This is a genomic window from Streptomyces sp. NBC_01551, assembly GCF_026339935.1.
Lineage (GTDB): Bacteria > Actinomycetota > Actinomycetes > Streptomycetales > Streptomycetaceae > Streptomyces.
Map to the genome: position 1 here is coordinate 115,344 of NZ_JAPEPX010000001.1, position 54,866 is coordinate 170,209.

A 54,866-nucleotide genomic window follows, 5' to 3' on the forward strand; every position below is an offset into this window, starting at 1 on the left:
GGCCGGGTTGCCGCCGACCACTCCGTAGTCGGGGACGTCGTCGACGACCACGGCCCCGGAGGCGATGATCGCGCCGTGGCCGATGCGCACTCCGGGCATGACCGTGGCACCGTGGCCGAACCAGACGTCGTTGCCGACGACGGTGTCCCCGCGGCCGGGGAGGCCGGTGATGAGATCGAAGTGCTCGGCCCAGGCGCCGCCCATGATGGGGAACGGGAAGGTCGAGGGCCCGTCCATGCGGTGGTTGGCGCCGTTCATGATGAACCGGACGCCGGTACCCAGTGCGCAGAACCTCCCGATGACGAGCCTCTCCGGCCCGTAGTGGTAAAGCACGTTGCGGGTCTCGAAGGCGGTGGGCTCGTCCGGATCGTCGTAGTAGGAATACTCGCCGACCTCGATCAGAGGAGACGTCACCAGCGGCTTCAGGAGCACGACGCGCGGCTGTCCGGGCATCGGGTGGAGCACGGTGGGGTCGGGCGGATCAGCATGCACGGGTGAACCACTCCAGACGGTCTGTACGCGCGTGGGCAGTACGTCCATGATCCCGGACCGCACGCCCAGCCCGCCTTCAACGCCTGTGTCTGACGCCAACGTCTGGATCTGACGCGCGGGCTCAGCCTCCGGACTTCCCGCGGCGCATCTCGCGTACCGGCTCGGGCGACGGGCCCGGCCGGTCCAGACGGCTCGCCTCGTCGGTGTCGGCCGCCCGGACGGGTGCCGGCTCGTCCTGGCCGGTGGGTTCGGTCCGCCGCTCGACGTGCGGGGCGCGCCGCCGTTCCTTGTCGTCGTGACCGTGCAGGGGAACGCCTCCGGCGCCGCCTTGGTCTTCCATGGCTCCGTCCCTCCATCCGTCTCGTACCTCTCCCCTCGCGCCTGCCCGGAGCCCGGTGCGGAAAACCCGAAACCCCGCGGCCGCCCGAGTGAGGCGGCTGATTGAGACGCTGCGGTCCGGGCAGGCGTCCCCGGTACGAGAAACCCGCGCGGGAGCCGGACGGGCGCGCAGCGCGTACGGCCCGGCCCGCGGAACGACGACGCCGAGGTGAGGGCACCCATGCAACGGACCACCGAGCCGGAACCCGAGGGCCCCGGCCCCACACCGGCAGGGCCGAACGCGATCCCCCGGGAGCAGGTGCGTCCGGACCCCGGTGGGCGGCCGCCCGCGCCCGATCCCGTACCGGACCAGCCGTCTCCCGCGGAAGAGCCCGTGGTTCCGGAACCGCCCGACTGAACCTCGCCCGCCCCCGGCCCGACCGGAGCCGGCCCGACCGGACGCCGGCCTGAACCCCGGACGAACCCCGACTGACGGAGGTGCCCCTGATGCGTATCGCCTTCCTCACGGCGCCCGAAGGCGTCGAGGAGACCGAACTGACCGAACCCTGGCGAGCCGTGCTGGACGCGGGCTGGAACCCACAGCTGGTGTCCACCGAGCCCGGCCGCGTCCGAGCGTTCCGCCACCTCGACAAGGCGGGCACGTACACCGTCGACCACGTCCTCGCGGGCGACACGGCGGACGCCTTCGACGCCCTGGTGCTGCCCGGCGGCGTCGCCAACCCCGACGCGCTGCGGATGAACGAGCGCGCCGTCGGGTTCACCCGCAGCTTCTTCGAGGCGGGCAAGCCCGTCGCCGCGATCTGCCACGCGCCGTGGACGCTCGTGGAGGCGGACGTCGTACGGGGCCGGACCCTCACGTCCTGGCCGAGCATCGCGACGGACATCCGCAACGCGGGCGGCACCTGGGTGGACGAGGAGGTCCACGTCTGTCACGCCCGGCCCGCCACGCTGGTCACCAGCCGCAAGCCGGCGGACCTGTCGGCCTTCTGCGGCACGCTCGTGAGGGAGTTCGCCGCGGCCCGCTCACTGAGCGGCGCGACCTGATCGCCGAGCGGCCGCCGGAGATGCCGGAGGAGGCCGTGGCGATCATCCGCGCGCTCTTCGCCGGCGAGTCCCTGAACCACCGCGGGCAGTACTTCGACGTCAGAACGCCAAACTGTGGGATCTGCCCGACCGGCCCCCGCCGATCGGCATCGCGGTCTGCGGGGACCGGTCCTGCGAGGTGGCGGCCCGGTACGTCCGCCCGGAGGACGTACCGGAGTCGATCCCCTGCGGGGACGACGTCGGCGCGGTCGTGGACGCCGTCCGGCCGTTCGTGGACGCGGGGTTCACCGAGGTCGCGCTCGTCCAGGTGGGCGGCGAGCACCAGCAGCCCTTCCTGGACTGGTCCGGATCGACGCTCCTCCCGGCCCTGCGCGAACTCCGTCCGCCACGCGGGCCTGAGCGGGCGTCCGACAGGCTGACCGGACGGGGCGGGGCCGTCGAAAATTGCGTGCCGTGCGGGGCGTAGGACGTGCAGAATCGCGCCATGGCGAACATGGGGGCGTTCCGGGACGCGGTCGGTCAGTGGGCGGCGGGGGGTCCCGGTGGACCGGCGAGCGATCTGGCCGTGCGACTGGGGCTGCGGACGGCGGTGCTGCTGGAGGGACTGAGCGACCTCGCGGCCGTCGACGCGCTGGCCGCACGGCGCGGCCGGGACCTCGCCGCCGAAGGCGTGTGCGTCGTGCGGATGGGCGGGGCGATGAACATCGGCCGCTACGCCGCTCTGCTCGGGCCGCCCGGACTCGGTCTGCGCCTGACCGGGCTGTGCGACGCGGGCGAACGGGGCCACTACGACCGTGGCCTGGAGCGGGCCGGGGCGCCGCGCCTGGGCTTCTTCGTGTGCGCGGCGGACCTGGAGGACGAGCTCATCCGCGCGCTGGGCACGGCGGGCGTCGAGGAGATCATCCGGGGCGAGGGCGACCTGCGCGCCTGGCAGACCTTCCTGCACCAGCCGGCGCACCGGGGCCGCTCCCGCCAACAGCAATTGCGTCGCTTCCTCGGCACGAAGAAGGGCCGCAAGATCCGCTACGGCCGTCTGCTGGCGGAGGCCCTCGGCCCCGGCCGGGTACCGGCCCCGCTCGACGACCTCTTCACGGCCCTCTGACCGCGAGGAAGGCGATCGCCTCGGCGATCAGAGGCGGCAGCTGATCTCCATGCCGCCCTCCACCGGGAACGTGACGCAGCTCGTGGGGCCGATCTACCACCGCGTCCTGGTGACGGCGGAACCCGTCGGCCGGGCCTTCACCGACCGCCTCGTCGACGACTTCCTGCACCGCCACGCACCGGCGCCGCCCGCCTGACCCCACCGCCGCGCGGCGCCCGCGGGCGCGGCGCCGGCCGGCCCTACTTGCTGTGCAGGATCTGGATCAGGTTGCCGCAGGTGTCGTCCAGAACGGCCGTGGTGACCGCGCCCATCTCCAGGGGCTGCTGGGTGAAGACCACGCCGAGGGCGCGCAGCCGGTCGAACTCCGCCGGCACGTCGTCCACGACGAAGGCGGCGAGCGGGATGCCGTCCTTGGCCAGCCCCTCCCGGTACGCCTTCACGACGGGATGACCGGCGGGCTCCAGCAACAGCTCGGTCCCGTCGGGAGCCTCCGGCGAGACCACGGTCAGCCAGCGGTCGTCGCCCAGCGGGACGTCGTGCTTCTTCACGAAGCCCAGCACGTCCGTGTAGAAGCGCAGGGCCTTTTCCTGGTCGTCGACGAAGACGCTGGTCCGGTGGATCTTCATGGGGTGTTCTCCGGGGTGGTGTCGGGCCTGAGCCACCGGGTCGCGATGCGCTCAAGTGGTTCGGTGTTCAGATCGTGGAACTTGTAGCGGCCCTCGCGCCGCGAAAGGACCAGCCCCGCGGATTCCAGAACGGCCAGGTGCTGGCTGATCGCCTGGCGGGACAGCCCCAGGCCGTGCTTGGTCACCAGCCGCGCGCATATTTCGAACAGGGTCTGGCCGTCGCGTTCCACCAGCTCATCGAGGATGCGCCGACGGGTGGGGTCGGCCAGCGCCTTGAAGACATCCTCCGCCATGACCCTCACCATAGGCAAGCAACGGCTTGCCTATCAACCCGGGTGCGGCGGCACGGCCCGGCCGAGGAGATCCGCCCGGCCGTCCGGTTTGAGGGCCGCAGGGGCGGTCAGACGCCAAGGGCCACCCTTTTGCCCAGGTGAGCGGCGCGCTTCGGGGCCCGCACACGGCCGGTACACCGGGTCGGCAGCCGAGACGTCCCAACGATCGGAGCACGCCATGGAAGCCCATCCCCAGGAGCCGAAAGCCCGTCGCTCCCCCGTTCCCCGCCCACAGCGCCTCCTCACGATCTACCTGAACGACCACCTCGCGGGCGCCTCCGGCGGCGTCTCCCTCATCCACCGCATGGCACGGACGCACCGCGGCACCCCGGCGGGGGCGCCCCTGGCCGAGCTGGCCCGAGAGATCGCCGAGGACCGGGAGAGCCTGCGCGAGATCATGACGGCTCTCGACGTCCCCGAGCGGTGGCCCAGGGTCGTCATGGGCCGTCTGGCCGAGAAGGCGGCCAGGGTCAAGCTCAACGGCCGCCTGGTGAGGCGCTCACCCCTCAGCGACGTCCTCGAACTGGAAGCCATGCGGCTCGGAGTGGAGGGAAAGGCGTCCCTGTGGCGGTCGCTGGAGACCCTCGCCGCAACCACCGCGCCCCTCGCCCCGGCCACCGTCGACCGGCTCCTGAGCCGCGCGCAGCGGCAGGCGGCCGTCCTGGAGGAACTGCGCGTGGAGGCCGCCGGCCGGACCTTCACCGCCGACGCCGCCGACGGTACGGTCACCGACGCGCTCGGTGTCGCCCGCCGCCGCCCGGCCTGAGCATCGCGGGCGCCGGGCGGCGGCGCGAGTGAGCCGGCCGCGCTCAGGCGGGGTGGCCGGGGGCGATCTGCGTAGCGTCGCTCAGTCGCAGCAGCGCATGCGCGCTCGGGACGGGTGGGGAGACCTCGGTGGGTTCCAGGACGAAGCCCACGTGGTCGCCGCCGTCGACGCGCGTCTCGATCCGGCCGACGAACCATGCGCGGGCGCCGGCCAGCAGCGGGCTGCCGTCGGCGCTCGGCCGCCAGTCGACCCGTGCGAACTTGTCCACCTGGTCGCCCGTCTCTCCGCCGAACAGCTCCGCCAGCGCCAGCTGGCCGTGGTCCAGCAGGTGCACCGCCAAGTGCGTGGCGCCGGCGGCCACGCCGAACGTGTGGTTGAGCCGGGAGAGCCACACCGTGAAGCGCGGCGGCCGGATCGAGCACTGCGAGGCGAAGCCCACGAGGCAGCCCGACCGCTCGCCCCCGGCCGCCACCGTGACCACGTACAGGGGGCCGTCCAGGACCTCGGCGAACGCGTCGAGCTCCGTATCCGCCACGACCGCTCCCTCCGTCCGCTCTTGCACCGCCGGCTGGCGCCTACCCCCGTCATCGGCGTCGAATCCCGGCGGCACGAGGCCCCCGGCGGGGTCATTCGGCGGAGCGCGCGCGGGCGGGATCTTCGGGCACGGGATCTCCGGAGACGGGGTCTTCGGACACGGGGTCTTCGGACACGGGGTCTTCGGGGACTGCCGCGAGGACGAACCCGTGGCCGGCCGGATCGGCGTAGCGGCGCAGGGTGGTCCGGCTGCCCGGCAGGCTGCCGTCGTCCTCCGCGGCCACCGGGCGCGCCCCGAGGTTCACGGCCTCGCGCTCGGCCTCGTCGAGGCGTCGCTCCTCCACGAGGATGCACACGTGGGCCTGCTGGGAACCCTCCGGGAGCGGCCAGCTCGGCGGAGCGTGGTACGGGTCGCGGCGGACTCCGAGCACCACACCGGTTCCGCCGGAGACCAGGAGGAGGTCCCCGTCGCCCGGGGCGGGGCCCGCCGTGGCGCCGAGCAGTTCGGCGTAGAACTGCGCCAGCACCTCGGGCTCGGCACTGTCCAGGACGAGAACGGCTGTCTTGGGTACGGTCATGCACCCCGTTTGCCCTGTGTCGGCGCCCGTACACGGCGCGTGGCCGTAGCCGTAGCCGGGGCCGGACGCCGCGAACCAGCCGGCCGCACTCGACCGCTCAGGAGCGGACGCGGAGTCCGATCTCCTTTTCCTGGTCGCCCGACACGGTTCCCGTGCCCTCGACCGTGAAGTGCCCGGCGAGCGCGGCCCGCACCCGCTCCACCGCGCGGGGGCCTCCCTGGAGGGTGACGCTGACCGCGTCCTTCAGCCGGACGGGGCTCGGCTGCCGCTCCGGCGGTTCCGCCGGCCTCGCCGCGTCGAAGGTCGCGCTCCACACGGTCGCGGCCTGCCCGCCTTGCGCCGCGCCGCTCACCCCGGACTCCGGGGAGAAGGAGCGTTCGAGCAGGTCGAGGACGGCGTGCGCGTCCTCCGGAGAGCAGTCGCCGACCGCCACCACCACTTCGTCCGCCGGGTTGTCCCTGTCCTGGCCGTCCATCGGGGCCGCCTCTCTCGTGCCGCGGGGTCTCCGCCACGCTCACACAGCGAGTGGGGCCCCGCATCATTTGCCTCGCGGAGGGAACAGGACGCGGCCCCGCGACGCCGAGGCGCCGGGGGCCGCGTCCTTGTCGCGTCACCCGCGGGCCCCGGCGGGATTCACCGGGACTCGATGGGGCGGCGCGTCAGATCCTTCAGATCCTGCCTTGCTTGTCCCGCAGGGAATCCTGGGCGCCGCGGGCACGCTTCTCGGTTTCGCTCAGGGCTTCCTTCGCCTTGCCCTTGGCCTGGTCCATCTTGCCTTCGGCCTTCATCCGGTCGTTCCCTGTGACCTTGCCGGCGGCCTCCTTGGCCTTGCCCTTGGCCTGGTCCATCTTTCCCTTGTCAGCCATGGTGAACTCCTTGGTGTGAATGAGACTCCTTGACGGAGAACAAACTAGGTGAAACCGGACTGTTGTGCGCGGCGAGGCCGGCACATGCCGTACCGCCCGCGCCAGACGCCGCACGGGCGCCGAAATTTCCCGCTCTCGCTGTGTTTGAGCCTTCGGTTCTGGGCCATACGCGTGAACATCGGCGGGTTGCCGTTCGAGCGGTACGTCGACCCGCCGAGATCGGCGGCCGCGCGCCGGTGTCCCGTCCCCCCGGACACCGGCGCGCGGCTGCCGTCCTGTTGCCCGGTGGGTCGTTCGAACCTGCGCCGTCGATCGCGGGCTACCAGCGGTACCAGCGTCCGCCACTGTCCGCGGGGCGGGCCACGAAGCCGGCGAGCCACAGCGCCAGGACGACCAGAAGAACCAGCAGCAGGGGAACCACGGTTGTCCACCTGCTACACACCGTCTGCCCTGTCGCCTCCCCGGTATGCGCGGGAATTTCCCTCGGTTCCCCTCCGCATGCACGGGTAGGCGCCGTCCATGAACCTCGCAACCGTGCTCTCCGCCGAAGCAACCCCGTCCCTGCTGCTGATCCTCGTCGGCGTGGTGATCGCCGCGCTGCTGGTCGCCGCCTTCTGGTGGGGCAGCCGTCGCGCAGCCCGCCGCCGGTCCCCGGTCGGCGCCACCCCCCAGCCGCGCAGCGGCTCCTGGCAGACCCCGGAAGAGGCCCCGGACCAGGGACGTCCCGGCTCCTGAGCCGGACCGCGCCCATCGCGGCAGGGCGGAGGGGAGGGCGGGGCGCGGCCGCGCGGGCTACGGCTGGCTCTCCTCGGGCTCCTCGATGACGTGCATGGCGGCTTCCTCGGCGGAGGCTGCCCCCGCGTCGATCCCCACGTCCCGCGCGAGGACGGAGTTCCCGTGGGGCGAGGCGGTGACCGGCGCCAGCCGGCCTGCGCGCGAATCGCCCGCCTGCGCGTCCACGGGCTCGCCCTCTCCGTTGACCAGGTCACCGATGCCGTCTCCCGCCGGGGGCTCCTGCTCGGGCTCCTCCCGGGCGAGGCGTTGATCGAGGCTCTCTCCCCGCCGTTGCGCCTCACCGGTGCTGGCGTCCCCGTGCCTGGTGTAGAGCCGCTCGGGCGGCGAGTACCCCTGGTCGAGCAGGGCGTCCGTGCCGAGTTCGCCGAGGCTGCCGTCCATGTCGGGCTGCAGTTCGGAGGGCTCGTCCTCCGGCTGGGGCTGGTAGACGTCGTCGCCGCGGGCATTGGTCTCGCTCATGGTCCTGTCCTCCTTCTCGTTCTCGTCGCGGCAGCCGTCGCTTCACCCGCCTGGCGTTCTCCGGTCCGCGGCTACTTCCAGCCTCGCCGGTGCCCACGCCCAGCGCGAACCGGCGCCGATCCGCGTCTGCGGGTTCGGAACGACGGCGGCGAAACAGGCGGCCGGATCGGCGCCGGGTTGGTCACCACCACGGGGCCATCGGCCGCTTCCGGGTCGCCCGAGGCGAGGGAAAGCCCGTGACCGGCAGCTTGGAGGTGTACTGGGGCACGGACCGGGAGCAGACCGTCGACAACCGCGCACCGGCCGCGGCCCGCCGAGCACCCGCCCGGCGAACCGGCGCGGGCCCTGCCGAGTCCGCCGACTGCCGCCCCGCGCGGGAACGACGCGGCCGCCGCGATGGCGTGTACGGCTGCATCGACCACGCCGACGCCATCGCGCTGTTCGGCCACTTCACGGCCGGGACCCGGCACCACCCTCGCGCTGAGCGTCCGCCCGGCGCGGGAGCGTCCGTGCCGTGGCGCGCCGCGCCGGCATCCGCGAGGGCGCCCCGGCCCCGAAGCAGCCGCCTTCACGACGGGCCTGCCCGCATCGCCCTGGCACCCACCGGGCCGCCGGCCTCCCCGCTCGCTCCGGTCAGTGGCCGAGGGCCCGCTTGAGTTCGGCCTTGTCCATCTTCGAACGGCCTTCGACGCCCCGCTGCTTCGCCTCGTTGTAGAGCTGCTCCTTCGTGGGGCCCTGGGCGCCGCTGTGCGAGCGCTGTCCGCCCCTCTTCGACGACGACATGTCGTGCGTGGAGGACCGGCTCGCCGTCTTCGACTCCCCTGAGCGGGCGCGTTCCTTGTTGACGGTGCGCGCGGCGATCTCCTTCGCGCGCTTCGTGCTCTCGCCGCGCTGCTCGGCGCTCTCCTTGATGTGCTCGTACTGTCGTTCACGCTTGGGACTGGAACCGCGAGGCATGGCGACTCCTCCACTCGGCTCGGATGCGGAATCAGTTCACGGATCCGCCGGATCCGTACGACGCCTGCCCGCCCGGGGCCACGTCATTCGGGCGGTCCGGCCCCGGCTCCCCGGGGGCAGCCCGGCGGGCGAGGGGCGGTCCGGCCCCGGCTCCCCGGCGCGGCGGCCACCCGGCACGGCGGTGCCCGGGGCGGCCCCCGGGCCGGTCAGCGGGGCCGCACGCCGTCGAAGACCACCTCGAAGATCCGCTCCACGGCCGCCGGGTCCGCGCTGAGCTGCTCCACCATCGCGCCGGTACCGACCAGCAGGGCCAGCAGCTCCGGCAGGCGCAGCTCCGCGCGGACCACCCCGGCCCGCTGCGCCTCGGACAGCAGGCCGGCCAGCCGGGTCTGGATCTCCTCGGTCGGCTCGCGCAGCGACGCGTGTACGTCCACCCCGGCCGCGGCCAGCGCCTGGGCGAACTCGTTCTTGCCCGCCGACCGTTCCACCACCAGACGGAAACAGGCGAAGAAGGCCTCGGCCGGATCGGCCCGCGCCTCCAGCTGCGCGGTCACGGCCGCCATCTCCTCCAGCCTGCGCACCATCACGGCCTCCAGCAGCGCCTCCTTGGTCGGGAAGTGCCTGAAGAGCGTGCCGACACCGACCCCGGCGGCCCGGGCGATCTCCTCGGTCGGCACGCCGACGCCGCGGGTGGTGAACACCTCCGTGGCGACATCGAGCACCCTGGCCCGGTTACGGGCCGCGTCCGCCCGCAGCGGACGCTCCTGAGCGCCACTCATCCCTCTTCCGCCTTCCTCTGCCGCGGCGGGAGAACCACTGGACAACCGGAGTCGCCAGTCCGTATCGTCGAAAACGGAGCCGCTAGTCCGATTCTAGTGGCCGATCCCGCCGGAGGTTGATCATGCCCAAAACGCTGTCACCGCGAGAGGTCTCCCAGAAGCTGCTGGAGAACATCGGCGCGGGGCGGTACGCGGAGCTGGCCGGACTCTACGCGGAAGACGCCGTCGTGGAGACCGTCTTCGAGCCGGTCGGGCCGCGCCGGTTCGAGGGCCGGGCCATGCTCGAAGAGCGGCTCGCGGCGGTCGCCGCGAGCTCGCCCGTGGAGCTGACCCCGATGAACGTGGTGATCCGGGAGACCGACGACCGGGAGGTGGTCGTCGCCGAGTGGGACTACCGGGTTCACCACCGGGCGACCGGGCGGACCTTCGAAACCGCCAACATCCAGGTGCTGCGGGTCCGCGACGGCCTGATCGTCACCAGCCGGGACTTCCACGACCACCTGGCCCTCGTCGTGGCCGGCGGCCATCTGCCCCAGCTGGTGGAGGCGCTGGAGGGCGGGCAGGGCGAGTAGGACCACCGCCGGGCCGGGCCGCACCCCCGCCTGCCGCGCCGCCCGCCACGGCGGGGTCCGGCCCGCCCGCCCCGGCGCTACGCCTGCGCGAGGGCCCGGGGGTCGACCGGGCGGGGCACGAAGACCGGGGAGTCCGACTGGTAGAAGAGGTCGATGTCGGCCTCCTCGCCGCCCACGATCAGGGTGTCCCAGGCGCCGCTCTCCCGCAGCGTGCGGAGGGTTGCGGGGGCGATCGAGGCGAGGTGGGAGCGGAGTTCCCCGTCCGTGGGCAGGCCGGGGAGCCTGGACCCCAGCCGGTCGCGGATCCCGGCCATCCGCTCCAACAGCGCGTCCAGGTCGCTCCCGCCGGCCGGGGCGGACGCCGCGCCGGACGCCGCACCACCCGCCGGACCGAACCCCGCACCGCCGCCGGCCTCCGCGCTGCGCGCGATGATGTCCTTGATGGCGCGGGTGACGCCCTGCTCGTCAGTGGTCACCATGGCGTTCCAGGCCCGGCTCTTGTGCCGGTACTGGAGCATGGACATCGCCGCCTCGTGCCGGATGAAGTCGGCGTCCCGCAGCGGCTTGCCCTGCCAGGCGCGGCTGAGCGAGCGGGCCAGCGAAGCGGCGGAGGCGAGACCGCTGTTGAGGCCGCGGCCCGGCCAGAAGTGGATGGCGTTGGCCGCGTCGCCCAGCAGGAAGCCGTAGGTGCCGGGACTGGTCGCGGTCGGCCGGTTCAGCTGGGCGGTGAACCGCGGGCGCTGGACCATGTCCAGCCGGAACGAGGTGATCGCGGACAGGTCGTCCTCGGCCACCCCGAACAGGCTGAGGCCCTGCCGGATCTCCTTCCACAGGGGGGAGCCGCGCAGCAGGGCGGGCAGGAAGAGCGTGCCGTGGGTGGGGCAGCGGAACTCGTTGTCCTCCTCCTGCCGGCTCATCAGGCAGGGGCGGGCGGCGATGCACTCCTCGAAGACGTGGCGGACCGGGTCGATGCCGATGACGTTCCTGGCCTCCTCCCGGGTGAGGCGCATGTTCAGGAAGCCCTCGCCGCGCAGCGAGTTGAGCAGGAACCGGTTCTGCGACACCGTCAGCAGCACGCTCATCGGATCCGGCAGCTTCGACTTGACGCGCAGCCCCAGCACGATGTCCTGGAGGTGCTCGCCGTCGAGGGAGTAGATCGAGGCGTCGGCCGCGCCGAAGCGGTCGGCGTAGTGCTCACGGGTGCGGGAGCGGCCGCCCTCGCAGACCACCAGGACGTGTTCCTGGGCGAGCCGGTTCTGCTGCTCGGTCACGTCGAAGCGTTTGGGGACGAGCCGGATCGCCGGCCTCCGGTTCGCCAGGTCCAGCAGTCTGTCCTCGATGTGGGCGATCCGGATGTTGCGGGGCGGGCGGCCGTCGACCGAGTCCGGGCCGACGGGCCACATCTCGGAGTAGGCGGCGTCGTCGTCGAACAGCGCGCCGAGGACTTCCCCGGACAGGGCGAGGTACTGCCGGCTCTGGACGGTCACCACCTGCTGGCGGCGGAAATTGCCCTGGGTCTCGTCCTTCCAGACGATCGCGGAGCCCTTCCTGGTCCAGCGCCCGTCGTAGAGGGTGATGACGGTGCGGCCGGGCAGCATCTCGTCGAGCGCCAACGCGAAGGCGAGGCCGACCGGGCCACCGCCGGTGACGGTGACCCGCAGCATGCCGGGGTCCGCGGTGCTTGCCCGGGGGACGTCCAGGAGGGAGAGGTCCATGACCGTCTCCATCGCGTCCTGCGCCTCGTAAAGGAACGTTTCATCACCGATCCGGATGCAGTCGTTCGGACGCAGCACATGCCGGCTGACGCGCTGGTCGTTGACGAACGTGCCGTTGCGGCTGTCCCGGTCGTAGAGGACGAACCCGGCGTCCTCCGTGAGGATCTCGGCGTGCAGCCGGGAGGCGCTGGGGCTCACGATCACGACGCTGTTGTCGCTCTTGCGCCCGAAGCTGAGGGGCTCGCCGCCCACAACCACGCTCTGCCCGGTGAACGGACCCGTGCGCCCAACGATGACCGATGGCACTCCACACCCCTTGAATCGACGCCGCTGATTCCTCGTACGACTTCCTCGCACACCGGCAACACGTCATCGAGAACGTGTTCGGTTCAACCATTTCCACGAATCTTTCGCGCACCCCTGAACCGGGGGCCCGGTCCGTACGTGATGTTCGCGTCGGCCGGCGATCAGAGGGAGAACCGCCCCATGTACAACGACGAACCCGAGACCCTGACGGAGACCGCGCTCGCGGCCACCACCGCCGGCACCGCCACCGGTGCGGGTACCGCCACCACCGCGCCAACGCCCCTTGTGCCAGAGGGGGAACGGCTGATCGCGGGCCGCTACCGGCTGCTGTCCCGGCTCGGCGAAGGCGGGATGGGCACCGTGTGGCGGGCCCGCGACGAGACCCTGCACCGGGAGGTCGCCGTCAAGGAGGTACGGGCCCCGGCCGGTCTGCGGGCCGACGACATCGCGCGGATGTACAGCCGGCTGGAGCGTGAGGCGTGGGCCGCGGCGCGGATACCCGACCGCAACGTGGTGACGGTCCACGACGTGGTCATGGAGGACGACCGGCCCTGGATCGTGATGGAACTGGTCCGCGGCCAGTCGCTGGCCGATCTGTTGCGCGCCGGGGGGCCGCTCACCCCGCGGCACGCCGCGCACATCGGCGCGCAGGTGCTGAGCGCGCTGCGCGCCGCGCACGCCGTCGGGGTGGAGCACCGGGACGTGAAGCCCGCCAACGTGCTGCTCGCCGAGGACGGACGGGTGGTGCTCAGCGACTTCGGCATCGCGATGGTCGAGGGCAGCACCGCCCTGACCATCACCGGCGAGGTCGTCGGCTCCCCCGAGTACCTGCCGCCGGAGCGGGCGCTGGGCCGCCCCTCGGGCCCCGAGTCGGACCTGTGGTCCCTCGGCGTGCTGCTGTACGCGGCCGTGGAGGGGGTCTCGCCGTTCCGGCAGGACACCGCGCTGAGCACCCTGCGGGCCGTCGTGGACGAGGAACCGCCGGTGCCGGCCCGCGCAGGTCCGATCGCGCCGGTCATCGCCGGGCTGCTCCGCAAGGAGCCCGCCGAGCGGACCCCCGCCGCCGAAGTCGCCGCAGCCCTGCGGGACATCGCCCACGAACCGGACGCCACCACGGCCGCCGGCCTTGTCCTGCCGACTCCCGGGGACGCCGCCACGGCAGCGGCGGCGGCCACCACCGCCGGGGCGCCCACCAGGACGGAGCCCGCCGTCGCGGGGTCCACCCCGCTCGCGTCCGCCCCGCTCGCAGCCGACGCGCCCGCACCCGTGCCCCCCGCCCCGCCCCGCAAGCGCCGTACCGCGGCCTTCGTCGCGGCCGGCGCGGCCGTCTGCGTACTGATCGCCGCCGCCGGGCTGGTCCACGCCCTCACGGGCGGCGACGAGGACACCGCTGCGGATTCGGGCGTACGGATGTCGGTGGCGGGCGCGAACACGACCTACACCGGCCGCTGCCCCACCCCCGCCAACCAGGCCCCGGCGTTCACCGCGACGTTCACCGCGTCCCAGCCGACCCTGATCTCCTACCGCTGGGTGTCCGGCGACGGCTCGGTGGTGGATCCGCACTGGCGCACCATGTCGATCGGGGACAAGGCCAACCCCACGGGACACGACACCGTGCGCCTGACGACCTACGCGAAGTCCGGCACCCTGACGACCGGCATGGCCGTGGAACTCCAGAGCCCCACCCGCACCACCTCCAACCCGGTCCCCTTCTCGATCACCTGCACCGGCTGATCCCTGCCGGCCACGGGACCGGTGGTCCGCGGTGGCGGCCATGGGTGCGGGCGAGGCAGGCTGTACTCATGAGAGCGCCCTTGCGCTCGCCCCTTGGACCGCGAGCCGACGGCCACCACCAGGTCCTCTTCGTCTTCGCGGAGTGCGTGCCTTTCGCGATCGCCCTGCTGGTGCTCCTCGTCGAGTTCACGCCCCTGCACGTCCTGTACACCGGCCCCCTGCTGGTGGCGACTCCCGCTCTGGCGGCCGTGACGATGGGGCCCAAGGGCACGCTCGCGGCGGCGGGGACGGCCGTCGGTGTCAGCGTGGCCACCGCCACCTACAACCAGGCCTGGGGCAGCCAGCAGGTCTACACGAACTTCCTGGCCCTGTTCCTGGTCGCGGTGGCGAGCTTCATGACGAGCCGCGCCGCGCGCACGCGCACGGAGAACGAGCTCAACCAGGTCCGCCGCATCGCCACGGCCGCCCAGGACGTCCTGCTGCGGCCGGTGCCGGACCGGCTGGGCCCCGTACGGGCGGCCAGCATGTACCTGGCGGCCGAGACCGGCGCGCAGATCGGCGGCGACCTGTACGACGTGATCCAGACGCGGTACGGGGTCCGGATGATCGTCGGGGACGTCCGGGGCAAGGGACTGCCCGCCGTACGGGCCGCCGCGATCGTGCTGGGCGCGTTCCGGGAGGCCGTGCACTACGAGGACGACCTGGTGGAGGTCGTGAACCACTGCGGAGCGGCCCTGCGGCGGGACGCCGTCGTCGCGGGCGCGACGGGTGGGGAGGACGCCCTCCTGGAGGGGTTCGTCACCGCGCTCGTGGCCCAGATCCCGGACAGCCCTCACGTCGAGGTGATCAACCGGGGCCATCCGCCACCGCTGCTGCTGTGCGACGGCGCGGTCACGCCTTTGATGCCCGCCGCCCCTTTGCCGCCGCTCGGCCTGGAGGAGTTCGTCACCGGTCCTCCCGGGCGGCCGGACAGCCATCCGTTCGCACCGGGAGACCGGCTGCTGCTGTACACCGACGGCGTCATCGAGGCCCGCGACCGGGACAGCGCCTTCTTCGACCTGGCCGGGGCCATGGTGACCATGCGCGACCGCACCCGGGAGGCGTTCTTGCAGGGCCTGCACCAGGCCTTGCTGCGCCACACCGGGAGCCGCCTGGCGGACGACGTGGCGGTCGTCGTGGTCGACCGCTGCGAGGACGAGGAGCACCCGCCGGCCGGCGGTCCGGCGTAGCGCCGACTCGCCCGGACGGTGCCGGGCGCGACAGCATGGAGTCAGGGCGGTCGGCGGGTTGCCCCCGGCAGGAGGTGATACGGGCAGTGACCGGTCATGGCTTTGCGTTCTGCGGGGCTGAGCTTGCCGCTGTCTACGTGGTCGCCGACCAGGGCAGGGAACTCCATCTGGCCGAGCTGACCGGAAACCGCGGCGTCCTGTACGGGCTGCCCGCGATCCTCGCCGTGGCCGGCCATTCGCCCGCCGCCAACGCCTACCGCTCCGGCCGCCCGCTGTGGCTGACTCCCCAGGAACTCGCCACCTTCATCGAGGACGATCCCCACCACTTCCCCACCCGGGTCCGGGACGGCGATCCCGACCCGCCGGCCAGGATCTCGCTGGGCGCGCTGCCGCTGGGGCACCGCGACCAGGAGCTGGGGTGCCTGATCGTCGCCGGGCAGGCCGGGGACGGCTTCAGCGCCGACGACCGCAGCCTCCTGGAGCTCTACGCCGACCAGGTGGCCGCCGGACTCGAATCGGTCGCCGCTCGCTGGGCCGGACACAAGGCCCCGGCGCCGCAGGCACATCTGGGTCAGTCCCTGGTGCCTGATCACGGCGGCGCGTTCATCGTGGAACTGAGCACCGGCCGCATGGAGGCCCACGCGCACGTGCTGGAGCTGCTCGGCCTGCCCCCCGAGCAGTTCGACGGGCAGGTGGAGACCCTGCTCGCGTGCGCCGTCCCCGACGACATGCCCGCGCTGATGGCGATCGTGGAGCCGGACCGGCTGGCCGCCGCCGGGCAGCAGCTGGCGTTCCGTATCCGCCGCCCCAACGGCGAGCTGCGCTGGCTGGGGCTGCGCTGCCGCGTGGAGGTGGACTCCGACGGCAGGCCGCGGCGCGTCCTGGGCGTGGTGGCCGATGCCACCTATCTGCGCCCCAGCGCCGACGAAGTCTCCCTCGTGCAGCGGCTGTCGGCCACGCTGGCGGGAGCCGCGACCATCCGGGAGGTCAGCAGGCTGGCGGTCGCCGCCCTGCGGGAGCCGCTCGGCGCCTCCCGGGTCGCGGTCGGCGAACTGGAGCCCGAGCGGCTCATCGTCACCGCCCTCGACCCTCCGGAACCCGATGCCTGGCCCGAGGTGTGGCGCTCGGAATGGCGGTCCGAGTGGCCCGACGCCCCGCTGGCCGACCTCCCCACCCTGCAGAGCGCCCTGCGCGGGGGGCACATGAGCCTGTGGCCGCCGGGCGCGGACCTCGAACCCGGTCTGCTGGGCGTGGGGCCCGGCGGTCTCGCCGTGCTGCCGCTGCCCGCCGACGGCCGGATGGTCGGGGTGTGCCTGGTGGGGTGGGACACGGAGCACCGGTTCGGACCCGAGGAGCGGTCGCTCCTGACCGCGACCGCGGGGCTGGTGGGGCAGGCGCTGGTGCGCGCCCACGCCCTGGACGCGGGCCACGAACTCGCCACCATGCTCCAGCGCAGTCTGCTGCCCCGCAAGCTCCCGGAGCTGCCGGGCGGGGTCGCCGTGGCCCGCTACCTTCCGGCGACGGCCGGGCTGGAGGTGGGCGGCGACTGGTACGACGTCATCCCTCTCCGTGACGGTCATGTGGCGTTCGTCATCGGGGACGTCCAGGGGCACAGCGCGGGGGCCGCCACCATCATGGGCCAGATGCGCACGGCGGTCAGGGCCTATGCGGTGGAGGGCCACCCGCCCGATGTGGTGGTCGCGCGGGCCAACCGTCTGCTCGTCGGCATGGAGACCGACCTGTTCGCCACCTGCGGGTACGTGGACCTGGACATGGAGGAGGGCATCGCCCGGGTCGTCCGGGCCGGCCATCTGCCGCCGGTCCTGCGCCACCCCGACGGCGTCGCCGAGGAGATGGTGGTCGAGGGCGGGCCCCCGCTGGGCGTGCTCGCGGAAGCCGAGTTCCCGATGACCGAGGTGGGGCTGGTCCCCGGCACCGTGCTCGTCCTGCTGACGGACGGCCTGGTCGAGTCCGCGAGGCTGCCGATGGAGGAGGGCATGCGGCGGGTGTGCGGCGTGCTCGCGGCGGCCAACCCGGTCGATGCCGGAGGCGTCGCCGACGAGTTGGTCGTCAGCGGGGGCCGTCGCGACGACGACGTGGCCTTGCTGCTGCTGCGCTACGACGGTACGGGGGGCCGGCCGATGCGGAGCCACTGGACGGTGTGGCGGCTGCCCAACGCGGTCCTGCACGCGCGCCGCTTCACCGCCCGCACCCTGCGGTCCTGGGGGGTGGAGGAGGAACTCGACGCGGCGCTGCTGGTGGTGTCCGAGCTGGTCACCAACGCCATCGCGCACACGCAGGGCGAAGTGGGCATGGACTTGACCCTGTCGGCGGACCGGCTGCGGATCGCGGTGAACGACGCGTCACCGCGCAGCCCCGTCAAACCGGTATGGGTGAGCTGGGAGTCGACCGGCGGCCGCGGGCTGCTCATCGTCGATGCGACGACGACGGCCTGGGGCTCGGTACCGCTCAGCGGCGGCAAACAGGTGTGGGCGGAGATCCCCCTGGCACCGTCGGGCGACCGGCCCCCGCAGTGAGCCGTGTCCGCCACCACCGATGAGTTTCGCGGCGTCCGGCGGTCTGTCTCCTCGTAAGCCCGAAGAACCGAGCAGCCGCCCCGGAAGGGTGAGGAAAATGAAGTACATGATCCAGCTGAACGTCCCGGCAGCCGAGTGGGACGACGTCATGTCGTCGTACTCGAAGGACGACATGGCAGCCATGTTCGCCCACATGGGCGCCCTCAACAACGACCTGACTTCCGCCGGGGAATGGGTGGAGGGGCGGGGCCTCGGTGGGCCCTCGCTGGTCAAGACGGTGCGGGCCGGAAACGACGGGCGGCCTCAGGTCACCGACGGGCCGGCCCAGGCGGGACCCATCCTGGCCGGGTACTGGGTGGTCGACGTCACGAGCGAGGAGCGGGCCCTGGAGATCGCCGCACGGGCGTCGGCCTGCCCCGGACCCGGCGGGAAGCCCGGCAGCGAACCGGTCGAAGTGCACCTGATCCCCGAGGACCCGACAGAGGCCTGAGCCGGCCGCCGGTCACGCCCTGCTCAGGTAGCCGCCCGGCCGTCGACCGGGATGCCCAGTCGGTCGGCCAGGGCGGTGAGGGTCGGCCCCAGGGGGAGCGCGACCCGGGTGAGGGCGTGCTGGTCGCCGCGGGTCGGGTCGTGGTTGACGATCAGCACGGGCTTGCCGGCCCGGGCCGCCTCGCGGACGAACCGCAGCCCGGACATCACCGTCAGTGAAGAGCCCAGGACCAGGAGCGAGGCCGCCTCACCGACCAGGTCGCGGCAGTGCTCGACCCGCTGCGCCGGAACGGATTCGCCGAAGAACACCACGTCCGGCTTGAGGACGCCGCCGCACCGCGCGCACGGCACCACGCGGAAGTCCCCGACCTGCCCGTCGGTGAGGTCGGCGTCACCGTCCGGGTTCAGTCCGGCGGCGACCGGCTCGAACCCGGCGTTGGCCTCCTCCAGCCGCCGAGCGAGGTCGCGGCGCGGGCAGAAGGCGCCGCAGGAAAGGCAGACGACCCGCGCCAGGCTGCCGTGGAGTTCCACCACGCCCTCGCTGCCGGCGGCCTGGTGCAGGCCGTCGACGTTCTGGGTGATCACCCCCGAGAGCAGGCCGTGCCGCCCGAACGCCGCCACGGCCCGGTGCCCGGCGTTCGGCCGGGCCCGGCCGAACGTGCGCCAGCCCAGGTGGCTGCGCGCCCAGTACCGGCGCCGCGCCTGGGCGTCGGCGGTGAATTCCTGGTAGGTCATCGGGGTGTGTCGGCGCAGGCTCCCGCCCTTGCCCCGGTAGTCGGGGATGCCCGACTCCGTGGACATGCCGGCCCCGCTGAGCACCAGCACACCGCCGCCGCGCAGCGCGTCGGCGACCGGCTCCGGATCGGCGGTGCCGGGCCGTAGGTCCCCGGTGGGCGTCCAGCTCAGAGTGGGGCGCATGCGCATGCCGCCAGGGTACGCAACACGCGACGGCGCCACCGGCGGGTTCGCCGCTCAACCGCGCAGCCGCGCGTTGAGCCGGGCGGCCTGCCGCGTGAGGTGGTCGCGTTCGGGGATGTTGGGCGCCGATCGGGCGGCCAGGGCGTAGAGCCGTGCCGCGGTCACCGGATCACCGTCACGCTCGTGCAGGTACGCCTCGACGGCGGCGTGCCGTGGCAGGGAGGGGTCGAGCCCCGCCAGGGCGGCCAGGCCGGCCCGCGGGCCGTCGGCCTCGCCCACCGCGACGGCCCGGTTGAGGCGGGCCACCGGGCTGTCGGTGAGGCGCACCAGTTCGTCGTACCACTCGACGATCTGCACCCAGTCGGTCTCCTCGACGCTCCGGGCGTCGCCGTGGAGCGCGGCGATGGCCGCCTGGGCCTGGAATTCGCCCAGGCGGTCGCGGGCGAGGGCGGCCTGGAGCACCGCGACGCCCTCGGTGATCAGGTGGGTGTTCCACAGGCTGCGGTCCTGCTCGGCGAGCGGCACGAGCCTGCCGTCGGGGCCGGTCCGTGCCGGGCGCCGTGCGTGGTGGAGCAGCATGAGCGCCAGCAGGCCCGCGACCTCCTCGTGGTCGGTCTTGGCCGCCAGCCGGCGCGTGAGCCGGATCGCCTCGGCGGCGAGGTCGACGTCGCCGGAGTAGCCCTCGTTGAAGACCAGGTAGAGCACGCGCAGCACCGTGGCCACGTCACCGGGCTGGTCGAACCGGACGCCGGAGACGGTCCGCTTGGCCCTGCTGATGCGCTGGGCCATGGTCGCCTCCGGCACCAGGTAGGCCCGCGCGATCTGCCGCGTGGTCAGACCGCCGACCGCGCGCAGCGTGAGTGCGACGGCTGATGCCGGTGTCAGGGAGGGGTGCGCGCACAGAAAGTAGAGCTGGAGCGTGTCGTCCACGGCCCCGCCCGGGCCGGGCACGGGCTCGGCCCGCGCCAGCTCCTCTCGCCGCCGCCGGGAAGTGTCGGCGCGGGCGGCGTCGAGGAACTTCCGCCAGGCCACCGTGACCAGCCAGCCCTTGGGGTCCCGAATGGGTCCCCCGCTCGAAGAGCTCGGGGAGGACTCCTCCGGCCACCCGCGCACGGCCTCGACCAGGGCGTCCTGCACGGCGTCCTCGGCCGCCGCGAAGTCGGCTCCGCGACGGACGAGGACACCGATCACCGCGGGCACCAGTTCCCTGAGCAGCGACTCGTTCACTCGGTGGCCGTCGGCTGCACGCCGTAGAACGGACGCACCTCGAGCCACTCGTGGATCGGCTTCCCACCCGCACCCGGAGCCGCGGACAGCTCGCCGGCCAGTTCGAGCGCGCGCTCGTAGGTCTCGACGTCGATCACCATCCAGCCGGCGATCAGGTCCTTGGTCTCCGCGAACGGGCCGTCGGTGACCGGCGGCCGCCCCTCGCCGTCGTAGCGGACGAAGGTTCCCTCCGGGGAGAGCGCCTGACTGTCGACGAACTCGCCGGTGCCCTCGAGCCGAGCGGCGAAGTCGTTCATGTACCGCACGTGGGCCGACACCTCCTCCGGCTCCCACTGGTCCATCGGCACGTCGTTGACCGATGCCGGCGCGCCCCGGTAGTGCTTGAGCAGCAGGTACTTGGCCATCTTGTTCTCCTTGACGAGGTACGGCCCCCAGTGTGGCCGTGTTCGCTCCCGGGACGGAGCCGCGCGCGGGTTCTCGACATTCCGGCGCGAAGTTTTCCGCGGAATTCCCCGACCCGGCCCGGGATCACTCGCCCGGCTCAACGAGTAGCGCTGTGTGACCGCCGTGGCCCACGATTCCCCGCAGTGGCGCGGGCAGTCGGCCCCGTTCGTCGGAGTGCTGTGCCCTTATTGCCCGGATACCCTTGGAAATGTGATCGAGTCTGGACGGCCGCGGCTGCGTCGGCGCTACGGCCGGGGGTGGCTCGTGCGGCTGTCGCCGGTCATTCTGACCATCGTGATCGCCAGCCTGGCCTACGCCACGCCGCCGGAAATGGCCTTCAGCCGCCTCCTGCCCGCCGCGCCGGCCCTGGCCGCCGCCATGTGGCCGGTGCTCCCCACCGTCCTGCTCGGGACGGTCTGCCTCTGCCTGATGATCGGCCTGGGCCTCGTCTTCCCCGACCTGGGAACGTGGTGGACGGCCGCGGGGATCGTCGCGGTCACCGTGGCCGCCGCATACGGAAGCCACCTCCGGCTCCAGCGGGAGCGCACCCTCTTCCAGGTACGGCTCGTCGCCGACGCGGCGCAGCAGGTGGTGCTGAGCCCCATGCCGCGCCGCTTCGGGAACATCGAGATCGAGTCGCTGTACCTCGCGGCCGCGGCCGAGGCCCGCATCGGCGGGGACTTCTACGAGGTGGTCGACACCCCGTACGGAGTCAGGCTGCTCATCGGTGACGTGCGGGGCAAGGGCCTGCCGGCCGTGGGGGCGGCCGCGGCGATCGTCAACGCCTTCCGGGAAGCGGCCTACGACGAGACCGACATGGTCAACGTCGCACGCAGGATGGACGCCAGCAGCACCCGCTACAACGCCGCCTTCCCCCCGGAGGGGCCGATGGAGCGCTTCGCCACCGCCCTTCTCGTCGAGATCCCGCACGTGGGCAGACACATCGGCATCCTCAACTGCGGACACCCCCCGCCGCTGCTCCTGAGCCGCGGGAACCTCCGTGTCCTCGACCCCGACACCCCCTCGCCACTGCTCAGCCTCGCGGAGCTGATCGGCGATCACTACAACATCGACACCTTCGACTTCACCCCCGGCGACCTGCTGCTCCTCTACACCGACGGGATCGCCGAGGCCCGCGCCCGCGACGGCGAGTTCTTCCCGCTGACGGCCTGGATGCGCCGGCAGCCCCCGACGCCGCCCGGCGAACTGCTCACGGCCCTCCACCGCGACCTCGTCCACTACAGCAGGGGACGCCTCGACGACGACGTCGCCGCCCTCGCCGTACGCCTGCGCGAGCCCTGAGGCACGGAGTCCCGGCGAGCGGCCCGCGCCACTCGACCTCGATGGCGCACGAATTTCAGCCAAACCCGACCAGAATGATCGTTTCCTTTGCGCAATCCTGCTCTGATCGTGGCCGAAGACAACCGTACGAGGTTGTGGATCGGTCACGGTGGGAAGGGTTGGTGCGCCAAATGGCGGGAACTCATCGATGTCCGCCCCCGTCGTGGATCGTCACACTCCGGCACCGAGCCGGTCGGCCCGACCATCGTCGAATGTGCAGCGCGTTCACGTCCTTGCATGACGCAGCGAGTCTCCGACAGCCCGTTCACGCCCTTGAACTGGAGTTTCCTTCGAACGGCAGCCCGCTCGCGTGTGTGGTCCGCACACCGATGTGCGCCGAAAGGGAGGTAGGGATCCCATGAGAGTGCAGGACATCGAACTTCCCATACTGCGGATGCCATGCCCGGTGCGGCTGAATCCGTACCTGTCGGTCCTGCGCGAGGAGAGCGAGACGTGGGCGCGCGAGACGGGCATGCTGGCCGGCGACGAAACCCGGTCGGCCCGGCCGATCTGGACCCGGTCCCAGTTCCACGCGATGGCTGTCGACCAGCTGACCGCATGGACCCTTCCCGACGCCTCGCTCGTCGGCCTCCGGCTCAATCACCGGTTCAACCTCTGGGCCCTGGCCTGGGACGACTACTTCGCCTCCGCCTTCAAGCAGACGGGCGACCTGGCGGGCGCGCGGGCCTTCACCGCCCGTCTCCACGCCTTCCTGCCTCCGGAGCCGGGCACGCGGCTGCCGGAGCCGGCCAACGCGGTCGAGCAGGGAATGGCCGACCTCCAGCAACGCCTGTTCCCGCCGAGGCTCGCGCACTGGCGGCGGGGGCTCAACCGGGCGCTGGGACGTTACATCGACGCCGGAGTCCAGGAACTGGTCAACAGCCGCGCCGGCCGCGTCCCCGACCTCATCGAGTACGCCCAGTTCCGCCGGGAGAGCTTCGCCGCGTACACCGCCCCCTACTCCGTCGAACTCGCCACCGGCGCACGGATCCCCGAGCGGATCCGGCACAGCCGGACCGTCTGCGCCCTCCTCGACGCCTTCATGGACTACATGGGGCTGGCGAACGACATCGCCTCCTACCAGCGGGAGGTTCACGACGAGTACGACGTCAACAACCTCGTCGTCGTCCTGGAGACGTCCCTGGGCATCACCGTCCAGGAGGCGATGCGCGCCGCCGCTGATCTGGTCACCGCCCGGCTGCGCCACTTCGAGCACCTCATACAGAGCGAGCTGCCCCCGCTCGTCCAGCGGGCCGGACTGGACCAGGGCGAACGGATCGAGCTGGAGGCCTGGCTCCGAGGTGCCTGGAGTTTCCTGTCCGGGCTCCACGCCTGGTACACGGGGGCACCCCGCTACGCCCCCGAGAGCGGCGCCGTCCCGGAGCAACGGCGGGCGGGCGCCACGGCGCCCGCCCGCGAGCGGTATCACTCGGCGTCGTAGGACGCCGGGCCTACCGCATCCGCAGGAACCGCTTCAGCCGCGCCCGCCACGAGACACGGGGTACGGAATCCGGCATGCGCGGTGCCATGGGCAACCCGGTGGTCGGCGGGGGCGGCGCCGGCAGCGGCGTCGTCAGCAGCTCACGGGCTTCCCGAGGACGGGCGGCGAACTTCACGGGCAGCGCCGTCAGATGCCGGGCCCAGGTCGAGGAACGCCAGCTGAGCTGGGACTCGGGGACGGCCAGGCTGATGTCGGGCAGCCGGGTGAGCAGGATGTCGATGCCGGTGTCGGCGATGACCCGGCCGATGTCCTGACCAGGGCACTCGTGGGCGCCCGCGCTGAAGGACAGGTGCGCGCGGTTGTGGTGCACGCGGGTCGAGGGATCCCGGCGGACCGCCTGATCGACATTGCCGGCGGCCAGGCCGAGCAGCAGCATGTCCCCCGCCTTGATCTCCTGCCCTCCGAGCGTGGTGTCGCCGGTGGCCCAGCGGCCCGGGCACACCATCAACGGCGGCTCGTCCCACAGCACCTGCTCAACCGCTTCGGGCAGGGTCATCTGGCCACCGGCCAACGACCCGCGGAACCGCGGGTCGGTGACCGACATCCGCAGCACGTTGGCCATGAGGTTGGCGGTGGTCTCGTAGCCCGCGAGCAGGATGAGGCGCAGGTGGTGCTGCACCTCCTCGTCGCTGAGGCCGGCCGGGTGGGCCATCAGCACGGATGCGATGTCCTGCCCGGGCAGGATCCGCTTGGCGGCGACGAGTTCCTTGAGGGTCTCCAGGACGTAGGCGTTGCTGGCGAGCGACGTCTCGGTGGCCTTGAAGAGGTCCCGGGCGGCATGGACGAGCTTGGGACCGTCCTCGTCCGACATGCCGAGCAGGTGGGTGAGGACGAGCATCGGCAGGGGCTCGGCGAACTCACCGACCAGCTCCGTCCCGCCTCTCTCACTGAACCCGTCGATCAACTGGTGTGCGAAGCGGGTGATGTGACGGCGGATCCCGCGCTGGTCGAACTGGTTGAGTCCGGCGGTGACGGCGCCACGCAGGCGCTGGTGCTCCTCGCCGTCCGCGCACACGCAGTCGGGACGCCAGCCGATCATCGGCACCAGCGGCGAGGTCTCGGGGTCGATCTCGCCACTCCTCCAGCCGTGCCAGGTGCGGGGGTCGCGGGAGAACTGGGTGGAACGGGTGGCCACATCACGGTTCTCGAGGTACCCGAGGACGAGCCAGGCACGCACGTCCCCTTCGAGCAGGACGGGCGCCACGGGACCGTGTTCGGCTCTCAGCTTCTCGTACAGGCCCATGGGGTCGGTCTCGGCGGCGGCGCCATGGAGCCGGGTCACTCCCCCGGCGCCCGTGGCGGCGTGGGCCGGGCATCCCGGGGGCGGGACGAGCCCCGGTTCGGTCGTGGTGCGGTCGGCGGGCGGGACGGTCATGCGGACTCCTGGGCGGCGGCGAGGGTGCACAGGTAGCCCATCAGCGAGAGCAGGGCGTCACGGCAGGACGACCGGTCGCGCGCGTCACAGGTGACGATGGGCACGGATTCGTTGAGGTCCAGCGCAGTCCGCAGAGCTGCCATCGGGTGCTGCGGGGCCTCGGGGAAGGAGTTGACGGCCACGACGAAGGGGACGCGGCGGTCTTCCAGGCGGGTGATGATCTCGAAGCAGACTTCGATCCTGCGGGTGTCGACGAGGACCACGGCGCCGAGCGCGCCTTCGAAGATGCCGTTCCACAGGAACCAGAAGCGCTCCTGGCCCGGCGTCCCGAAGAGATAGAGGATCAGTTCCTCGTTGATGCTGATGCGGCCGAAGTCCATGGCGACGGTGGTGGTGTTCTTGCCCTCGGCACCGGGATTGTGGTCGATCCCGACGCCGGCCTGCGTCATGGTCTCTTCGGTCGTCAGGGGCGAGATCTCGCTCACCGCCCCGACCATCGTCGTCTTGCCGACCCCGAAGCCGCCGACAATCACCACCTTGACGCCCCTGGCGCCGTACGGCAGCAGCACGTCGGTGCCGCGGGGGCCTGCGGCAGGTACGTCAGAGATTGCGTAGTCCATGGATCACCGCCTCCAGAAGGCCGAGTTCGGGGACCGCAGCGACGGGAACCGGGGCGATCGCCTCGACCCGCTCCTCCTCGACGAGCTGGGAGAGCAGCGCCGTGAGGACGCTGAACGGCAGACTGAGATACGCGGATATCTCGGCCACCGACAGCGGGTACTGGCACATGGCGAGGATCGCCGCCTGCTCGGGCTGCATCGCGGGTTCGGGTGCGGACCTCGATGTGATGAGGGTGACCAGGTTGAAGGCCTTGGCCGAGGAACCGGAGCCACCGGAGATGACATAAAGCGGTACGGGACTGCCTTCGTCCCACGCGCCGTGGTGCTCTGACGTCACATCGCCTGCCCGACGTCATCACGAGGGGGGCTCGTCATGTGCTGGCCGATCCTGAGCACGAGCGTCCGCATGCGGTCGCCCAGCAGCCCCGCGTCCACCTCCTCGTCGGCCAGTACCGCGAGGTAGGCCCCGGGTCCGGCCGCCATCAGGGAGAAGTAGCCGCCGTCGACCTCGATCCCGACCATGCGCGTCGAGCCGTCCCCGTGCGGGAACTTCTGCGCGATGGCCCTCGCCAGGCTCTGCATCCCCGAGCAGGCGGCGGCGATCGCGTCGGCGGTGTCGGTCTCCGTGTTCGCTTGACCGATGCACAGACCGTCCGACGAGAGCGCGACCACGTGTCGCACGTAAGGGACGCTGGACGCGAGCTCCTTGAGCATCCAGTCCATGTTGGGCAGTGGCGTCACGGTTACTCATCCTCATCTGACAGCTCGGGCTGGAGGGAAGGGTCGGTACCCGATCTCTTCTCACCGCTGAACGCCTCCCACATCAGGCCCGGCTGCCGGGCCGGGCCGGCCCCCGCGGAGGAGACGGTCGGGGCAACGGGGGGCTGGGGGGTCGTGCGGACGACCGGTGTCGGGACGGGCGACTCCCGTCGGCGCTGCGGCAGCCCGTTCGCGGTCTGCCTGACCTCGACGGATTCGCGCGGCACCGTCGGCCTCGGCGGGATCGGCGGGATCGGAGCACTCGTGCGCATCGGGGCGCTCGTGCGATGCGGCGCACTCGTCCGCTTCGGCGCGAACGGCTGCACCCTCTGGGGCTGTTGCTCGACGGTGGTGATCAGGCGCCGCGGCACGAGCACCACGGCCCGTACTCCTCCGTAGGCGGAGGGGCGCAGGTCGACCTCGAGGCCGTTCTCGCGGGCCAGCCTGCTGACGACGGGCAGGCCAAGCTGCGTCGCCTCACCCAGGTCCGCCAGGTCCAGGCTGGAGCCGCTCTGTGCCATCACCCGGTCGATGCGCTGGCGGACCTCTTCGGTGAGCCCGACCCCGCGGTCCTCGATCTCGATCGCGATGCCGGACGGCACCTCGCTGGCGCTCACCTCTACCGGGGTGTGCGGCGGCGAGAAGGTCGTGGCGTTGTCGAGCAGTTCGGCGAGCAGGTGGATCAAGGGCTCGGCTCCCGGACCGATGACGGCGACCTCCGTCACCGACTGCAGCTTCACGCGGGGATAGTCCACGATGCGTGACATGGCGCCGCGTACGACGTCATAGAGCGGGATCGCCTTCGACCACTGACGGCCGGGCCGGGCGTCGCCCAGCACCGCGACGCTGGCCGCGAGGCGCCCGATCAGGGCGTTGCGGTGGTCGATGGCCTGCAGGCCGTGGGAGACGACGAGATCCGTGCCGTGCAGGATCTGCATGTCCCGCAGGTCCTTGGCAAGCTGGTGCACGATCGCCTGGACCCGGCGCGCGATCGCCACCAAGGCCCGCTGGGAGGAGTCCCGCGTCTGTTCCTCGGCCTCCACCGCTTCCAGGAGCGTCCGCAGAGCCGCCCGGAGGGCTTCGGCGAAGTCGCTGTCGAGATGTTCCCCGAACCTGACGGCCTGCAGGATCTCCGAGGCAGGGTCACCCTTCTGCATACGGGCGACGGCCGCGGGAAGCAGCTCTTCGGCGAGCCACACCGTGGTGGCCCGCTGATCGGACAGGCGACCGAACAGCGCTGCCTCGCGTTGCGCGTAGTACTGCTGCACGTCGGCGGTCACCCGCGCGTGCCGCACCCGCTCCGCCGCGCGCGCCCGGCGCGCCGTCTCGGCCGAGGTGACGGCCGTCAAGACGACCGCGACGAGACCGCACCAGGCAACCGGCGGGCGTATCTGCGCGGGGACGAAGATCAGCGCTATGCCGCAGGCCCCGGCCAGCAGGCCGGGAGGGATGAGCCATGCCGGAGCCATTGCACGTGGCAAGCCTCCGGGGGTTGAACCGGTACGAACCATCGAGGGGTCCCTAAACAGTCTGGAATGAGTGGACTGGGGGTGCTGCGGTGCCGCGGCGGGAGCGGTCGGGACGTCGCCCGGCCGGGCGCTGGTGAGGTCATGGGTGCCCCCGACGGATCGGTTCGAGATCGCATCGGTGGTCACCTCTCCCTGCGGCCAGGCCTCCATCCGCGTGCGACACGGCGTTCGGTTACTCGCTGTGAGTGCAGCGCAACACGCAGGGGAGAATAGTCAGTTCGGGTACACCATGTGACCTTGCTGGAACGGGAACCTCCGCGTTGACCGACCTGGGCCCGCAATTGATCGATCCCTGTCATGACGCGCACCTCGAACGCATGGAATCGACCGCATCTGGCAGCCCGGCGGCCGCGTCTCCCCGCCCCCGACGCCCGCCGCCTCCTCCGTGCGGTCCTGTGGGGTCCTGGGGGGCACCACGCCCGGGGTCCATCGACGCGGGGGCCGGTCCGGACATGTGCTCTCGTCATCGGCCGGATCGCGAGCGACCGGACGCGCCGGCCGGGCGGCGCGGCAGGGCGGGCGCTCGGCGCGACACCGGCCGGGAGCCGTGCGGCAGCGGTCAACGAGCCGCCCGCACGGCTCCCCCGTTCAAGCGACGACCGTTAAACCGCGTTGACGGCTGTCCCCGTCGCTGCCCGCTCGGCGGCCGGTGACGGCGTCGCCTTCGGCGGGGCGCGCCCGCCGCCCTGCCGGAGTTCAGCCGGGCGCTGTCATCGGCCGGCTGTTGGGCCCAGGACCTGGTGGACTACATCCCCCGTCTGGAACGGGCCTTCGCCGCCGGCTGAGGCTCGCGGGTGTCGGCTGAGCCCCCGTGGGGCAGCCGCACCGCCGGTCGGGCGAAGTGCTGTTGGAGGCGGGTGTGGCGGAACTGGTAGACCGCGCCGACCTTGCGCAGCACGCCCCGCCGGTGTGCGTCTTCGAGGAATCCCATCGCCGTGCGGGGCAGCCGCCCGGTCAACGGCAGCCAGAGGCGCGCGAATACCGCCCACTGGCCCCAGGCGGTCAGGCTCAGTACGGTGCCGAGCCCGGCTCCGAAGGCGGTGAGGAGCCCGAACCGGAGCCCGTCCGGGATGGTCCAGCCGAGCCGGATGCCCCACAGGTAGCCGTCAAGCAGCTCGACGGCAGGCCAGCCCGCGACCGCGACCGCGGCCCCGAACAGCGGGGCGAACAGCAGCCCTTGCAGGAGGACGGCCTTGCGGTTGCGGGCCAGCAGCTCACCGGGGCCCGGGGCCTCTTCGATGGGTTCGAGCGCCTCGCACCAGGCCATCGCGGCGGCGACGGGCCCGCCCACGACGGCGAACATGCAGCCGTAGATGACGGCGTCCACCAGCCCGACCCTGAGGGCGTACGGGTCGCCCGACAGAAGCTTGCGGACGATCCCCTGCAGCAGGCCGATCCCGAGCCCGCCCGCCAGCCCTCCGGTGATCCCCAGCCCGGCCCGGGCGAGGATCTCCGTGCCGGACCTGGCCCCCTGCCGTCGCGCGCCGCGTCCGAGGCGGATGCGAACGCGGGAGGGTTCGAGGGCCCCGCCCTTGAACGCGAAGCCGATCCCGTGGGCGAGGGCGAAGGCCATGGCCGCGGGGACGGCGTTGATCAGGGTGTCGACCGCGGCGACGAGGATCCCGTGCACGAGTCGGGGCCACAGGCCGGGTTCGGGCCCCGGATAGGCGAGGGCTGCCTGGACCCCGTCCACGGGGCCGACGAAGAGGCCGACGCACACCGCGCAGACGAGCCCGGTCACGGCCATGCGCGGCCAGAGGCTCACGGCGGTGCCCAGTTCCCACCAGGCGAGATCGGGCGTGCCGCGCCGTTCCAGGTGCCGTGCGAGGAAGCCCAGCCAGTGCGAGACCCGCTGCTGGTCTGCCCGCCGGCCCTCCCAGGGCGCCTCCCGTGACGTCCTGCGGCCGGGCTGGGGAGGCGGCAGCGGATGTGCGGGGTAGACGGACGGGACCAGCGAATCCAGCAGGTGGCGCTCGACGTCTGCGGTGGTGGGGAAGTGGAGCCGGTCGGCGAGCTCCTCGGGGGGCTCGTCCGGGTGGGGATGCTCGTAGGCGGTGCGGCACAGCCACAGCATGAGCGGGACCTTCAGTACCTCGGCCGCGGGGCAGGACGGGTCCTTGCGCAGCGCGTCCGCGAGCGGGCGCCAGCGCTCCTGCTGCTGCGGCGTGGCAGATCTGAGGAGGTACTGCGCGGCCTGCTCGGTGGTCAGCGGGTCGGCCTTCACCACGGTGGCCTCCCGCAGCACGGACGCGGAGTGGACCGCCGTCCGGTAGTCCTCGGTCCGGCACGTCAGGATCAGCGCGATGCCCGCCGCCAGAGCGGTGTTGAGCGCCCGCAGGGCGTTCGGCCGCTCGGCGGCCGGCAGCTCGTCCAATCCGTCGAGCACGGGCAGGACGCGGTTGCGGGCGAGGAGCTCACGAACCGTCCCGCGCTCCAGATAGGGGTACTCCCGCAGGAGCTGGCGCTCCAGCCACCCGGTCAGGTGCTCCTCGGCCGGCCGCCAGGAGGCGAGTGGCAGCAGCACCGGGACCGGGTCGCCCACGTCCATCCGCTGCAACAGTTTGATCACCAGCAGGACGGCGAAGCTGCTCTTGCCGCTGCCCGGCCCGCCCAGAACCACCAGCCTGCGCCGTTGCGAGTGCGAGAACGCGTCGGCGAAGGACGCCAGGTCCGCGGTACTCGCCTCGCCGGGACGCCAGGTCCGCTCGGCGTGGTCGGCAAGCTCCGCGGCGCTCGCGGCGCGCCAGCCTACCGGGATCGGGTCCGGCTCCAGCAGACCGCGCAGGGCGGCCTCCTGGCGCCACTGTGCCAGCACCGCGTGGCCCAGGCTCTGCGCGCCCAGCTCCACCGGGTCGGGGAGGGCGAGGGTGAAGTAGACGTTCTGGACGTTGTGGTTGCCGCTCTGCAGGGCGACCTGGCCTTTGAAGAAGGTATCCGGGCCGTGGTCGCGGTGGGGGGTGTGGTCGGGCCCCGGCTCCCTGTCGCTCATGGGGAGCCGATGCGGTTGTGCTGCCGGGTGTGGTCGCCGATCACGAGTGCGGTGGGTTTGTTGAAGGTGTTCCCGGCGTCCTGGTCGTCCGCTTCCGCCGGGCCGGAATCGTTCTCCTCCCCGAGGTGTTCGGGCGCCGGTTGGAGACCCGGTCGGGAGGGCGCCACACCGACCCCTGCCGGCAGGGCATCACCACCGGCTCCCGGGCCGAGGCCGGTCACGCCCCGGAGCCGAAGTGGACGTCCTGCCGGTTCCAGTCGCCGATCTGTACGGCGGTCGGGCCCTGGAAGGTGTTGCCGGACACCGTGGTGCCGCCCGCCGGACCGGGTCCGGGCCGCCCGGCAGCCAGGCGTCGCAGCTCGGCCGCGACCTCCTCACGTTCCCCGGCGTCCAGGCTCTCCAGCAGGACCTCGAAGCGGCCCTGCCAGCTGATCTCCTGACCCTCCCGAACGTGCTCTGCCTCCGTCAGCCCGGCCGCCGCCAGCAGTTCGGCGGTCCGGTCGAGCCGTTCGAGCTCCGCCCGTTCCCGGCGACCGTCCGCGCGCCCGAGCAGCCGGGCCACCCGCTGCCGCAGCCCGCCCCACGCGTCGGTACCCGCTGCCTGCACCACCGCCGTGGCACCCGCCGCCGCCACCGCAGACAGCGCCTCTTCCAGCATGCCCGCCCCCTCGCCCGTACCTGTGGTCCTCCGGTCGTCCGACGACCGTACCAAGGCATGCACCGTCAGACGGGGTCTCCGGGAAACCAGCCGAGCACCGCGCGACTCGGCCCTGGACGCACCGATGAGGCACCCGTCGCGACAGCGCGCCGTTGCCGCGTCCGGGGCCGCGGGAGGCAGCTCCGTCGGTGGTGTGGGCGTGGGACACATAGAAGACCGCCTCATTGTGATGGCCCACCACATATACCCCTGACCTGCCGACTTCTACGTTGTGGCGACACGGAAACTCCTCGTCGACCGCCTGGAAGTGGTGTTCATGGCCTCCCCCGAGACCGCTCCCCCGACCGCCGGATCCATCAAGAGAATCGTCGCCGCCAGTCTCATCGGGACCACCATCGAGTGGTACGACTTCTTCCTCTACGGCACCGCCGCCGCGCTGGTGTTCAACAAGCTGTTCTTCCCCACCAGCGACCCGCTGACCGGGACCCTGATCGCCTTCGTCACGTACGCCATCGGGTTCCTCGCCCGGCCCCTCGGCGGGGTCGTGTTCGGGCACTTCGGGGACAGGGTCGGGCGCAAGAAGCTGCTCGTGCTCAGCCTGCTCATGATGGGCGGGGCGACGTTCGCCATGGGGCTGCTGCCCACGCACGCGAGCATCGGGGTCGGGGCTCCGGTGCTGCTCACGCTGCTGCGGCTGGTGCAGGGGTTCGCGCTCGGCGGCGAGTGGGGCGGGGCCGTGCTGATCGTCTCCGAGCACGGCGGCGACGAGCACCGCGGCTTCTGGGCCTCCTGGCCCCAGTCCGGCGCGCCCGGCGGGAACCTGCTGGCCACCGGGGTGCTCGCGCTGCTCGCCGCCGTACAGTCGGACGCCGCGTTCCTGGCGTGGGGGTGGCGCGTGCCGTTCCTGCTCTCCGGCGTGCTGGTCGCCGTCGGGCTGTGGATACGGCTGTCCGTGTCCGAGTCGCCCGTCTTCCTCGCCGCGCGGGCCGCCCGGCAGGGCCGACGGGACGAGGCGCCCGTCGTGCAGGTGTTCCGCCGGAGCTGGCGGCAGGTGCTGACGGCCGTCGGGGCCCGGTTCGGCGAGAACATCTCGTACTACGTCCTGACCTCCTTCCTCCTCGTGTACGTCACCGTCCACCTCGGTCTCCCCAAGAGCACGGCCCTGAACGCCGTGTTGATCGGCTCGGCCGTCCACTTCGTCACCATCCCCGCCTGGGGTGCGCTGTCGGACCGGATCGGACGCCGCCCGGTGACGCTGATCGGCTCGGCCGGCATGGCCGCCTGGGCCTTCGCGTTCTTCGCGCTCGTCGACTCGAAGTCGTTCCTCGTCATCACCGCGGCCGTGACCGCCGGGCTGCTGCTGCACGGCGCGATGTACGGGCCCCAGGCCGCCTTCGTCTCCGAGCTGTTCGACACCGAGGTGCGCTACTCCGGTGCCTCCATGGGCTCCCAGCTCGCCTCGATCGTCGCGGGCGCGCTCGCGCCCGTCATCGCCGTCGAACTCCTCAAGGACTACGGCTCGTCCGTCCCGGTCTCGCTGTACCTGTGCGCGGCCGCCGTGGTCACCACCCTCACCGTGGCCTTCGCCCGCGAGACCCGGGGCCGCGACCTGGCGCGCCCGAGCACGGCGCCGGCCTCCGCACCGGGGTACGACCGGCAGGGTGCGGCGGGCACACTGTCCGCATGACCTCCGCGATGGACCCCGTACGGGAGTTGCTGGACCTGCTGCGGCGCGGCGCGCCGGCCGAGGAGTTCGCCCGTCCCGCCGCTGCCGCCCGCGGCGGCGGGGCGGACGCCGCCGAGCAGGAGGCCGTCGAGGAGGCCACCTCGGTGGCGCTGGAGATCCGCCGGACCCTGGACCAGCACCGCCGGCGCGAGGCGGAGCTCACGGCCCTGTTCGACACCGCCGGCGACCTGGCCGCCCTGCGCGACCTCGACGCCGTGCTGCGGGCCATCGTCCACCGGGCCAGGATGCTGCTGGGCACGGACGTGGCGTACCTGACCCTCAACGACCCGGTCGCCGGGGACACGTTCATGCGCGTCACCGACGGCTCCGTCTCCGCCGCCTTCCAGCAGCTGCGCCTCGGCATGGGCGAGGGCCTGGGCGGGCTGGTCGCCCAGACGGCCCGGCCGTACGCCAGTGCCGACTACCGCGGCGACGACCGCTTCCGGCATACGCGGACCATCGACAGCGGGGTTCGGGAGGAAGGGCTGCGCGGCATCCTCGGCGTCCCGCTGCGCGTCGGCACCCGCGTGATCGGCGTGCTGTACGCGGCGGACCGCCAAGTGCGCGAGTTCGCGCCCGACGCGGTGGCGCTGCTGTCCTCCCTCGCCGACCACGCGGCCGTCGCCATCGACGGCGCCCGGCTGCTGGAGGAGACGCGGGCGACCCTGATCGAGCTGAACGCCGCCACCGAGCGGGCCCGCGCCCACAGCGAGGCGATGCGGCTCGCGGCCGAGACCCACGACCGCCTCACGCACCTCGTGCTGCGCGGCGGCGACGTGGCCGACGTGGCCCGGGAGGTCGCCGCGCTGCTGGGCGGCGGGCTGGTGGTGCACGACGCCGACGGTGTCGAGCTCGCGCGGGTCGCCGCCGATCCGCGCGAGCCGTCGGCCCAGGCGCCGTCGCCCCACGCGCTGGCGGCCTCGCGGTCCGGCGGGCGCGCGGTGGCCGTGGACGGGGTCTGGGTCTGCGCGGTCCTGGCCGGGCCGGAACTGCTCGGCGGGCTCACCCTCGTCGGGCGCGCCGACCTGGCGGACAGTGACCGGCGGCTGTTCGAGCGGGCCGGTCTGGTGACGGCGCTCCTGCTGCTGTTGCGCCGGTCCGTCGCGCACGCCGAGGACCGGGTGCGGGGCGAGCTGCTGGGCGACCTGCTCACCCCGGGGCAGCCCGGGCGCCCGCGCGACACCGGCAGCCACAGCCTGCGGGCCCGCAAGCTCGGGGTCGTCCTGACCCGCCCGCACGCGGTCGTCGTCCTGCACTGCGAGGCCGCGCTGCGCTCCCGGCTGACGACGGAGGCGGCCCGGCACGCGCAGGCACGCGACGGACTGGCCGGGCTGTACCAGGGGCGGGTCGTGCTGCTGGCCCCGGCCGAGGAGCCGGGCGTGCTCGCGCGGTCGCTGGCGGACGATCTGGGCAAGGCGCTGGGCGCCCCCGTCACAGCGGGCGCGGGGGGTCCCGCCGCCGGTCCGCAGGGGCTGCCGGACGCGTACGCCGAGGCGCTGCGCTGCCTGGAGGCGCTGCACGCGCTCGGTCACACCGGTTACGGCGCGGGCCTGCCCGACCTGGGTTTCCTCGGCGTGCTCCTCGGCGACCGCACGGACGTGAGCGGGTACGTCCGCCAGGTGCTCGGCCCGGTCATCGACTACGACGCGCGGCGCGGGACGGAGCTGGTCCTCACCCTGGAGGCGTACTTCGCCCACGGCAGCAGCCTGACCCGGACCAAGGACGCCCTCCACGTGCACGTGAACACCGTCGTACAGCGCCTGGAGCGGATCGGGAACATCCTCGGCGAGGACTGGAACGCCCCGGCGCGAGCCCTGGAGATCCAGCTGGCGTTGCGCGTCCTGCGGGTCTCGGACCGGGGGCGGGTGGAGTCGCATGAGCGGGGAGGCACTGGAGCGTGACCGGGCGGCCACGTACCCGCTGCTGGCGCAGGAGGGCGGGCTGTTCCTCGACCGGTTCACCGGTGTCGCGGTGCGGCCTGGCATGCGACAGCGGCGGGATTTCGCCGAGTTGACCGCCGCCAACGAGCTGGATCTCGTCGCGGTCAGCGCGCAGGTGCGGGAGCGGCACGGCGCCGGGCTGCTCGGCCTGTTCACGCGGTGGCGGCCGCTGTTGTCCGAGGCGGCGTGGGAGCACTGCCGGCGCCTGCTGCCGGGCTGATCAGCGGGGCCGAGCGGGCCGCCGAGCGGGCCGGTGGCGGCGCTGGTACGAGAGGGTGACGGCGGCGAGCAGGGGGCCCCACAGGACCAGGGGGAGGTAGAGGAATCCGACGACGGTGCTGCCGAGCGGGGTCATGCCCGGGTGCGGAATCGCCCACCACGCGAGGAACGGGGTCCACACGGCGAGCAGCCCGGCGGTGACGACCCAGGCCGTGGCGGTGACCGCCCGGGGCGGGATCCGGCGTCCGCCGAGGCGGGGTATCCGGCGCGGGACCGTCTCGCCCCACGGGCGGACCAGCGCGAGCGTGAGCAGCGCGAGCACCTCGGTGGCCAGGCTGAGCGCGACCACGTAGCCGGCGCCCCAGCCGGTGACGCCCAGGGCGTCGTAGCCGGCCTCGGTGTACCCGCCGAGGAAGCCGGCGGCCAGCAGGAGGCGCCAGATCCCGTTGGGCAGCGGGCAGAGCGCGGCCACGTGGGCTGCGCGGATCACCCAACGGGGAGCGGGCCGGGTGGAGTTGGGCTGCGCACTGATCGTCATGCGCACCATCGTGCCGCTCGGCCACGGCCGTGCCGTCACCCCCGCGCACGGCCCTCGAAGCCTCCGCTCCCCCATCCGGGGGAGCCCCCCTCGGCCTCCGTGCGCAAACCCTGCCGGGCGCCGCGACCCGGTGAACCTTTCCGGTCACAGCACTAGGTCGGCAGGGCCGTGAGCCGGCCGTCCAAGACGGCCGCGCCCGACCGCACGGCGCGTTCCGCGAGACCGCCCAGCTCGCTCGGGGTGAGGCCGGCCAGGGCGCGGACGTCGCGGGCCAGGTGGGCCTGGTCGTAGTAGCCGCAGGCGGCGGCGAGTTCGGCCAGGGAGCGGAAGGACCCCGGCGGCACCGTCAGCGCGCGCTGGAAGCGCAGCACGCGGGTGACGGACTGCGGCGGGAGTCCGATCTGCTCGCGGAACAGCACTTGCAGGCGGCGCCGGCTCCGCCCGGTCGAGGTCACCAGCTCGCGCAGGGTCGTGCCACCGTGGCTGGCGCGCAGCCGGTGCCAGGCTTCGGCGGCCACCGGGGACACCGGCGGCCCCTCGCCGAGCCGCCGGCCGAGCGCGTCGTCCAGGATCGCCCAGCAGCCCTCCCAGTCCCGGGCTGCCGCGCACCGCTCCGTGATCCGCGCCGTCCAGCGCGCGCCGAGCACGTCCTCGGCCGCGACCCGGGTGTCCGCGAGCCCGGCCATCGGGACGCCGAGGCAGGCGTACGCGCCCAGCGGCGTGAACTCCACCTCGATCGCCTGGCCGACGCCCGGGTACCCGCCGAGGACGGGCGAGGTCCGCAGGCCGAACAGGACCGACCGCCAGGCCTCACCGGGCCCCCGGTCGCCCGGTTCTCGCACGCGCAGCGGCTCGCCCCAGCCCAGCACCAGGGTGACCGTGGCGGCCGGCAGGTTGAGACGGGGGGCGGGCCCGCCCCCCTGCGTCCGGTACCCCCGGTACTTCACCACCCGGCCCCGCAGCCACGGGGGCGCGGGCCGTTCGATGCTCCCCACCCGCTGCGCCGTCCGCACCCGACTCACCCGCCTTCGTGGACCGCCGGCCGGGTCCCGCGCAGCAGTGTGGGGCGCGGGCGCGTGGCGGGTGAAGGCGAGGACCGGCCAAGAGCCGGGCCGGCCCCGCCACCCGGCGCGGCCCCGCCCCCGGCCGCACCCGCCCGGCCGCGCTCGCCGGGCCGGGGCCGCGCCGGGTTCCTATGCTCGGAGCAGGCGGGGCCACGACACCATGCGATGGAGGCGACGGCATGACCGAGACGGCGGACGCACGCGAGGCCGACCGCGCGCTCAAGGCGAAGCACCGGACGATGTGGGCGCTCGGCGATTACCCGGCCGTCGCGACGCAGGTCGTCGCGGCGCTCGGACCGGCACTGGTCGAGGCGTGCGGGGTGAAACCCGGCGACCGGGTGCTCGACGTCGCCGCCGGATCGGGGAACGCCGCCATTCCGGCGGCGCTGGCAGGCGGGGACGTGATCGCCTCCGACCTGACGCCCGAGCTGCTGGACGTAGGACGGCGGGAGGCCGCCGAGCGCGGCGTCGAGCTGCGCTGGCAGGAAGCGGACGCCGAGGCGCTGCCCTTCGAGGACGGCACGTTCGACACGGTCATGTCCAGCGTCGGGGTCATGTTCGCCCCGCACCACCAGGCCACCGCCGACGAACTGCTGCGCGTCTGCCGCCCGGGCGGCACGATCGGGCTGGCCAACTGGACCCCGGAGGGGTTCATCGGGCAGATGTTCGCCACCATGAAGCCGTACGCGCCGCCTCCGCCTCCGGGAGCGCAGCCGCCGCCGCTGTGGGGCCGCGAGGAGCACGTGCGGACGCTGCTCGGCGACCGGGTCACCGGAGTCGAGGCGCGCCGGCGCACCGTCCGCGTGAACACCTTCGCCACGCCCGAGGAGTTCCGCGCGTTCTTCAAGGCCGCCTACGGGCCGACGATCGCGGTCTACCGGAACATCGCGGACGACCCCGAGAAGACGGCCGCCCTGGACCGGGCCCTCGACGACCTCACGGCCGGCGCGCTGCGGGACGGGGCGATGGAGTGGGAGTACCTCTTGTTCACCGCGCGCCGCGCCGACACCGCACCCGCGTAGGGGCGGGCCGACCCGGGTCAGGCTCCCGCGCGCCGGACCCGGGCGAGGACGAGGACGGTGTCGTCGGTCGCCGTGTCGGGCAGGAGACTGCCGAGCACGCGGTCGGCGGCCTCCTCCAGCGAGTCCACGTCGCCGCGCAGCTGACCGCTCAGCGCCTCGATGCCCGTGTCGATGTCCTGGCCGCGCGCCTCGATGAGGCCGTCGGTGTACAGGGCCAGGGTGGCCCCCTCGGGCAGCTCGATCTCCGTGGACCGAAACGGCACGCCGCCCACTCCGAGCGGCACTCCCAGCATGTCGCCGACGCTCTCGACGGTCCCGTCGGTGTGGCGCACGAGGAGCGGGGGGTGCCCGGCGTTGGCGATGCGGGCGCGGCCGGTGTGCGGGTCGTAGAGGACGTACAGGCAGGTGGCCCAGTCGATGCCGGCTTCCTGGGCGCAGGCGTCGAGCTCTTCGAGCAGCGCGCTGGGCTCGGCGTTGTGCCGGGCGAGCGTTTTCGCGGTGATCCGCAGGCGTCCCATGGCCGCGGCGGCCGGGACCCCGTGGCCCATCACGTCGCCGACTACGAGGGCGACGCGGTCGCCGGGGAGGCGGATGGCGTCGTACCAGTCGCCGCCGACCTCGGTGACATGGCTGCCGGGCAGGTAGCGGTGGGCGATGTCCACGTACGGGCCGGCCGCCGGGGCGCTGGGCAGCAGGGCGCGCTGGAGGGTGAGGGCGATGTCCTGGACGCGGCCGTAGAGCCGGGCGTTGTCCAGGCACAGGGCGGCGCGGGAGGCCAGCTCGCCCGCGAGGCTGAGGTCCTCCTCGGCGAAGGCGGGTCGGGCGGCCGAGCGGCCGAACATGGTGATGCCCTGGACCGTGCCGCGCGCGACGAGCGGGGCGATGACGATGCAGGCGAACCCGCTGTCCATCAGCAGCCGGGCGCGCTGGTCGTGCACGACGGTCCGGGTCACGAAGTCCTCGTCTACCTGGACGCAGAGGGGGCGGCCGGTACACAGCATCTCGTGGATGGCGGAGCCCGGCGGGTACGTCACGGTGTCGAGGCCGGCGACCAGCTCGGTGGCGACGGGGCCGAGGGTGGTGCCGGCGGCGATCCGGTGGGTGACCAGCGGCAGTCCCGGGTCGAACACCTCGGGTTCGGCCATCCACTGCACGAGTTCCACGACGGCTCCGTCGCAGAAGTCCGGCATCGCCGCCTCGACCAGCTCGCGGGCGGTGATGTCGAGGTCCAGCGTGGTGCCGATGCGGGCCGTGGCCCGGTCGAGCAGGGCGAGGCGCTGCCGGGCGGCCGTCGCTTCCAAGATGGCCTGCTCGCGGTCGGTGACGTCGACCAGCAGGCCGCCCACCCCGCGCCGGGTGTCGCCCGCGCCGCTGAGCGGGAAGAAGCTGACCGAGCGCACCTGGTCGCGGTCCGGGAGGCCCGGTGTGCGCAGTCCCACGAGCGCGCCGACGACCGTGCGGCCCTCCTTGACCACGGCGCGCAGCATGCGCTGGTACTCGCCGCCGTCGGAGGTGAGCATGATGTCCTGCATCCGGCGGCCGAGGTGGTCGGCGAGGGGGACGCCGTCCATGTCGGCCAGAGCCTGGTTGAGATGGACGTACCGCAACTCCTCGTCGAGCATGACCAGACCGATGGGACAGGTCTCGAAGAGCGCGTCGAGGAAGGACAGGTTCGTCTTCACCCGGTCGAGCTCGTCGCCCCGGCTGGCCAGGCCCATGACGACGGTGCGGCCGTCGGGGCCGGTGAGGGGGAACACGCGGAATCCGCAGTCGAAGACGGCGCCGTCGCGGTGCAGGGCGGGCAGGCGTACGCGCCAGTAGCCGAGGGTCCGGGCGCGCTCCGTGAGGTGCTCGGCGGCGGAGGGCTCGCCGGGAGCCGGGGCGGGGAACAGGGCCGAAGCGGACCGGGACAGCACGGACCGGGCCTCGTGGCCGAAGAGGTTCTGCGCGCCGGGTCCCCAGTAGTGGACGCGGTTCTCCTCGTCGAAGCCGAAGACGGCCACCGAGACGTGTTCGAGCAGGGACCCCGGCTCGGAACGGAGCGGCCCGGGGTCTCCGTCGTCCGACGGCCGGTCCGGTGGCATCTGGGCCCCCTTCCGTCGGGCGCGGGCAGGCCCTTCAATTCTGCCCGTGGTCCGGGAGGGGGACATCACGGCGGGGCGGCGGTGTCCCGGGGTGCGGGGGCACCGGCCAGTGGCCAGACTGGTGGCATGGCGAACAAGGCTGCACTCGTGGGCGGGCCGGGCGACCTGCCGGAGCGGATCGTGACGGCTCCCGCCCCCGGCGAGGACGTGAAGGTCGCGCACCGCGGCGGGTACGAGCACTTCAGGGCCACGTCGCGGCAGCAGGACGGCCCGCAGGGACCGCTCCCCGTCTACGAATGGTGGGAGCGCACGGAATTGCCCGGCTGACCGCTCCCCCACCTGCGGAGTTCTACGCTTTGTCACCCTGCTGCCACTTTCGGTGAAGATCCGCCGAATGACCGATGTGCGTCATGGGCAGAGCTGAGATGTGATCTCGCAACTGCTCGAACGGTTCCGGCGTCCCGGCGCACTCGCCTTCACGGCCGACTTCGGATCGGCGTCCCAGTGGGTCGCCGGGCGGTCCTGGGCCTATCCGGACGGCGGCCCGGTCAACCCGGGCGACGACAAACTGGACCACCTCGTCGACGACCCCTCCTACAGCCGCAGCGGCCTCTTCCGCGCCACCCGCCGCCCGGACGGCAACTGGAACACGGGGCTGCTGACCACCGAAGGCAGCTCCGACGACTTCATGCTCCGCGCGAACGACGTGCTGGAGGCCCGGGTCAGGCTGCCGGAGGCGGCCGGCGCCTGGCCCGCGATCTGGACCTGGCGGGACGGCGGCCAGGAAGTGGACGTCTTCGAGTACCACCCCGACAACCCGGACCTGCTGGAGCTCTCCAACCACGTGCGCAACGGCGGCTCGCGCTACTTCCGCGACCCGGGGGTGGCGCCCGGCGCGTGGGTCGACCTCAAGGTCAAGTTCGGGGCGGACTCGGTGGTCTGGTGGGTCAACGGCACCCGCGTGTTCGCGGACCGGCGCGGGGTGGGGCGCCGCTGGCGGGCGTACCTCATCGTCAACCTGTCCATCAGCGCCGGGCGTTACCACCCGACGCCGGACCCGGCCGTCTCGGAGATCTCGTACGAGGTCTCCGAGCTGCGCGTCTACCGCTCCTAGGCCGTGACCGCCTCCGGTTCCCCGGCGGCCAGCGCCTGCCGCAGCCGCCGGGCCTGCGTGACCAGTTGGGAGGAGCCGGTGCGCGACGCCAGCGCCGCGAGGCCCCCGGGGCCGGGCCCGCCCGCCCCGGAGCGCTCCACGCACTCCGCCGCCACGGCCAGCAGCTCCCCGGCGCCGCGCGGGATCGCGGCGCCGTCCGCCAGGAGCGCCGGGAGCGCCTCGGACAGCGCCGCCCACGTGGTGGCGTAGGCGCCGGTCGCGGCGAGCGTACGAGCCGCGTCGGCGAGCCGGTTGGGTTTGACGGTGCCCAGCCGTACGAGTTCGGCGATGTCCCGCCCGAGCAGCCCCGTGTCCAGCTCACCCCGGGCGGCGAGGACCAGCAGCGCGTCCACGGCCGCCAGCCGGTCCTCGGGGTGCCGGGCGCCCAGAGCGGTGGCCACCACCAGATGGACGGCCGGCCCCGCCGGACCGCCGAGTTCGGCCAGTCGCGACAGCCACGCGCCCGCTCCGCGCCCGTCGAGCGCCGCGCAGACGGTCATCTCGGGGAGCAGCCATGCCGCCTGCGTCTCCCGGTCCTCGGGCAGCACCGCGGCGTACGCGGCGCCGTCCGGGTTCCAGTGGTAGCAGCGCCCGCCGCCGCCCGTGTACGGACGGCCGAGCTTGTGGAACGCGGCCGGGAACTCGCCCTGTACCACCGGCCGTTCCCGGGTTTCGAGCACGACGCGCCGGATGGTCTCCCACCCCTGGTCCCACCCCCGGGGCCGACGGCTCACGTCCGGTTCCCTGACCCGGCGCAGCTGCTCCGGCGGCTCGCCGGCGGTGGTGAGCCAGGCCGCGAGGCGCTCGCCCTCCCGGGTGCCGAGGGCCCGCGCGGCCTCGGCGGCCGCGGGGTCGCGCCGGACCCTCAGCAGTGCCTGGGCGAAGTCGGCGGGGGCCGGCCCGGCGCCCAGCCGGCCGTACGCGGCGAGCCGCTCGACGAGCTCCTCCGGTTCCAGCGAGCCCGTGTCCCAGGTGGGCGTGGCGAGCAGGAACGGCAGCGGTCCGGTCACCGTGTGGTACGCCGCCTCGGTCAGCCGGGCGGCGACCACCGTGCTCAGCACGGCGTGGACGCAGTCCTGGTGGAAGCCGTGGCTCCGGGGAACGCGCTCGGGCCTCAGGTCGTACGCGCGTACGCAGCCCAGTACCGCCGCCGCGACGAGCTCGATGCCCTGGACACGGCCGGCGTCGGCCTGCTCGTCGCCCTTCGCCCACCAGCGGTCGGCCAGGGCCGGGCGCAGCGCGGCGGCCAGGGCGGCCCGGTCGTGGTGGGCGTGGCGGACCAGGCCGTCGAGGGTGGACTCGAACTCGGCGACCGTCGGGTTGCGGGAGTTGGCCAGGGCCGCCACCATTTCGACGGTCTCGGCGAGCGTCTGCGCCTCGGCGGGCAGGCGGCGGCGCACCGGGGCCGGCGGCAGGATCTCCTCGTACGGCGGCTCGTCACCGAAGGCCGCGCCGGATTCCGTGTCGGCGCCCAGGAGCGCGGCGGCCTCCTTGCGGTGGACCGGTCCCAACAGGTCTGCCTGGAAGACGAGTTCCATGCGCAGCTCGTCGTCGCCGGGCCGCAGGTGCTTGGCCACCAGCTTGAGGGCGCGCTCCTGTATCGCGGTGTCCGCGTGCCCGAAGGCCCCGGCGACGGCCGGCAGCAGGACGTGCCGCGTCTCGGGGTCGCGGCCCAGGGCCTTGCCCAGCAGCACCAGTTGGGCGCGTACGAGCTTCTTCTCCGGGCGGAACAGCGCCCCGGCCGACATCTGCGCGAGCGGCTCGGCCGCGAGCTCGCCCGCCTCGGACAGCCCGGCGAGGACTTGCTGGGCGTGCCCGGCCGGTGCCGACGGCGCGTCGGCGGTCATGGCGATCCAGTCGGCGGTGTGTTCTCGCAGCTCGGCCGGGGTGAGGTCGAGGCGCTGGAGCAGCACCTGGTAGAACTTCAGCGCTCCCGGGCGCCCGCCGCGCAGCAGCCGGGACACACAGCCGTCCACCAGGACCCGGCGCTCGACGATCCCCTCCGCCGCGAGGGCGGTCAGCTCGGAAGGCCAGTGGTCGGGGGCCTGCGGGTCGGCGTACCAGCTCAGGGTGGCAGCGGGTTCGGCCGTCTGGAACAGCAGCGGCACCAGCTCTCGTACGCGGGGGTCTTCGCGCAGCGCCACCGAGAGCGGGCGGCGCGCGGAGCGCGGGAAGCCGCCCGACACCATGGAGTCGGCCCAGGCGTGCACGAATCCGTCGGTGGTGGGGGCCGGGCAGTCCGCGAGCGTGATCAGTTCTCGGATCAGCGGGTAGTTGGCCTCTACGGTGGCGGCGCGGCCGGCGAGGCGGTGGGCGACGTCGCCCAGCCAGGCGGGCTCGCGGTCGCCGAGCACGGCGAGGAGGTGGGGCAGTACGGTGCCGCCCCTCACCAGGAGCCCGTCGTTGAGGTCGCGCGCGCCGATCCAGGCGGCTGCGGCGGCGGCACCGGTGTGGCAGCCGGCGCCCGCGACCAACAGGGCGGATCCGGTCGAGCCGTGTGCGCGGCGCTGGGTCCAGTCCCAGTCGCGGATCTCCCGGCGCAGGGTGGTGAGTTCGGCGAGCATGGCCCGACGCTCGGGCACGGTGAGCCGCTTGACCAGGAGGGGAAGCAGACTGGTGCGGCCCGCGCGGACGGCGTCGAGGATCTGGCTCATCGGGTGGCTCCGGAAACGTGTGCGGCGGCCGCGGGTGCGGCGGCGGTCGAGGTGGGCGTGAGGGTGGCGCGCTGCGCCATGCGGACGGCGAGGGCGTGCTTGCAGGGGCCGCGCCGGCCCCGGTAGTCGGCCCACCACTGGCAGGTGCAGCTCAGGACGCCGCCCGGCGCCTCGCGGACCTGGTAGTGGCGCTCCCCGGACACCACGGTGGCGGTGTCCCCGGTCCCCGGGAGGACCGCGCCCGCCGCCAGCAGGGCGCGGGCGGCGACCAGTCGCGGGTTGTGCCGCTCGGCGCGGGCGCCGTCGTACGGCAGCTCGCGGTGGAAGTACGCGGCGTCGGCGATGTCGTAGCCGACCCGGCCCGCGGTGCCGAGGCGGGCCAGCGCGGCGCGCACCCGGGCCACGCTCAGGCCGGACTGCTCGGCGAGGTCGGCGGTGTCGATGCGCGGTTCCCAGGCGAGGAGCACGGAGACCAGCTCGGCGTCGCCGGCGGCCTCGTCGGTGGCGAGGGCCTCCAGCACGCCGCCTTCGCCGGAGAAGCCGCGGGCGGGTTCCGGGGAGAGGGTGAGGGTGAGGCGCATGCCGGGCATGGTCACCTCCCAGGCGGAGGCGGTGGGCGCGCCGTCGTGCGCGGCGGGGCCGTACACGCGCAGGCCGGTGGCGTGCCGCAGTACGCGCTGGAGCGCGGCGAGCCGCTCGGGGCCGGGCAGGCAGACGGCGCCGGGGACCGGCCGGGTGGTGGGCCGCAGGGTGCGGCCGGCGGGGACGACCCACATCGGGCCGCGGGCGGGGGCGGAGCCCGTGGTGGTGCGCGGGAGGGCGCGCAGGAACCGTACCGCCTCGGCGGCGGTGAGTTCGGCGCGCAGGTCGAACCCCACGGAGATCACCTGGGACTCGGCGAAGCCGCGCAGCCAGCGGTCGGGCAGCGGCACCTTCTTCTCCACGACGGGGCCGTCGAGGGTGGTGACGGCCAACTCGTCGGGGCCGACGCGCAGATGCAGCGGATCGTCCCCGGCGAGGCGGGACAGCGCCTCCCGCAGCGGGTTGTTGACGTCCACGTTGGTGGTGCCGTGGCCGGTGTCGGCGCCGTCGAGGCCCTCTTGGAGCACGTCGAGGCGGGCGTACACGCCGCAGCATCCGGAGAACGACTCGAACCGCAGCCGGTCGCCGTTGCCCGTGACCACCGGGTCCAGCGAGGCCCGCAGGGTCCGCTGGTAGTAGCGCGTGGCGGCGACGTCGGCGACGGCCAGCAGCCCCCGGGCGGCGGCCTGGGGCGAGGTCAGGAACCCGGCGAAGAACCGGGGATGGGCCTCGGCACCGACCGGGGTGAGCCCTCCCGCGGTCTCCAGCCCGAGGAGCCGGGCTCCCGCGTCGGAGGTGAGGGCGGACGAGCGTGCGTAGGCCAGTGCCTGAACGGATCGGGTCATGAACGGCACGCTAGATCCAGGCACTGACAACGGCCGGGCGCCGCCGCGGCGTCAGTCGGGCACGGGGTCGCTGAATCCCCGCCGGCGGGCAGCCCCGGGCCGGCAGCGCAGCAGCCGTCCCAGCACCAACCGGCCGCCGCGCAGCGCGCCGTGCCGCTGCAGGGCCTTGACGGCGTACGTGGAACAGCTCGGCGTGTACGGACAGCAGGCGGGCCGGGTGGGGCTGACGGCGACCCGGTAGTGGCGGACGGCGTCGTACATCGCCCCCGCGGCCCGTCCGGCGGGTCGCGGCGCGGCGGGATCCGCGCCGGCGCCGGGCCGTCGGGCGGTCCGAGCGGCGGCCGGTCGCACCAGGGCGAGGAAGATCGAGGCCAGCCACATCTCGGGGCAGCAGGTCCGGCACCCGGAGCAGCTGTCGGCCACGGCTTCGACGCAGTTCTCGACGGGCCCTTCGTCCTTGCGCTGCCGCCGCTCCTCCCTCCGCCGCCGCTGCTCCTGCTTCCTGCGCTGCTGCTCGGACATGGCGCCCCCTCCTGAATCCCGCCACGATCCTATGTACCCGCGCCGAAACCGCCGTCGGCGCCCCCGGCTCACTGCGCGGCGAGGCGGCCGCTGAGCCACGTCAGCGACGGGGGGATCTCACGGTTCCAGGTGTTGAAGCTGTGGCCGCCGTGGTCGAGGGTGATCGACGAGACGCGTGCGGGGGCCTTCACCTTCTTGATGAACTCCCGCGTGGGTCCGAGGTTGCCCTCCCCCTGGAGGGAGGTGGTGACCAGGAAGGAGGTGTTGCCCTGCGGCAGGTGGTCCAGGCTCCACAGCAGGTCCGCCCGCTTCTCCTCCTTGGCGTTGCCGTGGAAGAGGTCGCCGGACTTCGAGTCGATGTCCGGCTTGTAGTCCGCCGACAGGCCCACGCCGGCCGAGTAGCTCTCCGGGTGCTCCAGGGCGACCTTCAGCGCGCAGTAACCACCCGTGGAGTCACCCATGATGGCCCAGTTGCGGGGCGAGGTGCCGACGCGGTAGGTGCCGGAGATCGCCTGCGGGAGGTCGGTGCCGAAGAAGGTCTCCGTCTGCGGGCCGCCGTCCGGTATGTCCACGCACTGGGTGTTGCGCGGCGGCGCGACGGTGGGCCGCATCATCACCAGGATCATCGGCTGCGACTTCTTCTCCTTGGCCAGCGTCCACATCGTCTTCGGGTACCGCAGTCCCTCCAGCAGGTTCTCCGCCGTGCCGGGGAAGCCGGTGAGCACGATGACGGCGGGGAACTTCCGCTTCTCGTTGCCCTTCTGGAAGTACTCGGGAGGCAGGTACACGTAGGCCGGAGTCGCGATCTTGGACTTCTGTCCCTGGATCATGATCTTTTCGATCTCACCGCCCAGCCGCCGCGTCTCGCCGCCCGGGAAGTTGGGCTTCTGCCGGCCGATGACCTCCACGGCCGAGCCGCCGGCCACGTCCGCCCCGTCGGCCACCGTCGCCTTCTCCCGCCCCGCCAGTTCCGTCCAGGAACCGTAGATCAGGAAGCTCCGGTTCGCCGCGAGCCCGATCGAGGACAGCACCAGGACCTGCACGACGGCCACCAGCCCGACCCTCCCCAGCACCTGCCGCCACCCCGGGCGGGCGAGCCGCGGCCACAGCCAGACCGCCGCCGCGAAGAGGAGCGCGGTGCCCAGGAGGAAGAGGACCAGGAGCGTACTGCTTGTCAGACTCACGAATCAGGAGGGCTCTCTGCGATGCGACGGCCCGGGCCCCGCGGCCCGGTGGCACCCGCTGCGGGTGCGCGTCAGGCTAGACAGCCGCGCCGGGCAATCCGTTCCACGATCGCCCGCTCTGTCCGGGTCAATCCCTTTGCCCGACCGGAATTCACCCTGACAGACTCGGCGGATGGACAGCGCAACCCGTGAAACCCAGGTCACCGTCCGCGAGATGACCGCGTCGGACATCGACGCCGTCTCCGCCCTGCGGATACGCGGCTGGCAGTACGCCTACGCCGGGCTGATGCCGCAGTCGTACCTCGACGGGCTAGACGTCGCCGCCGACGCCGCCCGGCGGCGCGAGCGGTTCGCCGCCGACTCCGCCATGACCCAGCTCGTGGCCGAGACCGCCGAGGGGGCGGTGGCCGGCTGGGCGTGCTTCGGGCCGGCCCAGGACCGGGACCTCCCGGCGGGCGAGGGCGAGTTGTACGCCCTGTACGCCCGACCCGACCTCATCGGCAGCGGCGTCGGCCGGGCGCTCATGGCCGAGGTGCTCGGCCGGGCCCCGTACCCGGGGCTGCGGCTGTGGGTCGTGGAGGGCAACGCCCGCGCGCGCCGCTTCTACGAGCGCGCCGGCTTCGCCCCGGACGGCGGCACCTGCGCCGACGAGGTGGGTGGCGTACCCGTTCCCGAGGTCCGGTACCACCGTCCGCGACCCTGAGCCGTACCGGCCGGGCCGGCCCCGTCGGCGTCGCGGCGGCTACTGCGCGGCGGCCGGGGCGGCGTCGAGCTCCCAGGCGTGGCGCTTGAACTCGCGGGCGAAGTCGCCGTGGTCCTCCCACTGCCGGGCGATGCCGCGCAGCACGTCCCAGTGGTGCTCGACCGACTGGTCGATGACGCGGCGCACCGCCGGCTCGGCCGTCTCCCGCTTCTCGATGAGGCCCTTCACCGCCGACGCCTCCAGCACCGCGTTGCGCAGCGCGCGCAGGGCGCGGGAGGTGTCGTCCATGGCGAAGCCACTGTCGCTGCCCGTCTCCTCGGCGAACAGCGGGGTGAGCCGCGCCTCGATGAACGAGGTGATCCGCTCGAAGTGCTGCACGTCCATCGGGGGCTCCATCTCCTGCCGCGCGATCATCCGGCCCGGCATCTCAGGTCTCTTCCCGCCCGTTTCCAGGGCGTGCCGGCCTCGCGCCGGCAGGGGTACGGCGCAATTATCCGGTAACGGCGCGCGGTGATCCGTTCACCGGGCACTGACTGAGATGTCAGTCAGTACTGGTGGCTTCGGCCAAGCTGGCCGATGCTGGAGTCATGGGCGCTGATCCTGACGGCAGCGGCAGCGGCAACGGCGACGGAGGCCACGGCGACGACCGCAGTGGCCTCCCCGTCCTGCGCGCCCTGCGCGGTCCGGGCCCCAAGGCCCTGGCGGCGCGCCGCGCGGTGCGGACCACCCTCGCCGCGTGCATCGGGTTCTACCTGTGCCTGTACGGGCTGGACCGGTCCACCGCGGCGACGTACGCCCTGTTCGGGGCGGTGTCGATGGCCACGCTGTCCCACATTCCCGGCACCGGGCGCCAGCGGGCGGCCGTCATGGCGTGGACGCTGCCGGTCGCCTGGGTATTGGTGACCGCCGGGACGTACCTGGCCGTGCGGACCTGGAGCGCCGTCGTCGGGGTGCTGGTCATCGGCTTCGCCCTGGCCTTCGTCGCGGCGGCCGGGCCGCGCGCGGCGGGCGCCTCCCCCGGGCTGCAACTCATGTACATCCTGCCGTGCTTCCCGCCGTACGCCCCGGACACGCTGGGCGACCGGCTCGCGGGGGCGACGCTGGGCATCGGGCTGCTGATCCTGGCCGAGACCTTCGTGCTGCCCGAGCGCCGGGGCACGACGTACGCGCAGCTCGTGGCCCGGGCGTCCGACACCGCGGCCCGCTGCGCGGCCGAGCTGGGCCGGCCCCCGTACATCCTGTTCGACGCCTCCGCGGAGGCCGTCAAGGCGGCGGGCGAGTCGCTGCGGCCCTCCCTCGTCGCGGAGGCGGAGCGGCCGGCCGGGCCCGGTCTGCGGGAGCGTGCGCTCGCGCACGGAGGCCTCGCCGCCCGCACCCTGCTCAACCGGCTGGCCTGGCTGGCTCCGCCCGCCCCGGGACACCTGCCGGGCGAGGACGGGCCGGATCTGCTGGCCGCGGTGGGCCTGGCGGTCACCGAGACCTCGGCCAAGCTGAGCGCCACCGCCCACGCGTCCGCCCACACGACCGCCCACACGACTGCCCACGCGACCGAGCGCGGAGCCCGCGCCACCGCCCGCGCCGGAGCCGGCACCGAGGCCGCCGACGCCCTGCGCCGAGCCAGGCGGCAGGCCGCCGCGGCGGATTCGCTCCCGTCGACCGGCCCCGTACTGCGCCGCAGGGCGGCGCTGCTGGAGGTGGCCGACGCCACCGTGGCCCTGGCGACCGCCGCCGACCTGGCCGTACGGGGGCGCGCGGCGGCGCCCGCCCTGACCGAACCGGGCCGGTTCTGGTACGCCCGGCAGAACGACGTCCAGCTCTGGTTGCACCGGCTGGCCGGACACGCCGGGCCCCGCTCCGTGTACTTCCAGAACGCCGTCCGGATCAGCCTCGCGCTGGCGGCCGCCCGTACGGTGGCGGGGCTGGACTCGCTCCCGCACGGCTTCTGGGCCATGCTGGCCGCCCTCACCCTGACGCGGACCACGGTCGCCCAGACCGGGGCGACCGTGCGCCAGGCCCTGACCGGCACCGTGCTCGGGGCGCTGGCGGCCGGCGCCGTCCTCGCGTCCGTCGGCGGCGAGACCACCGTCTACGCCGTCGCGCTGCCGATCGTCATGCTCGTCGCCTTCACCGTCGGGCCGGTCCGGGGGGTGGGCTGGGCCCAGGGCATGTTCACCCTGGTGGTGTCGCTCGTCTTCGCCCAGCTGGCCCCCGCGACCTGGCGGCTGGCCGAGGTACGGATCCTGGACGTGCTGATCGGCAGCCTGATCGGCGTGGTGTTCGGGCTGCTGGCCTGGCCGCGCGGCGCGCAGCGGGAGCTGAGCCGGTCGGTCTCCGTCCTGCTGAGCAGCGCGGCGGCGACGGTCGAGGACACCACGGCGTACGTGAGGGCGGGCCGGCCCGCGAAGGCCCCCGACGACGAGCCGCTGCTGCACGCGCTGACGATGGCGGAGTCGGCCTTCGCGCAGTTCCAGAGCGAGCCTCGCGAGCACGAAGGGCCCGTCACGGACTGGCAGGTGGTCCTGATGACGGGCCACCACGTGCTGTGGGGGTCGCGCCGGCTGCTCGGCCGCACGGGCCCCGCCTTCGATCCGCAGGCCGACGCCTGGGCGCACGCGTACGCGACCGGGGTCGCCAACGGCCTGCGGCGGGCGGCCGGAACCCCCGAATCCGCGGCGGCGCCCGACCCGTGTCCCGACCCGGCCGCGCCGAGGATCGCGCCTCCGCTGTTCTTCGCCACCGCGACCTGGCTGGACGCGCTGACGGCCGACCTGGCCCGGATGGCGGCCGCGGGCAGCGCTCTGCCCGGCCATCGCCGCCGGGCGCTGCCGGACGGGGCGTGACCTCGGGGAGGGGCGGTCGTTGAACACGGCGGTCAAGCGAAGTGCACAAAGAAACCCCGGGCCCTGTGGGCCCGGGGTTTCGTGCGTGCACGTGTGCCCGCGACCGGGAATTCACCGCCCGGTCAACGGCACCGCCCGGTCAACGACGCTGGCTGGTCAACGGCACCGGCCGGTCCGCGGTCCGATGACGGTGTTGCCGCTCTGGTGCGGAGCCGGTTCGTTGCCCTCGCAGCGCAGCGGACCGGTGATCCGGTTGGCCGACAGCTCGACGCCCCCGGTGTTCCCGTCGACGGTCACCGGGCCGGTGAAGGTGTTCCCGGCGCAGTACGAGGACTGCTCCGAGCCGATCAGCGCGTACCCGGTGGTGCGGGTGACGGAGACCGGACCGGTCAGCTTCGAGCGGCACACGGCGACGGCGAGCGCGCCGTCACCGGAGACGGGGCCGGTGATCGCGGCGTCCGTCACGGCCAGCGCGCCGCCGGGGCGGACGGTGACCGGCCCCGTCTGGCTGCCGCCGGAGGCGATGCAGAGCGATTCGCCGGAGGCCACGGTGAGGGCTCCGTGCCGGGGCGTTGTGATGCAGGGCCGGCTGAAGCCGACGGTGACCTCGGCGGGCTCGGCGCTCGCGCTCGCCGCGTGGGTCACGTCCCCGGCGTAGGCGGCGGCCAGGGCGTGCGTCCCGGGCCGGCGCGCGCCGGTGGTGAAGCGGGCCCGGCCGGCCTCCAGCGGTACGGTCGCCAGCCGGGTGGCCCCGTCCGAGAAGGTGACCGTACCGCTCGGGGTGCCGGCGGCCGGGTTCGCGGGCGTGACGGTCGCGGTGAAGGTGACGGAGTGTCCGAACAGCGGCGCGGAGGTGTCCGCGGTGAGCGTGAGCGCCGTCCCGTACCGGAAGGAGACGACCGCCTTGCCGTGGCCCCGGTTGACGCCCGCGAGGAGGGCGGCGTCGGTCAGCGACGGCGCGGCGTACGAGCTGCCGCCGCCACCGCCCGCCGCGTACAGGTTGTCGGGGTTTCCGCCGCCGGAGCCGCCTCCGCCGCCGAAGTAGCCGCCACCGCCGCCGCCACCGCCGTTGCCGCCGCGCCCGCCGCTGCCACCGGGGCCGCCGCTGCCCGGGTTGGGCAGGCCGGTGTTGGGGTCGATGTCGCCGCCGGAGATGCCCGGACCGCCGATGTTGGAGTTGCGCGGCCCGCCGGCGCCGTGGGCGCTCTGGGTGCCCCCGCCGCCCGCGATGCCGGAGCCTTCCGGTCCGCCGCCCTGGCCGCCGGGTTCGGCGACGGGGCCGCCGCCGGCGCCGCCGCCCAGCAGGGGGCCGCCGTTGCCGGCTCCGCCTCCGCCGCCCGCCACGAGGATGCGGTCGGCCGCGCCGAACTCCCCGACGCGGACGTCGGAACCGCCGCCGCCGGAGCCCCCGCCGCCGTGGGCGCCACCGCCGCCGGAACCGTGGCCGTAGCCGCCGGGGCGGGCGTACTCGCCGTGCCGGGAGGTGCCGGGGGTTCCGGCGGCGCCGAGGGTGATCTGGAGCCGCTGGCCCGGGCTGACGGCCACGGTCGCGCGGGTCTCACCGCCGAGGCCGCCGGGGGAGCCGGTGTTCGCGGGGTTCGGGGAGACGAACCCGGCCGCGCTGCCGCCCTCGGCCCCGAACAGGTCGACGGTGATCGCGCTCACCCCGTCCGGGACGGTGAACGTGTCCGTCCCGGCCGCGGCGTACGTACAGCCGACGGGTGACGCGGCGAAGACCCCGCCCGCACCGCAGGCCGCCGGCGCCGGGGCGTCGGCGGAGCCCGGCTCGGCGGACGCGGTGAGCGGCGTCAGTACGGCGGCCAGCAGGCCGGCCACCCCGGCGGCGATCGTCGTCTTGGATCTGAACATGCCCTGCCTCTCGAACAAAACAAGCGAATAAAACGGATCGAACGGATCGGACGGTCAGACGCCGTCGTTGGCGCACAGCGCCCAGGCGTCGGTGTCGGTACCGGGCGAACTCGGCGCCCCGGTGTGGGCGTAGGCCGTCCAGTACGCGGCGGTGGTGGTGCCGTCGCCGACCGGGTTGCCGCCGGAGTCGCTGGGGTAGCTTCCGTTGAGGTGGTCACCGACGGAGGCCGGGCCGGTGAAGTTCGTGGTCGTCACGTTGCCGGCGCTGACGGCGGCGCCGCCGCTGATCAGCTTGCCGTCGTTCTCACCGCAGCCGACCGTCGCGGTCTGGCCCGCGGTGCCCGCGGTCGGCCCGCTCACCTCGGTGTTGCGGACCTTGACGGTGACCGCGCCGACGTCGATGTTGTTCCCGCTGCAGATGGCGTAGGCGTACGTGGTGTTGCCGCTGTCGCCGCCGCCCCCGTTCCAGCCGACCGCGCTCCAGGAGTCGGGGTTGGTCTCGCCGTCGGCCGCGGCCTTCTGGCCGAAGGCGTGGCCCGCGTTGTTGAAGGTGGGGAAGCTCGCGATCGGCTTGAGGCTGCCGACGCTGGCCGGGGTGGTTCGGGCGCCGCCGCCGAGCAGCCGCGTGTTCGCCGGACAGGTGGCGGTGACCAGGCCCACGACTCCGCTTCCGGCGGGCCCGGTCAGCTTGTTCATGACCACCTGGGTGTGGTTGACGAGGTTGCTGGTGAAGCACATGGCGTACGGGGTGCTGGAGAACGAGGCGTTGACCGCGCCACCGCTGCCGCCGATGCCCAGCCAGTGGGTGATGTCGGTGCCGACGACCCCGGTGGAACCGGTGTATTCGGTGGTGCCGTCGGGGCTCGGCGAGGTGCCGTTGACGTGGTTGCCGTTGGAGGTCATCCCGGTGCCTATGGCCTGGTTGATCCCGCCGCCGGAGATCAGGCCGCTCGCGCAGTCGGCGTGGGTGGAGATCTCGGCGAAGGTGGCGGCGGGGCCGGCGGTGGCCCCGGGGGTCTTCACCGTCACGCTCACGGTGTTGGCGTACGCGGCGGCTGGCACCAGCAGGGCCAGAACTGCTCCCGGGGCCAGCAGTTTGACGGCGACGAGACGTCGCGGGGTTCCCTTGTTCACGGAGTGCTCCTTCTGATTCCACACGCTGGATCCACAAACGACATGGCCGGGTCGGGTACCGAAGGCGGGGGTGTTCGGGGTCGGCTCTTCTCCGGCTGGCTACACGGCTGGGTCCCGGGGTGCTGGGCTCGCCATTTCCGTGGCAGATCAAGGTTTCGGATCGGCCGTCCTCGCGACCCTCACGGGGTGCGCGCATGCGGACTCTAACAGCGATCGAGCCGTGCATCCACTGGCTCGATACGGCAATCAAACTGGCATATGCGATGTTGACGAGAGGCCGGCCCAGCGCCCGCGCAGCGCTTCCGGTTCGGCTCCGGCACCCGGTTCCGCATCGGCGCGGCCGCTCGCGCCGCCCATCCGGGCGCCCTGGCGCGGGCGTTGTCAGTGGCGCTGGTTAGTCTCCCCGCATACCGCAGCTCAGGGGCGTTGTCGTCGCCCCGGTGAGGGCTGCGCGCGATCGGATTCGGGACAGGCGGAGGGGTACGGGCTGATGGCTTGGCTGGCGGCGGGTGAGGGGTACGAGATCGCCCTCGTGGACGGGCGCGTGGTGGCACGCGGTGCCACGGGGCGGCAGTTGAAGGCATTGCCCAAGGCACTGCGGGACCACCCCGAGGTGGACCGGCTGCGGCAGCTCGCCGAGTGGCTGGACCGGCACACGGCCGCGTGCGTCGCGCAGGTGGACGCCTGGATGGTGTCCTCCCTGCCGGTGCCGACGGCGCTGCTCGCCCGGGTGTGGCGGGACGAGGCCTGGCAGGAGGCCCTGCGCGACATGGCCGTCGTCGGCGACGACCCGGACGAGGTGGGCTTCCTGCGGGACGCCACCGAGTCCGGCGAGCTGAAGGTGGTCAACCTCGACGGCGAGACGGTACGGCTCTCCCCGCGCACGGTGACGCTGCCGCACCCGGTGCTGCTGCCCGACCTGGACGACGTACGGGACTTCGCGGCCGAACTCGGCATCACCCAGCGGGTCGAGCAGATCCACCGGGCGACCTGGGAACGCCCGGCGGTGCTCCCGGAGAACACCAACGAGGTACGGGACTACGCGGGCGGCGTGTTCCCCAACCGCTTCAGCCTCGCGGCGCGGGCCACCGGCCTCGGCTACCGGGTCTCCGGCGGCTACGCCACCTGCCACGTGCGCGACGGCGGCCGCACCACGGAGGCGTCGGTGTGGATCG

54 protein-coding genes and 1 pseudogene (2 of these 55 cut by a window edge) are annotated in these 54,866 nt (G+C 73.4%); 22 read left to right on the forward strand and 33 right to left on the reverse strand.

Features of this window, described 5'->3' with window-relative positions; all coding sequences use genetic code 11:
- Together OG982_RS00350 and OG982_RS00355 are read right to left on the reverse strand one after the other, a co-directional pair.
- On the reverse strand, nucleotides 1-453 hold the 5' portion of the coding sequence (locus OG982_RS00350) for a CatB-related O-acetyltransferase (RefSeq protein ID WP_266792310.1). 159 nt of this gene lie to the left of the window's left edge; the window shows 453 of its 612 coding nt (coding positions 1-453); its start codon is at nucleotides 451-453; its stop codon lies off the left edge, out of view.
- Between the two features lie 160 nt (nucleotides 454-613).
- Nucleotides 614-832 (reverse strand): hypothetical protein, encoded by a 219-nt coding sequence (locus OG982_RS00355; RefSeq protein WP_266790810.1) that lies wholly within the window; start codon nucleotides 830-832, stop codon nucleotides 614-616.
- A 485-nt stretch (nucleotides 833-1,317) separates the two neighbouring features.
- Here OG982_RS00355 and OG982_RS00360 point away from each other — a divergent pair, with 485 nt between their 5' ends.
- The 4 genes and pseudogenes from OG982_RS00360 (at nucleotide 1,318) to OG982_RS00375 (ending at nucleotide 3,173) form a co-directional block, all read left to right on the forward strand.
- Nucleotides 1,318-1,875, forward strand: coding sequence for a type 1 glutamine amidotransferase domain-containing protein (locus OG982_RS00360; protein ID WP_266790809.1), 558 nt, complete (start codon nucleotides 1,318-1,320; stop codon nucleotides 1,873-1,875).
- Between the two features lie 17 nt (nucleotides 1,876-1,892).
- Nucleotides 1,893-2,254: pseudogene (locus tag OG982_RS00365) on the forward strand (LLM class flavin-dependent oxidoreductase); the annotation flags it as partial.
- A gap of 105 nt (nucleotides 2,255-2,359) precedes the next feature.
- Nucleotides 2,360-2,977 (forward strand): TOPRIM nucleotidyl transferase/hydrolase domain-containing protein, encoded by a 618-nt coding sequence (locus tag OG982_RS00370; protein ID WP_266790808.1) that lies wholly within the window; start codon nucleotides 2,360-2,362, stop codon nucleotides 2,975-2,977.
- A 49-nt stretch (nucleotides 2,978-3,026) separates the two neighbouring features.
- Entirely contained in the window at nucleotides 3,027-3,173 is a 147-nt protein-coding gene (locus OG982_RS00375; RefSeq protein WP_266947683.1) for a hypothetical protein, read from the forward strand.
- 43 nt (nucleotides 3,174-3,216) lie between these two features.
- On the opposite strand, the gene OG982_RS00380 is transcribed toward OG982_RS00375, so the two are convergent.
- Nucleotides 3,217-3,603, reverse strand: coding sequence for a VOC family protein (locus OG982_RS00380; RefSeq protein WP_266790806.1), 387 nt, complete (start codon nucleotides 3,601-3,603; stop codon nucleotides 3,217-3,219).
- Nucleotides 3,600-3,896 (reverse strand): helix-turn-helix transcriptional regulator, encoded by a 297-nt coding sequence (locus tag OG982_RS00385; protein WP_266790805.1) that lies wholly within the window; start codon nucleotides 3,894-3,896, stop codon nucleotides 3,600-3,602. The genes OG982_RS00380 and OG982_RS00385 overlap by 4 nt, the downstream gene beginning before the upstream one ends.
- Before the next feature lie 217 nt (nucleotides 3,897-4,113).
- Here OG982_RS00385 and OG982_RS00390 point away from each other — a divergent pair, with 217 nt between their 5' ends.
- Nucleotides 4,114-4,701, forward strand: coding sequence for a hypothetical protein (locus OG982_RS00390; RefSeq protein ID WP_266790804.1), 588 nt, complete (start codon nucleotides 4,114-4,116; stop codon nucleotides 4,699-4,701).
- Nucleotides 4,702-4,744: 43 nt separating this feature from the next.
- Here the strand turns inward: OG982_RS00390 and OG982_RS00395 are convergent, their stop codons facing one another.
- From OG982_RS00395 to OG982_RS00410, 4 genes are all read right to left on the reverse strand, one after another.
- Nucleotides 4,745-5,236, reverse strand: a complete 492-nt coding sequence (locus OG982_RS00395; RefSeq protein ID WP_266947685.1) for a flavin reductase family protein — start codon at nucleotides 5,234-5,236, stop codon at nucleotides 4,745-4,747.
- Nucleotides 5,237-5,327: 91 nt separating this feature from the next.
- Nucleotides 5,328-5,813 (reverse strand): VOC family protein, encoded by a 486-nt coding sequence (locus tag OG982_RS00400; RefSeq protein WP_266790802.1) that lies wholly within the window; start codon nucleotides 5,811-5,813, stop codon nucleotides 5,328-5,330.
- Between the two features lie 97 nt (nucleotides 5,814-5,910).
- The gene (locus OG982_RS00405; protein WP_266790801.1) at nucleotides 5,911-6,288 is read right to left on the reverse strand and encodes a hypothetical protein; all 378 of its coding nucleotides are present in this window, start codon (nucleotides 6,286-6,288) and stop codon (nucleotides 5,911-5,913) included.
- A gap of 193 nt (nucleotides 6,289-6,481) precedes the next feature.
- Nucleotides 6,482-6,679: a CsbD family protein gene (locus OG982_RS00410; protein WP_266790800.1), complete on the reverse strand. Its 198-nt coding sequence runs from the start codon at nucleotides 6,677-6,679 to the stop codon at nucleotides 6,482-6,484.
- A gap of 519 nt (nucleotides 6,680-7,198) precedes the next feature.
- On the opposite strand from OG982_RS00410, the gene OG982_RS00415 reads away from it, so the two are divergent.
- On the forward strand, nucleotides 7,199-7,414 hold the full coding sequence (locus tag OG982_RS00415; protein ID WP_266790799.1) for a DUF6479 family protein: 216 nt from the start codon (nucleotides 7,199-7,201) through the stop codon (nucleotides 7,412-7,414).
- Between the two features lie 57 nt (nucleotides 7,415-7,471).
- Here the strand turns inward: OG982_RS00415 and OG982_RS00420 are convergent, their stop codons facing one another.
- From OG982_RS00420 to OG982_RS00430, 3 genes are all read right to left on the reverse strand, one after another.
- Nucleotides 7,472-7,933 (reverse strand): DUF5709 domain-containing protein, encoded by a 462-nt coding sequence (locus OG982_RS00420; RefSeq protein ID WP_266790798.1) that lies wholly within the window; start codon nucleotides 7,931-7,933, stop codon nucleotides 7,472-7,474.
- Nucleotides 7,934-8,566: 633 nt separating this feature from the next.
- The gene (locus OG982_RS00425; protein WP_266790797.1) at nucleotides 8,567-8,890 is read right to left on the reverse strand and encodes a plasmid stabilization protein; all 324 of its coding nucleotides are present in this window, start codon (nucleotides 8,888-8,890) and stop codon (nucleotides 8,567-8,569) included.
- 206 nt (nucleotides 8,891-9,096) lie between these two features.
- Nucleotides 9,097-9,669 carry a TetR/AcrR family transcriptional regulator gene (locus tag OG982_RS00430; RefSeq protein WP_266790796.1) on the reverse strand — a complete coding sequence of 191 codons (573 nt, stop codon included), beginning with the start codon at nucleotides 9,667-9,669 and terminating at the stop codon, nucleotides 9,097-9,099.
- A gap of 122 nt (nucleotides 9,670-9,791) precedes the next feature.
- Between OG982_RS00430 and OG982_RS00435 the strand changes: the two genes are divergently transcribed.
- The gene (locus OG982_RS00435) at nucleotides 9,792-10,241 is read left to right on the forward strand and encodes a nuclear transport factor 2 family protein (RefSeq protein WP_266790795.1); all 450 of its coding nucleotides are present in this window, start codon (nucleotides 9,792-9,794) and stop codon (nucleotides 10,239-10,241) included.
- 77 nt (nucleotides 10,242-10,318) lie between these two features.
- On the opposite strand, the gene OG982_RS00440 is transcribed toward OG982_RS00435, so the two are convergent.
- Nucleotides 10,319-12,313 carry an FHA domain-containing protein gene (locus OG982_RS00440; protein WP_323139213.1) on the reverse strand — a complete coding sequence of 665 codons (1,995 nt, stop codon included), beginning with the start codon at nucleotides 12,311-12,313 and terminating at the stop codon, nucleotides 10,319-10,321.
- 129 nt (nucleotides 12,314-12,442) lie between these two features.
- Here OG982_RS00440 and OG982_RS00445 point away from each other — a divergent pair, with 129 nt between their 5' ends.
- The 4 genes from OG982_RS00445 (at nucleotide 12,443) to OG982_RS00460 (ending at nucleotide 18,252) form a co-directional block, all read left to right on the forward strand.
- The gene (locus OG982_RS00445) at nucleotides 12,443-13,996 is read left to right on the forward strand and encodes a serine/threonine-protein kinase (protein WP_266790793.1); all 1,554 of its coding nucleotides are present in this window, start codon (nucleotides 12,443-12,445) and stop codon (nucleotides 13,994-13,996) included.
- A 68-nt stretch (nucleotides 13,997-14,064) separates the two neighbouring features.
- Entirely contained in the window at nucleotides 14,065-15,225 is a 1,161-nt protein-coding gene (locus OG982_RS00450) for a PP2C family protein-serine/threonine phosphatase (RefSeq protein ID WP_266790792.1), read from the forward strand.
- Between the two features lie 86 nt (nucleotides 15,226-15,311).
- Nucleotides 15,312-17,762, forward strand: a complete 2,451-nt coding sequence (locus tag OG982_RS00455; RefSeq protein ID WP_266790791.1) for a SpoIIE family protein phosphatase — start codon at nucleotides 15,312-15,314, stop codon at nucleotides 17,760-17,762.
- A 97-nt stretch (nucleotides 17,763-17,859) separates the two neighbouring features.
- The gene (locus OG982_RS00460) at nucleotides 17,860-18,252 is read left to right on the forward strand and encodes a YciI family protein (protein ID WP_266790790.1); all 393 of its coding nucleotides are present in this window, start codon (nucleotides 17,860-17,862) and stop codon (nucleotides 18,250-18,252) included.
- Between the two features lie 23 nt (nucleotides 18,253-18,275).
- Here OG982_RS00460 and OG982_RS00465 read toward each other — a convergent pair whose 3' ends face one another.
- From OG982_RS00465 to OG982_RS00475, 3 genes are read right to left on the reverse strand one after another with little or no spacing between them, the layout of a single operon-like run.
- Entirely contained in the window at nucleotides 18,276-19,175 is a 900-nt protein-coding gene (locus OG982_RS00465; RefSeq protein WP_266790789.1) for an NAD-dependent protein deacetylase, read from the reverse strand.
- Nucleotides 19,176-19,223: 48 nt separating this feature from the next.
- A complete protein-coding gene (locus OG982_RS00470; RefSeq protein WP_266790788.1) occupies nucleotides 19,224-20,396 on the reverse strand; it encodes an RNA polymerase sigma factor in 1,173 nt (390 codons plus the stop codon).
- Entirely contained in the window at nucleotides 20,393-20,800 is a 408-nt protein-coding gene (locus OG982_RS00475) for a YciI family protein (RefSeq protein ID WP_266790787.1), read from the reverse strand. Before OG982_RS00475 ends, OG982_RS00470 begins: the two co-directional genes overlap by 4 nt.
- Before the next feature lie 250 nt (nucleotides 20,801-21,050).
- On the opposite strand from OG982_RS00475, the gene OG982_RS00480 reads away from it, so the two are divergent.
- Both OG982_RS00480 and OG982_RS00485 read left to right on the forward strand, forming a co-directional pair.
- Nucleotides 21,051-22,142 (forward strand): PP2C family protein-serine/threonine phosphatase, encoded by a 1,092-nt coding sequence (locus OG982_RS00480; protein WP_266790785.1) that lies wholly within the window; start codon nucleotides 21,051-21,053, stop codon nucleotides 22,140-22,142.
- A 397-nt stretch (nucleotides 22,143-22,539) separates the two neighbouring features.
- Nucleotides 22,540-23,622, forward strand: coding sequence for a hypothetical protein (locus tag OG982_RS00485; protein ID WP_266790783.1), 1,083 nt, complete (start codon nucleotides 22,540-22,542; stop codon nucleotides 23,620-23,622).
- 10 nt (nucleotides 23,623-23,632) lie between these two features.
- Here the strand turns inward: OG982_RS00485 and OG982_RS00490 are convergent, their stop codons facing one another.
- From OG982_RS00490 to OG982_RS00525, 8 genes are all read right to left on the reverse strand, one after another.
- Nucleotides 23,633-25,057, reverse strand: a complete 1,425-nt coding sequence (locus OG982_RS00490; protein WP_266790782.1) for a cytochrome P450 — start codon at nucleotides 25,055-25,057, stop codon at nucleotides 23,633-23,635.
- Nucleotides 25,054-25,677, reverse strand: a complete 624-nt coding sequence (locus OG982_RS00495) for an ATP/GTP-binding protein (protein WP_266790780.1) — start codon at nucleotides 25,675-25,677, stop codon at nucleotides 25,054-25,056. The genes OG982_RS00490 and OG982_RS00495 overlap by 4 nt, the downstream gene beginning before the upstream one ends.
- A complete protein-coding gene (locus tag OG982_RS00500; RefSeq protein ID WP_266790778.1) occupies nucleotides 25,658-26,014 on the reverse strand; it encodes a DUF742 domain-containing protein in 357 nt (118 codons plus the stop codon). Before OG982_RS00500 ends, OG982_RS00495 begins: the two co-directional genes overlap by 20 nt.
- The gene (locus tag OG982_RS00505; RefSeq protein WP_266792309.1) at nucleotides 26,011-26,400 is read right to left on the reverse strand and encodes a roadblock/LC7 domain-containing protein; all 390 of its coding nucleotides are present in this window, start codon (nucleotides 26,398-26,400) and stop codon (nucleotides 26,011-26,013) included. Before OG982_RS00505 ends, OG982_RS00500 begins: the two co-directional genes overlap by 4 nt.
- 20 nt (nucleotides 26,401-26,420) lie before the next feature.
- Nucleotides 26,421-27,905 (reverse strand): sensor histidine kinase KdpD, encoded by a 1,485-nt coding sequence (locus OG982_RS00510; protein WP_266790777.1) that lies wholly within the window; start codon nucleotides 27,903-27,905, stop codon nucleotides 26,421-26,423.
- A gap of 805 nt (nucleotides 27,906-28,710) precedes the next feature.
- Entirely contained in the window at nucleotides 28,711-30,954 is a 2,244-nt protein-coding gene (locus tag OG982_RS00515) for an NACHT domain-containing NTPase (protein WP_266790775.1), read from the reverse strand.
- Entirely contained in the window at nucleotides 30,951-31,121 is a 171-nt protein-coding gene (locus OG982_RS00520; RefSeq protein WP_266790773.1) for a hypothetical protein, read from the reverse strand. The genes OG982_RS00515 and OG982_RS00520 overlap by 4 nt, the downstream gene beginning before the upstream one ends.
- Before the next feature lie 50 nt (nucleotides 31,122-31,171).
- Entirely contained in the window at nucleotides 31,172-31,612 is a 441-nt protein-coding gene (locus tag OG982_RS00525; protein ID WP_266790772.1) for a hypothetical protein, read from the reverse strand.
- A 316-nt stretch (nucleotides 31,613-31,928) separates the two neighbouring features.
- On the opposite strand from OG982_RS00525, the gene OG982_RS00530 reads away from it, so the two are divergent.
- From OG982_RS00530 to OG982_RS00540, 3 genes are read left to right on the forward strand one after another with little or no spacing between them, the layout of a single operon-like run.
- Nucleotides 31,929-33,299, forward strand: a complete 1,371-nt coding sequence (locus OG982_RS00530) for an MFS transporter (protein WP_266792308.1) — start codon at nucleotides 31,929-31,931, stop codon at nucleotides 33,297-33,299.
- Nucleotides 33,296-35,239, forward strand: a complete 1,944-nt coding sequence (locus OG982_RS00535; protein ID WP_266790770.1) for a GAF domain-containing protein — start codon at nucleotides 33,296-33,298, stop codon at nucleotides 35,237-35,239. Before OG982_RS00530 ends, OG982_RS00535 begins: the two co-directional genes overlap by 4 nt.
- Nucleotides 35,214-35,498: a hypothetical protein gene (locus OG982_RS00540; RefSeq protein ID WP_266790769.1), complete on the forward strand. Its 285-nt coding sequence runs from the start codon at nucleotides 35,214-35,216 to the stop codon at nucleotides 35,496-35,498. Before OG982_RS00535 ends, OG982_RS00540 begins: the two co-directional genes overlap by 26 nt.
- Here OG982_RS00540 and OG982_RS00545 read toward each other — a convergent pair whose 3' ends face one another.
- Together OG982_RS00545 and OG982_RS00550 are read right to left on the reverse strand one after the other, a co-directional pair.
- On the reverse strand, nucleotides 35,499-36,035 hold the full coding sequence (locus OG982_RS00545) for a hypothetical protein (RefSeq protein ID WP_266790768.1): 537 nt from the start codon (nucleotides 36,033-36,035) through the stop codon (nucleotides 35,499-35,501).
- Between the two features lie 152 nt (nucleotides 36,036-36,187).
- Nucleotides 36,188-37,030: an AraC family transcriptional regulator gene (locus OG982_RS00550; RefSeq protein ID WP_266790766.1), complete on the reverse strand. Its 843-nt coding sequence runs from the start codon at nucleotides 37,028-37,030 to the stop codon at nucleotides 36,188-36,190.
- Nucleotides 37,031-37,278: 248 nt separating this feature from the next.
- On the opposite strand from OG982_RS00550, the gene OG982_RS00555 reads away from it, so the two are divergent.
- A complete protein-coding gene (locus tag OG982_RS00555) occupies nucleotides 37,279-38,121 on the forward strand; it encodes a class I SAM-dependent methyltransferase (RefSeq protein WP_266790764.1) in 843 nt (280 codons plus the stop codon).
- A 17-nt stretch (nucleotides 38,122-38,138) separates the two neighbouring features.
- Here OG982_RS00555 and OG982_RS00560 read toward each other — a convergent pair whose 3' ends face one another.
- Nucleotides 38,139-40,205, reverse strand: coding sequence for a SpoIIE family protein phosphatase (locus OG982_RS00560; protein ID WP_266790763.1), 2,067 nt, complete (start codon nucleotides 40,203-40,205; stop codon nucleotides 38,139-38,141).
- Nucleotides 40,206-40,331: 126 nt separating this feature from the next.
- Between OG982_RS00560 and OG982_RS00565 the strand changes: the two genes are divergently transcribed.
- Together OG982_RS00565 and OG982_RS00570 are read left to right on the forward strand one after the other, a co-directional pair.
- Nucleotides 40,332-40,532, forward strand: a complete 201-nt coding sequence (locus OG982_RS00565) for a DUF5988 family protein (RefSeq protein ID WP_266790761.1) — start codon at nucleotides 40,332-40,334, stop codon at nucleotides 40,530-40,532.
- Nucleotides 40,533-40,632: 100 nt separating this feature from the next.
- Nucleotides 40,633-41,319 (forward strand): family 16 glycosylhydrolase, encoded by a 687-nt coding sequence (locus OG982_RS00570; protein ID WP_266947686.1) that lies wholly within the window; start codon nucleotides 40,633-40,635, stop codon nucleotides 41,317-41,319.
- Here OG982_RS00570 and OG982_RS00575 read toward each other — a convergent pair.
- The 4 genes from OG982_RS00575 to OG982_RS00590 all read right to left on the reverse strand — a co-directional run bounded on the left by OG982_RS00575 (nucleotide 41,316) and on the right by OG982_RS00590 (nucleotide 47,145).
- Nucleotides 41,316-44,012: a DUF6493 family protein gene (locus tag OG982_RS00575; RefSeq protein ID WP_266790757.1), complete on the reverse strand. Its 2,697-nt coding sequence runs from the start codon at nucleotides 44,010-44,012 to the stop codon at nucleotides 41,316-41,318. The genes OG982_RS00570 and OG982_RS00575 overlap by 4 nt on opposite strands.
- Nucleotides 44,009-45,439, reverse strand: coding sequence for an SWIM zinc finger family protein (locus OG982_RS00580; RefSeq protein WP_266790755.1), 1,431 nt, complete (start codon nucleotides 45,437-45,439; stop codon nucleotides 44,009-44,011). The genes OG982_RS00575 and OG982_RS00580 overlap by 4 nt, the downstream gene beginning before the upstream one ends.
- A 51-nt stretch (nucleotides 45,440-45,490) precedes the next feature.
- Nucleotides 45,491-45,961 (reverse strand): membrane protein insertion efficiency factor YidD, encoded by a 471-nt coding sequence (gene yidD / locus OG982_RS00585; protein ID WP_266790753.1) that lies wholly within the window; start codon nucleotides 45,959-45,961, stop codon nucleotides 45,491-45,493.
- 68 nt (nucleotides 45,962-46,029) lie between these two features.
- Entirely contained in the window at nucleotides 46,030-47,145 is a 1,116-nt protein-coding gene (locus OG982_RS00590; protein ID WP_266790752.1) for an esterase family protein, read from the reverse strand.
- Between the two features lie 172 nt (nucleotides 47,146-47,317).
- Here OG982_RS00590 and OG982_RS00595 point away from each other — a divergent pair, with 172 nt between their 5' ends.
- On the forward strand, nucleotides 47,318-47,848 hold the full coding sequence (locus tag OG982_RS00595; protein ID WP_266790750.1) for a GNAT family N-acetyltransferase: 531 nt from the start codon (nucleotides 47,318-47,320) through the stop codon (nucleotides 47,846-47,848).
- A 39-nt stretch (nucleotides 47,849-47,887) separates the two neighbouring features.
- Here the strand turns inward: OG982_RS00595 and OG982_RS00600 are convergent, their stop codons facing one another.
- Nucleotides 47,888-48,232, reverse strand: coding sequence for a hypothetical protein (locus OG982_RS00600; RefSeq protein WP_266790749.1), 345 nt, complete (start codon nucleotides 48,230-48,232; stop codon nucleotides 47,888-47,890).
- A gap of 203 nt (nucleotides 48,233-48,435) precedes the next feature.
- Between OG982_RS00600 and OG982_RS00605 the strand changes: the two genes are divergently transcribed.
- The gene (locus OG982_RS00605) at nucleotides 48,436-50,688 is read left to right on the forward strand and encodes an FUSC family protein (protein ID WP_266790748.1); all 2,253 of its coding nucleotides are present in this window, start codon (nucleotides 48,436-48,438) and stop codon (nucleotides 50,686-50,688) included.
- Nucleotides 50,689-50,844: 156 nt separating this feature from the next.
- Here OG982_RS00605 and OG982_RS00610 read toward each other — a convergent pair whose 3' ends face one another.
- Nucleotides 50,845-52,557, reverse strand: a complete 1,713-nt coding sequence (locus tag OG982_RS00610) for an Ig-like domain-containing protein (RefSeq protein WP_266790747.1) — start codon at nucleotides 52,555-52,557, stop codon at nucleotides 50,845-50,847.
- A 54-nt stretch (nucleotides 52,558-52,611) separates the two neighbouring features.
- The gene (locus tag OG982_RS00615) at nucleotides 52,612-53,691 is read right to left on the reverse strand and encodes a hypothetical protein (protein WP_266790745.1); all 1,080 of its coding nucleotides are present in this window, start codon (nucleotides 53,689-53,691) and stop codon (nucleotides 52,612-52,614) included.
- A gap of 490 nt (nucleotides 53,692-54,181) precedes the next feature.
- On the opposite strand from OG982_RS00615, the gene OG982_RS00620 reads away from it, so the two are divergent.
- A protein-coding gene (locus OG982_RS00620) for a DUF4132 domain-containing protein (protein ID WP_266790744.1) crosses the window boundary here: on the forward strand, nucleotides 54,182-54,866 show its 5' portion. It continues 170 nt past the right edge of the window; the window shows 685 of its 855 coding nt (coding positions 1-685); it begins with the start codon at nucleotides 54,182-54,184; its stop codon lies off the right edge, out of view.

Coding starts and splice junctions, on each gene's coding strand:
- OG982_RS00355 (WP_266790810.1), bottom strand. CDS start 832: ATGGAAGACCAAGGCGGCGCCGGAGGCGTTCCCCTGCACGGTCACGAC.
- OG982_RS00360 (WP_266790809.1), top strand. CDS start 1,318: ATGCGTATCGCCTTCCTCACGGCGCCCGAAGGCGTCGAGGAGACCGAA.
- OG982_RS00370 (WP_266790808.1), top strand. CDS start 2,360: ATGGCGAACATGGGGGCGTTCCGGGACGCGGTCGGTCAGTGGGCGGCG.
- OG982_RS00375 (WP_266947683.1), top strand. CDS start 3,027: ATGCCGCCCTCCACCGGGAACGTGACGCAGCTCGTGGGGCCGATCTAC.
- OG982_RS00380 (WP_266790806.1), bottom strand. CDS start 3,603: ATGAAGATCCACCGGACCAGCGTCTTCGTCGACGACCAGGAAAAGGCC.
- OG982_RS00385 (WP_266790805.1), bottom strand. CDS start 3,896: ATGGCGGAGGATGTCTTCAAGGCGCTGGCCGACCCCACCCGTCGGCGC.
- OG982_RS00390 (WP_266790804.1), top strand. CDS start 4,114: ATGGAAGCCCATCCCCAGGAGCCGAAAGCCCGTCGCTCCCCCGTTCCC.
- OG982_RS00400 (WP_266790802.1), bottom strand. CDS start 5,813: ATGACCGTACCCAAGACAGCCGTTCTCGTCCTGGACAGTGCCGAGCCC.
- OG982_RS00405 (WP_266790801.1), bottom strand. CDS start 6,288: ATGGACGGCCAGGACAGGGACAACCCGGCGGACGAAGTGGTGGTGGCG.
- OG982_RS00410 (WP_266790800.1), bottom strand. CDS start 6,679: ATGGCTGACAAGGGAAAGATGGACCAGGCCAAGGGCAAGGCCAAGGAG.
- OG982_RS00415 (WP_266790799.1), top strand. CDS start 7,199: ATGAACCTCGCAACCGTGCTCTCCGCCGAAGCAACCCCGTCCCTGCTG.
- OG982_RS00420 (WP_266790798.1), bottom strand. CDS start 7,933: ATGAGCGAGACCAATGCCCGCGGCGACGACGTCTACCAGCCCCAGCCG.
- OG982_RS00425 (WP_266790797.1), bottom strand. CDS start 8,890: ATGCCTCGCGGTTCCAGTCCCAAGCGTGAACGACAGTACGAGCACATC.
- OG982_RS00430 (WP_266790796.1), bottom strand. CDS start 9,669: ATGAGTGGCGCTCAGGAGCGTCCGCTGCGGGCGGACGCGGCCCGTAAC.
- OG982_RS00435 (WP_266790795.1), top strand. CDS start 9,792: ATGCCCAAAACGCTGTCACCGCGAGAGGTCTCCCAGAAGCTGCTGGAG.
- OG982_RS00445 (WP_266790793.1), top strand. CDS start 12,443: ATGTACAACGACGAACCCGAGACCCTGACGGAGACCGCGCTCGCGGCC.
- OG982_RS00450 (WP_266790792.1), top strand. CDS start 14,065: ATGAGAGCGCCCTTGCGCTCGCCCCTTGGACCGCGAGCCGACGGCCAC.
- OG982_RS00460 (WP_266790790.1), top strand. CDS start 17,860: ATGAAGTACATGATCCAGCTGAACGTCCCGGCAGCCGAGTGGGACGAC.
- OG982_RS00465 (WP_266790789.1), bottom strand. CDS start 19,175: ATGCGCATGCGCCCCACTCTGAGCTGGACGCCCACCGGGGACCTACGG.
- OG982_RS00475 (WP_266790787.1), bottom strand. CDS start 20,800: ATGGCCAAGTACCTGCTGCTCAAGCACTACCGGGGCGCGCCGGCATCG.
- OG982_RS00485 (WP_266790783.1), top strand. CDS start 22,540: ATGAGAGTGCAGGACATCGAACTTCCCATACTGCGGATGCCATGCCCG.
- OG982_RS00490 (WP_266790782.1), bottom strand. CDS start 25,057: ATGACCGTCCCGCCCGCCGACCGCACCACGACCGAACCGGGGCTCGTC.
- OG982_RS00495 (WP_266790780.1), bottom strand. CDS start 25,677: ATGGACTACGCAATCTCTGACGTACCTGCCGCAGGCCCCCGCGGCACC.
- OG982_RS00505 (WP_266792309.1), bottom strand. CDS start 26,400: ATGGACTGGATGCTCAAGGAGCTCGCGTCCAGCGTCCCTTACGTGCGA.
- OG982_RS00510 (WP_266790777.1), bottom strand. CDS start 27,905: ATGGCTCCGGCATGGCTCATCCCTCCCGGCCTGCTGGCCGGGGCCTGC.
- OG982_RS00515 (WP_266790775.1), bottom strand. CDS start 30,954: ATGAGCGACAGGGAGCCGGGGCCCGACCACACCCCCCACCGCGACCAC.
- OG982_RS00525 (WP_266790772.1), bottom strand. CDS start 31,612: ATGCTGGAAGAGGCGCTGTCTGCGGTGGCGGCGGCGGGTGCCACGGCG.
- OG982_RS00530 (WP_266792308.1), top strand. CDS start 31,929: ATGGCCTCCCCCGAGACCGCTCCCCCGACCGCCGGATCCATCAAGAGA.
- OG982_RS00535 (WP_266790770.1), top strand. CDS start 33,296: ATGACCTCCGCGATGGACCCCGTACGGGAGTTGCTGGACCTGCTGCGG.
- OG982_RS00540 (WP_266790769.1), top strand. CDS start 35,214: ATGAGCGGGGAGGCACTGGAGCGTGACCGGGCGGCCACGTACCCGCTG.
- OG982_RS00545 (WP_266790768.1), bottom strand. CDS start 36,035: ATGACGATCAGTGCGCAGCCCAACTCCACCCGGCCCGCTCCCCGTTGG.
- OG982_RS00555 (WP_266790764.1), top strand. CDS start 37,279: ATGACCGAGACGGCGGACGCACGCGAGGCCGACCGCGCGCTCAAGGCG.
- OG982_RS00560 (WP_266790763.1), bottom strand. CDS start 40,205: ATGCCACCGGACCGGCCGTCGGACGACGGAGACCCCGGGCCGCTCCGT.
- OG982_RS00565 (WP_266790761.1), top strand. CDS start 40,332: ATGGCGAACAAGGCTGCACTCGTGGGCGGGCCGGGCGACCTGCCGGAG.
- OG982_RS00575 (WP_266790757.1), bottom strand. CDS start 44,012: ATGAGCCAGATCCTCGACGCCGTCCGCGCGGGCCGCACCAGTCTGCTT.
- OG982_RS00580 (WP_266790755.1), bottom strand. CDS start 45,439: ATGACCCGATCCGTTCAGGCACTGGCCTACGCACGCTCGTCCGCCCTC.
- yidD (WP_266790753.1), bottom strand. CDS start 45,961: ATGTCCGAGCAGCAGCGCAGGAAGCAGGAGCAGCGGCGGCGGAGGGAG.
- OG982_RS00595 (WP_266790750.1), top strand. CDS start 47,318: ATGGACAGCGCAACCCGTGAAACCCAGGTCACCGTCCGCGAGATGACC.
- OG982_RS00600 (WP_266790749.1), bottom strand. CDS start 48,232: ATGGACGTGCAGCACTTCGAGCGGATCACCTCGTTCATCGAGGCGCGG.
- OG982_RS00605 (WP_266790748.1), top strand. CDS start 48,436: ATGGGCGCTGATCCTGACGGCAGCGGCAGCGGCAACGGCGACGGAGGC.
- OG982_RS00610 (WP_266790747.1), bottom strand. CDS start 52,557: ATGTTCAGATCCAAGACGACGATCGCCGCCGGGGTGGCCGGCCTGCTG.